The sequence below is a fragment of the Thermoactinomyces sp. CICC 10735 genome (assembly GCF_016055175.1).
Lineage (GTDB): Bacteria > Bacillota > Bacilli > Thermoactinomycetales > Thermoactinomycetaceae > Thermoactinomyces > Thermoactinomyces vulgaris.
Map to the genome: position 1 here is coordinate 1 of NZ_JAECVT010000001.1, position 57671 is coordinate 57671.

The 57671-nt window shown below is 49.2% G+C and carries 52 protein-coding genes, 3 pseudogenes and 1 other annotated feature (1 of these 56 running past the window's edge); of the genes and pseudogenes, 39 read left to right on the top strand and 16 right to left on the bottom strand.

All coding sequences use genetic code 11. From position 1 onward, the window contains the following. The 5 genes and pseudogenes from I8U23_RS13350 to I8U23_RS00025 all read left to right on the top strand — a co-directional run. A partial coding sequence (locus tag I8U23_RS13350; protein ID WP_232335406.1) for an SMI1/KNR4 family protein occupies positions 1–222 on the top strand: 222 nt, incomplete at its 5' end. Between the two features lie 419 nt (positions 223–641). Next, complete coding sequence (locus I8U23_RS00005; protein WP_198050577.1) at positions 642–1148, top strand: Imm6 family immunity protein; 507 nt, start codon at positions 642–644, stop codon at positions 1146–1148. 83 nt (positions 1149–1231) lie between these two features. Beyond that, positions 1232–1732, top strand: a pseudogene (locus I8U23_RS13355) (Imm6 family immunity protein). Positions 1733–1972: 240 nt separating this feature from the next. Beyond that, positions 1973–2620 carry a DUF4272 domain-containing protein gene (locus I8U23_RS00020; RefSeq protein WP_198050579.1) on the top strand — a complete coding sequence of 216 codons (648 nt, stop codon included), beginning with the start codon at positions 1973–1975 and terminating at the stop codon, positions 2618–2620. 93 nt (positions 2621–2713) lie between these two features. After that, the gene (locus I8U23_RS00025; RefSeq protein WP_198050580.1) at positions 2714–2914 is read left to right on the top strand and encodes a glycine zipper domain-containing protein; all 201 of its coding nucleotides are present in this window, start codon (positions 2714–2716) and stop codon (positions 2912–2914) included. A 64-nt stretch (positions 2915–2978) separates the two neighbouring features. Here the strand turns inward: I8U23_RS00025 and I8U23_RS00030 are convergent, their stop codons facing one another. Further along, a complete protein-coding gene (locus I8U23_RS00030) occupies positions 2979–3647 on the bottom strand; it encodes an SOS response-associated peptidase (protein ID WP_198050581.1) in 669 nt (222 codons plus the stop codon). A 195-nt stretch (positions 3648–3842) separates the two neighbouring features. On the opposite strand from I8U23_RS00030, the gene I8U23_RS00035 reads away from it, so the two are divergent. Beyond that, positions 3843–4523: a class I SAM-dependent methyltransferase gene (locus tag I8U23_RS00035; protein WP_198050582.1), complete on the top strand. Its 681-nt coding sequence runs from the start codon at positions 3843–3845 to the stop codon at positions 4521–4523. Positions 4524–4703: 180 nt separating this feature from the next. Here the strand turns inward: I8U23_RS00035 and I8U23_RS00040 are convergent, their stop codons facing one another. Beyond that, the gene (locus I8U23_RS00040) at positions 4704–5273 is read right to left on the bottom strand and encodes a dihydrofolate reductase family protein (RefSeq protein WP_198050583.1); all 570 of its coding nucleotides are present in this window, start codon (positions 5271–5273) and stop codon (positions 4704–4706) included. Positions 5274–5571: 298 nt separating this feature from the next. Between I8U23_RS00040 and I8U23_RS00045 the strand changes: the two genes are divergently transcribed. Beyond that, a complete protein-coding gene (locus tag I8U23_RS00045; RefSeq protein ID WP_037993592.1) occupies positions 5572–6072 on the top strand; it encodes a snapalysin family zinc-dependent metalloprotease in 501 nt (166 codons plus the stop codon). Position 6073: 1 nt separating this feature from the next. Continuing rightward, on the top strand, positions 6074–6646 hold the full coding sequence (locus I8U23_RS00050; RefSeq protein ID WP_037993590.1) for a hypothetical protein: 573 nt from the start codon (positions 6074–6076) through the stop codon (positions 6644–6646). Between the two features lie 72 nt (positions 6647–6718). Here I8U23_RS00050 and I8U23_RS00055 read toward each other — a convergent pair whose 3' ends face one another. Continuing rightward, a complete protein-coding gene (locus I8U23_RS00055) occupies positions 6719–6964 on the bottom strand; it encodes an SHOCT domain-containing protein (protein ID WP_037993588.1) in 246 nt (81 codons plus the stop codon). Positions 6965–7157: 193 nt separating this feature from the next. Between I8U23_RS00055 and I8U23_RS00060 the strand changes: the two genes are divergently transcribed. From I8U23_RS00060 to I8U23_RS00070, 3 genes and pseudogenes are all read left to right on the top strand, one after another. Beyond that, positions 7158–7844 carry a response regulator transcription factor gene (locus I8U23_RS00060; RefSeq protein WP_037993586.1) on the top strand — a complete coding sequence of 229 codons (687 nt, stop codon included), beginning with the start codon at positions 7158–7160 and terminating at the stop codon, positions 7842–7844. Positions 7845–7847: 3 nt separating this feature from the next. Continuing rightward, the gene (locus I8U23_RS00065) at positions 7848–9173 is read left to right on the top strand and encodes a sensor histidine kinase (protein ID WP_198050584.1); all 1326 of its coding nucleotides are present in this window, start codon (positions 7848–7850) and stop codon (positions 9171–9173) included. Positions 9174–9265: 92 nt separating this feature from the next. Continuing rightward, positions 9266–9467, top strand: a pseudogene (locus I8U23_RS00070) (hemerythrin domain-containing protein); the annotation flags it as partial. A gap of 50 nt (positions 9468–9517) precedes the next feature. On the opposite strand, the gene I8U23_RS00075 reads toward I8U23_RS00070, so the two are convergent. The 7 genes from I8U23_RS00075 to I8U23_RS00105 all read right to left on the bottom strand — a co-directional run bounded on the left by I8U23_RS00075 (position 9518) and on the right by I8U23_RS00105 (position 15590). Then, on the bottom strand, positions 9518–10951 hold the full coding sequence (locus tag I8U23_RS00075; protein ID WP_069201527.1) for an MATE family efflux transporter: 1434 nt from the start codon (positions 10949–10951) through the stop codon (positions 9518–9520). A 179-nt stretch (positions 10952–11130) separates the two neighbouring features. Beyond that, the gene (locus I8U23_RS00080) at positions 11131–11973 is read right to left on the bottom strand and encodes an ATP-binding cassette domain-containing protein (RefSeq protein WP_082240571.1); all 843 of its coding nucleotides are present in this window, start codon (positions 11971–11973) and stop codon (positions 11131–11133) included. Positions 11974–11977: 4 nt separating this feature from the next. After that, entirely contained in the window at positions 11978–12760 is a 783-nt protein-coding gene (locus I8U23_RS00085) for an ABC transporter permease subunit (RefSeq protein WP_049719881.1), read from the bottom strand. Then, entirely contained in the window at positions 12757–13902 is a 1146-nt protein-coding gene (gene ssuD / locus I8U23_RS00090; protein WP_198050585.1) for an FMNH2-dependent alkanesulfonate monooxygenase, read from the bottom strand. Before ssuD ends, I8U23_RS00085 begins: the two co-directional genes overlap by 4 nt. An 18-nt stretch (positions 13903–13920) precedes the next feature. After that, a complete protein-coding gene (locus I8U23_RS00095; protein WP_198050586.1) occupies positions 13921–14865 on the bottom strand; it encodes a sulfonate ABC transporter substrate-binding protein in 945 nt (314 codons plus the stop codon). 93 nt (positions 14866–14958) lie between these two features. Beyond that, the gene (locus tag I8U23_RS00100) at positions 14959–15156 is read right to left on the bottom strand and encodes a YezD family protein (RefSeq protein WP_198050587.1); all 198 of its coding nucleotides are present in this window, start codon (positions 15154–15156) and stop codon (positions 14959–14961) included. A gap of 8 nt (positions 15157–15164) precedes the next feature. Next, positions 15165–15590 (bottom strand): RrF2 family transcriptional regulator, encoded by a 426-nt coding sequence (locus tag I8U23_RS00105; protein ID WP_049719884.1) that lies wholly within the window; start codon positions 15588–15590, stop codon positions 15165–15167. Positions 15591–15922: 332 nt separating this feature from the next. Between I8U23_RS00105 and I8U23_RS00110 the strand changes: the two genes are divergently transcribed. The 4 genes and pseudogenes from I8U23_RS00110 to I8U23_RS00125 all read left to right on the top strand — a co-directional run bounded on the left by I8U23_RS00110 (position 15923) and on the right by I8U23_RS00125 (position 22212). Next, the gene (locus tag I8U23_RS00110) at positions 15923–17632 is read left to right on the top strand and encodes a sigma-54-dependent Fis family transcriptional regulator (protein ID WP_198050588.1); all 1710 of its coding nucleotides are present in this window, start codon (positions 15923–15925) and stop codon (positions 17630–17632) included. 201 nt (positions 17633–17833) lie between these two features. After that, positions 17834–19438, top strand: coding sequence for a long-chain fatty acid--CoA ligase (locus I8U23_RS00115; protein WP_232335407.1), 1605 nt, complete (start codon positions 17834–17836; stop codon positions 19436–19438). 31 nt (positions 19439–19469) lie between these two features. Beyond that, entirely contained in the window at positions 19470–21023 is a 1554-nt protein-coding gene (locus I8U23_RS00120) for a fatty acid--CoA ligase (RefSeq protein WP_049719888.1), read from the top strand. Positions 21024–21058: 35 nt separating this feature from the next. Further along, a pseudogene (locus I8U23_RS00125) lies at positions 21059–22212 on the top strand (thiolase family protein). Positions 22213–22263: 51 nt separating this feature from the next. On the opposite strand, the gene I8U23_RS00130 reads toward I8U23_RS00125, so the two are convergent. Next, positions 22264–23736, bottom strand: coding sequence for a LuxR C-terminal-related transcriptional regulator (locus tag I8U23_RS00130; protein WP_049719890.1), 1473 nt, complete (start codon positions 23734–23736; stop codon positions 22264–22266). A gap of 185 nt (positions 23737–23921) precedes the next feature. Here I8U23_RS00130 and I8U23_RS00135 point away from each other — a divergent pair, with 185 nt between their 5' ends. The 12 genes from I8U23_RS00135 (at position 23922) to I8U23_RS00190 (ending at position 38883) form a co-directional block, all read left to right on the top strand. Then, positions 23922–24818 carry a R2-like ligand-binding oxidase gene (locus I8U23_RS00135; RefSeq protein ID WP_037993567.1) on the top strand — a complete coding sequence of 299 codons (897 nt, stop codon included), beginning with the start codon at positions 23922–23924 and terminating at the stop codon, positions 24816–24818. A gap of 57 nt (positions 24819–24875) precedes the next feature. Beyond that, positions 24876–26612 carry an ABC1 kinase family protein gene (locus I8U23_RS00140; protein ID WP_049719891.1) on the top strand — a complete coding sequence of 579 codons (1737 nt, stop codon included), beginning with the start codon at positions 24876–24878 and terminating at the stop codon, positions 26610–26612. Between the two features lie 25 nt (positions 26613–26637). Then, positions 26638–26976, top strand: coding sequence for a hypothetical protein (locus I8U23_RS00145; protein ID WP_232335408.1), 339 nt, complete (start codon positions 26638–26640; stop codon positions 26974–26976). Positions 26977–27023: 47 nt separating this feature from the next. Continuing rightward, on the top strand, positions 27024–27956 hold the full coding sequence (locus I8U23_RS00150; protein WP_037993563.1) for an NAD(P)H-dependent flavin oxidoreductase: 933 nt from the start codon (positions 27024–27026) through the stop codon (positions 27954–27956). A gap of 420 nt (positions 27957–28376) precedes the next feature. Further along, positions 28377–29675: a trigger factor gene (tig, locus tag I8U23_RS00155; RefSeq protein WP_037993561.1), complete on the top strand. Its 1299-nt coding sequence runs from the start codon at positions 28377–28379 to the stop codon at positions 29673–29675. A gap of 79 nt (positions 29676–29754) precedes the next feature. Further along, positions 29755–30339 carry an ATP-dependent Clp endopeptidase proteolytic subunit ClpP gene (gene clpP, locus I8U23_RS00160; protein ID WP_037993559.1) on the top strand — a complete coding sequence of 195 codons (585 nt, stop codon included), beginning with the start codon at positions 29755–29757 and terminating at the stop codon, positions 30337–30339. Positions 30340–30356: 17 nt separating this feature from the next. Then, positions 30357–31622: an ATP-dependent protease ATP-binding subunit ClpX gene (gene clpX, locus I8U23_RS00165; RefSeq protein ID WP_037993558.1), complete on the top strand. Its 1266-nt coding sequence runs from the start codon at positions 30357–30359 to the stop codon at positions 31620–31622. Positions 31623–31794: 172 nt separating this feature from the next. Continuing rightward, the gene (locus I8U23_RS00170; protein ID WP_231564566.1) at positions 31795–32913 is read left to right on the top strand and encodes a lipid II:glycine glycyltransferase FemX; all 1119 of its coding nucleotides are present in this window, start codon (positions 31795–31797) and stop codon (positions 32911–32913) included. A 122-nt stretch (positions 32914–33035) separates the two neighbouring features. Continuing rightward, entirely contained in the window at positions 33036–34697 is a 1662-nt protein-coding gene (lonB, locus tag I8U23_RS00175) for an ATP-dependent protease LonB (protein WP_037993553.1), read from the top strand. A gap of 142 nt (positions 34698–34839) precedes the next feature. Further along, positions 34840–37188 carry an endopeptidase La gene (gene lon / locus I8U23_RS00180; protein ID WP_037993552.1) on the top strand — a complete coding sequence of 783 codons (2349 nt, stop codon included), beginning with the start codon at positions 34840–34842 and terminating at the stop codon, positions 37186–37188. Beyond that, a complete protein-coding gene (yihA, locus tag I8U23_RS00185) occupies positions 37169–37765 on the top strand; it encodes a ribosome biogenesis GTP-binding protein YihA/YsxC (protein ID WP_037993550.1) in 597 nt (198 codons plus the stop codon). Before lon ends, yihA begins: the two co-directional genes overlap by 20 nt. A gap of 20 nt (positions 37766–37785) precedes the next feature. Continuing rightward, the gene (locus I8U23_RS00190) at positions 37786–38883 is read left to right on the top strand and encodes a D-alanine--D-alanine ligase (protein WP_037993549.1); all 1098 of its coding nucleotides are present in this window, start codon (positions 37786–37788) and stop codon (positions 38881–38883) included. A gap of 44 nt (positions 38884–38927) precedes the next feature. On the opposite strand, the gene map is transcribed toward I8U23_RS00190, so the two are convergent. From map to I8U23_RS00215, 5 genes are all read right to left on the bottom strand, one after another. After that, on the bottom strand, positions 38928–39695 hold the full coding sequence (map, locus tag I8U23_RS00195; protein WP_037993546.1) for a type I methionyl aminopeptidase: 768 nt from the start codon (positions 39693–39695) through the stop codon (positions 38928–38930). A 304-nt stretch (positions 39696–39999) separates the two neighbouring features. Next, positions 40000–40470, bottom strand: coding sequence for a hypothetical protein (locus tag I8U23_RS00200; RefSeq protein ID WP_037993544.1), 471 nt, complete (start codon positions 40468–40470; stop codon positions 40000–40002). A 273-nt stretch (positions 40471–40743) separates the two neighbouring features. Further along, positions 40744–41496, bottom strand: coding sequence for an ABC transporter permease (locus I8U23_RS00205; RefSeq protein WP_370526861.1), 753 nt, complete (start codon positions 41494–41496; stop codon positions 40744–40746). Then, a complete protein-coding gene (locus tag I8U23_RS00210; RefSeq protein WP_037993542.1) occupies positions 41493–42266 on the bottom strand; it encodes an ABC transporter ATP-binding protein in 774 nt (257 codons plus the stop codon). The genes I8U23_RS00205 and I8U23_RS00210 overlap by 4 nt, the downstream gene beginning before the upstream one ends. Continuing rightward, entirely contained in the window at positions 42263–43312 is a 1050-nt protein-coding gene (locus tag I8U23_RS00215; protein WP_198050590.1) for an ABC transporter substrate-binding protein, read from the bottom strand. The genes I8U23_RS00210 and I8U23_RS00215 overlap by 4 nt, the downstream gene beginning before the upstream one ends. A gap of 171 nt (positions 43313–43483) precedes the next feature. Between I8U23_RS00215 and hemA the strand changes: the two genes are divergently transcribed. The 12 genes from hemA to I8U23_RS00275 all read left to right on the top strand — a co-directional run. Continuing rightward, on the top strand, positions 43484–44830 hold the full coding sequence (hemA, locus tag I8U23_RS00220) for a glutamyl-tRNA reductase (protein WP_037993539.1): 1347 nt from the start codon (positions 43484–43486) through the stop codon (positions 44828–44830). A 14-nt stretch (positions 44831–44844) separates the two neighbouring features. After that, positions 44845–45666, top strand: a complete 822-nt coding sequence (locus I8U23_RS00225) for a cytochrome C assembly family protein (protein WP_121874001.1) — start codon at positions 44845–44847, stop codon at positions 45664–45666. A gap of 22 nt (positions 45667–45688) precedes the next feature. Then, positions 45689–46420, top strand: coding sequence for a precorrin-2 dehydrogenase/sirohydrochlorin ferrochelatase family protein (locus tag I8U23_RS00230; protein WP_198050591.1), 732 nt, complete (start codon positions 45689–45691; stop codon positions 46418–46420). Then, a complete protein-coding gene (gene hemC / locus I8U23_RS00235) occupies positions 46357–47283 on the top strand; it encodes a hydroxymethylbilane synthase (RefSeq protein WP_037993535.1) in 927 nt (308 codons plus the stop codon). Before I8U23_RS00230 ends, hemC begins: the two co-directional genes overlap by 64 nt. Continuing rightward, complete coding sequence (gene cobA, locus I8U23_RS00240) at positions 47280–48797, top strand: uroporphyrinogen-III C-methyltransferase (protein WP_198050592.1); 1518 nt, start codon at positions 47280–47282, stop codon at positions 48795–48797. The genes hemC and cobA overlap by 4 nt, the downstream gene beginning before the upstream one ends. Positions 48798–48822: 25 nt before the next feature. Continuing rightward, complete coding sequence (gene hemB / locus I8U23_RS00245; RefSeq protein WP_255359655.1) at positions 48823–49794, top strand: porphobilinogen synthase; 972 nt, start codon at positions 48823–48825, stop codon at positions 49792–49794. Positions 49795–49923: 129 nt separating this feature from the next. Next, entirely contained in the window at positions 49924–51216 is a 1293-nt protein-coding gene (hemL, locus tag I8U23_RS00250; protein WP_037993531.1) for a glutamate-1-semialdehyde 2,1-aminomutase, read from the top strand. 235 nt (positions 51217–51451) lie between these two features. Continuing rightward, entirely contained in the window at positions 51452–52663 is a 1212-nt protein-coding gene (locus tag I8U23_RS00255; protein ID WP_037993528.1) for a LysM peptidoglycan-binding domain-containing protein, read from the top strand. A 115-nt stretch (positions 52664–52778) separates the two neighbouring features. After that, complete coding sequence (locus I8U23_RS00260) at positions 52779–53798, top strand: phosphotransferase (RefSeq protein WP_170151217.1); 1020 nt, start codon at positions 52779–52781, stop codon at positions 53796–53798. A 236-nt stretch (positions 53799–54034) separates the two neighbouring features. Further along, complete coding sequence (locus I8U23_RS00265) at positions 54035–54196, top strand: hypothetical protein (RefSeq protein WP_156097702.1); 162 nt, start codon at positions 54035–54037, stop codon at positions 54194–54196. Positions 54197–54316: 120 nt separating this feature from the next. Continuing rightward, positions 54317–54548: a binding site (T-box leader), on the top strand. 52 nt (positions 54549–54600) lie between these two features. Next, complete coding sequence (locus I8U23_RS00270) at positions 54601–57240, top strand: valine--tRNA ligase (protein WP_049719900.1); 2640 nt, start codon at positions 54601–54603, stop codon at positions 57238–57240. Between the two features lie 159 nt (positions 57241–57399). Beyond that, positions 57400–57671, top strand: partial view of a bifunctional folylpolyglutamate synthase/dihydrofolate synthase gene (locus I8U23_RS00275; RefSeq protein ID WP_165489752.1) — the start only. 1033 nt of this gene lie beyond the right edge of the window; 272 of the gene's 1305 nt are visible here — the first part of the coding sequence; the start codon lies at positions 57400–57402; its stop codon lies beyond the right edge, outside the window.

Here is a 57671-nt window from a genome sequence, read left to right on the forward strand (position 1 = left end):
AAATATGTCCTTCCATCCGAAAAGGTTCAAGCACCACCAGAGTATAAACATAAATTTTATCCTCTTGATAGAAGTGAAGTTGAAGAAGCAGAAAAAAAACTGAATCGAACATTTCCAAAAGAGTTACGGAAATTTTACTCGCAGATTGGATATGGCTTTATGTGCTTTCATCAGAAGACTTTTGATAACCTGATTATGGGTCCCCATTCATCGCAGATTTGATCTTGGGTGAAGATATTTGGGAAGATTACTTTTTGGTTGAGGAAATTGCAGAGGATCCACATTTGTTCCCGTTTTTTTCTTGGGTAATGATGACTTGATTTTTTTTTTGATTTGAGTCAAGAGACTAGAGAAGGAATCCATCCGATTGACTGTGCAGGGGTGATCATTGCGGAATCCCTTGAAGACTTTTTACGAAAGCTGGATGCCAAAGAAAATTATTATATCAATGTTGTTAAAGATGAATGCGGCTTTTAAAAGATTTTTCCCCACTATAAATAATATGGCGAGGTCTTTATTGAAGGGGAAACTTGACGATACATTGAGATGGGAAGGGAACGGAAGAATATGAAATACTCAGGATTCGGAAAAAATTTACATAAAGAAAATGGGAAATGGTTCAGATGAAGGAGCAACCCGGTATGTTCACCAAAGTAACTCAATTGCGTTCTGATGCTCAAGTCGCTTATTTACTGACCTTATCAGAAACAATTATCCAAAAGCTGTCTGGTTCTGACGGGTATGAAAAAGCTTCGGAAGCTTTAAAAGCATGTTGGGATTGGGTGGAGACCAAAAGGGTTTCAGGAGATTGTCTCTATGAATTTTTGGATAACATTGATGAAACCGGGCTTTTTATCTTGATGCAGTTAGAAAAAGATGCTGTAAAGCAGAGGGTTTGGATTTGTGTGGTCAGTGCGATTTCATATACGACTTGGAAAGTTTATCAGGAGCGCGGTGAAAAATATCTTCCGGCACCTATAGAAGAAGTTGACGAAGATTTCATTTTGTATTTTATTGAGCAATTTCATTCCATCGGAGCCCGGTATAAAGAGATCTCAGAGAAACTCCTTCAGTTTTTAATGGTGAATCACAAGGTGGTTCATCGAGAAAGCATGATATCTGTCATAAAAAACAAAAAGCTCAATTGACCGCAGAAAAGTTGATGGCAAATCCGGTTTGCTGATCTGCATTTGAGGAGGCAACAGGGATGAAGTGGTATAAGAAAGTAAAAATGGATGCGAAAGCGGCTTATTATTTAGCACTGTCAGAAAAAATATTGAATAACTTAACTCCTTATAATGATTGGTATCAGATTGTGAAAGAGACGATGGATCTGTGTTGGATGTGGGTCGAGGAAAAAAAGGTGAGTGGATGTGATCTTTATATGGAAGTGGATGATGAAGATGAAGGGTTATTTGTTATCGGGATAATATAAACAGATCCATTTCAGGGAGATTTACAGGCAGAGTCAGCTTTTTGGTGTGTTTTTGATGCAGTATGTTACACGATATGGTCAGGGTTTAAATTTGATAAGATGGAAAATGAACTTCCTCAACCGATTGAAAGTATAAATGATGAGATGATTGATCACCGGTTTATGGAAGAAATAAGAAAAGTAAACGGCTACCAAGAAGAATGGGCTGAGCGATTAAAAAAATACCTGCTTAAAAATTATCCGCCAGGCAGTGACAAGAAGATCCAAAGAGAAGAATTATTGAATTTGATTGCGTAAAAAGGATTCAATGAGATATTTGCTGTATTATTTTTTGTCTTGTTTAAAGAAACCCGCTTTGGTTGACAGGAGCGGGCTGTTTTCTTGGGTTTCTATCGATTGATGTATTTCCGCCATGGTGAGGATGATGTATTAATTGATATGTCTTTGTTATTCAAGGATAATGAAATCAATAGAAAATAAAATGTTTTTGGTTAAAATGGCACAGGTGAATTTTTAGAACATAAGAGGTGTTGGCCGATGGCGGAGATGCAGAAACAAGTCGTGATGGATCCCGGCGGGGAGCGTGTGGTGATGATCTTCGGTTTTCCGGTTGAGCCGAAGAGAAGGGAAGTGAGCGTGCGTCCGGCGGAGGATGTGGCCTGGCGGGCTTTGGCGCTCCATTTGTTGCAGGGGGTGATTTTTCATCCTGCGCCGGAAGAGGTGGTGAAATGGGCACACGAAGAGGGGTTGTGGGAACATTTGAGCCAGCAGGAGAAAGAGATTTTCCGGATTCCGGTTTCAGGTCTCTCCCCGGAAGAAATCCGGTGGAAGCAACAAGCCCTGCAATCGCATCTTTTGACGTGGCGTATCGAAGGTTTGCTTGCGATGTTATGGAGCCTCGATTTGGTTGAATCCCTGGAACCGCCGGTCGACCGGTGTGACGGCACCGTGATGCAGGATGTGTTGCCGATGCCGGGAGATTCCCTGGAAGCCTTTATCAGGAAAGCCCGTTTGCGCCCGGTGGAAGAGATTGTACAAATGCTGGAGCGGCATTTGCAAATTTACCACCAACAGGCCGAAGCTTATGAAAAAGGAGAAACGCTTCCATTTGACCTGTTGGTCGCTTATGAACGCATCCATGCGTGGAATTGGGTTTGCGGATGGGTGGATGAATGGGATGATTAAGGGTATGGATGCTTATATGGTTCAAGTTCTTATTTTTCGGGTATATACATAGCGGTATGATGGTTTGGTATATTTTCCATTGGAGGTAACAACATGACCAAAGATCAAAAGGACCAAGAGAACAAAATGGGAAAGTCAATGGGTTTCGGCATGGCGATTGGCGTTGCCATCGGCGTCGGCATTGGGTTGGCCATGGATAACCTGGGGCTTTGGATGGCGATCGGGGTTGCCATTGGCGCCGGCTTGGGCGGAGCCGGTTATGCATTCAGCAACGACAAAGAAGAGAAAGAATAATGTTTGCTTGCAAAGCGAACGAAAACCAGGGAAACCATCCCTGGTTTTTTATGTTTGCTGGGGCTTATCCCTGAACAGCCGGTTCGATGAGGGACGGATCATCGTTTTTGGGGGAGTTGACCCGTTGTGACACGGGATAGGATTCCATTTGTTCTTCCGGATAAGGTTCAAGCAGTGACTGCAAAACAACGGGGTTGTTCATTTCCGGATCCAGCCAGGTTTCGTAGTCGTCTTCCCTCAGGATGACTGGCATCCGGTTGTGCACCTCTTTGACGAGGGCATTGGGCCGGGTGGTGATAATGGTGCAGGTATACAAAAAGTCTGTTCCTTGTTTCCATTGGTCCCACAGCCCGGCAAAAGCAAACGGTTCCCCGCCCTTGATTTGAAACCGGTAAGGCTGTTTGGTTTTTCCGCTTCTTTTCCATTCATAAAAGCCGTCCGCCGGGATCAAGCAGCGTTGTTTGCGGAAAGGATGCTTGTAAGCAGGCCTTTCGTCCAAGGTTTCCGCGCGGGAATTGATCATTTTGTAGCCGATTTTGGGATCCTTGGCCCAAAAGGGAACCAGCCCCCATCGCATGGGTTGTCCGACACGGCGGTTTCCCTGTCGGGTCACTGTGAGGACGGGTTGGCTGGGAGCAATGTTGTATCGCGGGTTCCACTCATCGGGAAACGTGAACCCGAATTTTTCTTGTAAAAGGTTGAAATCCATGGCCAGCGAAAAGCGTCCGCACATAAGATCACACCATCCCAAGCGGGAGTTTTTCTTTTTCCCCATCATAGAGAAAGCGGGTCTTCGGGTCAACCCGGACGGAGGAATCCCGGGAAGACAAGTGTGATGGATTTAACGGAAGGGCACAATCCATTTAATTAAGATAAAGGCAAAGGACACCTCCTGATCAAGGTTCAGGAAATAAAACGAGGTGAAAAAATGCCGGCACCAACAGCAAAATTGCCCGGGCATCTGTTTCTGGCAAGTCTGGGGAAAACGGTTCTCCGGCCCGGGGGAAGAAAAGGAACGCAGAAAATCATTGATCATCTGCAACCGGATGAACATTCCTGTCTTTTGGAAGTCGCGGGAAACATGGGGACCACGGCGGTGCATCTGGCCAAAACATACGGTTGCCGCATTGTGTGCGTGGACCTGCATCAAGACAGTTTGAAAAAGGCGGAAAAGAATATCAAACAGGCGGGGGTGGAGCATTTAATCACCCTGCAAAGGGCCGATGCCAGAGATTTGCCGTTTGCGGATGAAACGTTTGATGGTGTGATCAATGAGGCCATGCTGACAATGCTGCCTGATCAGGATAAAATCAAAGCTTTGAATGAGTATTACCGGGTTTTGAAAAAAGGCGGCAAACTGGGAACCCACGATTTGTTGATCAAACGGCAGCCGACCGAAGAAATGTTGAAAATGGTGAAACATATCATGGATGTTCCCTTGCCGGACAACCCGGTTGTGGTCAAGCTGTTGCATCATGCATTGAATTTGATCGTCAGACCATTGGACCGGAAAAAATGGGAGGGCATCTATGCCCAAACCCCCTTTTCCAAGGTGGAATTCAAAGAAGGGGAGATGACCCTGTTAACCCTGGATGGTCTCCCTGTATGACGAGGGGTGGGACCGAACCATTGAGATTTTGCAAAATGCGGCGAAGTCCGGGGAGGCCAAAGAAAGGCTCTCTTTTATGATTAAATTGTTTAACCAAACCGAAACGTTCGGGCATATCACCATTCACGCGGAAAAATGACAAAACCCAATCCAAACCATACGCTTTTAAGCGTATGGTTTTTATTTGTCTTTTGGATGATAGATCAGTTGCACCACACCGGAAGAAAACGTCCGGGTTTGCATCAGTTTTAAATTCAGCCGCTTTTTCAAATCGGTAAATAACGGTTTTCCTTCTCCCAAAACAACAGGGTGAACGGACAACCGGAATTCATCCACCAGCCCCAAATCGATGAACGAGGCGATGAGATCGGCGCCGCCATACAGCCAAATGTCTTTGCCGGGCTGGTTTTTGATTTTCATGACTTCTTTATAAAGAGGGCCATGGATGAACGTTGCTTGCGGGCCGGTTTTCGTCCGTGTCCGGGAGAAGACAACTTTCTTTTTGCGTTGAATCTGTTGCCAAATTTCTTTTTCCATCTCCGGTGCTTCGGCGTGCGGGCGGTATTGTTCCCATATTTCATAACTTTTTCTGCCAAACAGAATCGTGTCGATTTGATTCAGGAAGGAAATGAAGTCCATATCCGGTTCCATGATGCACCAATCAATTTCTCCATTTTTCCCTTCAATAAAACCATCCAACGTCACGGCCAAATCCAAAAGGATTCTTCTAGGGTTGGTGTGATCGGACATCCTTGTTCTCCCTTTCTGCCAAGATTTGATTGGAATACATGTATGATACATGAAGAGCCGTCGGAGTCAAGACGATGTTTATTGGTGGACGGACTGTTTAAAGGAAAATGGGGAGCGTTTGCGGAAGATCATGAAATGGAGCTATAGGAAGAAAAATGAACCATGAGCCGGAAACAGCCGGATTTTGAACAGGAAAAGGAACACATCATTGAAGGTGGATATATTTTTATTTATATTTAGAATATTTTTATGATAAAATCACATTAGATCATCGATGGACAAGCAGGAGGTTCATGGATTGAAAAAAATCACCTTTCTTTTGCTTCTGGCTTTGACGGTGTTTTTCGGCTTGTTTCCGAGCGGATATGCAGCTCATTACATTGACTCGGATTCGGTGAAAAATGGAGCGATTCGATATAAAAATTCTTCCCGGTATCTGAAGGCGGTCGACCATGCGGATTATGCCTGGAACCAGCTGACGACGATATCCATTTATCCGGCAAGCTCACCGGATTTGATCTTTTATGATGCCAATTACTCCACGGCAAGCTGGGACGGGCTGTACACGCCGAAATCCGGAGCGGATACCATTCATTTGAATATCTATTACATGGACAAGTATACGACACCCGTTCAAGCCCGCGTGGCCGCCCATGAAATGGGGCATGCTCTGGGTTTGGGGGATCATGAAGAATACAGCTACCGGAAAATCTTAATGTATAAATGTTCCACCTGTAACCCCTATAACACACCGACTCACCATGACCGGCAAGATTATTATGCCAAATGGAGGGACTAAGATGAAAAAGCGCTATGTCTTCGTGGCGGCGTCACTGCTGTTTCTTTTTACCGGTGTGATCGTCGCGTATCAACATTTTTCCAAACAGGAGCCCGAAGTGATCAATGCGGCCGCTTCTTATGTGACGGATATCGATGACCCGCGAAAGCTTTCCGGGTTTACCAGCGATATTTTCATCGGCAAGGTGGTTGAAAAATCCGGGAGCAACCCAACGGGCGCCATTCCTGAAACCCGGTTTGACGTGCAAGTGATCGAAACCCTCAAAGGAAAAGCGGTGGGCCAAGTAACGGTGAACCAACAAGCCGGATATGATGAGAACGGGGATTTCTTTACTATTGACGGGGACCGGATGTTGATCCCCGGGAAAATCTACCTGTTTGCCACAGTTTACGATTCGGTTCACGATTGGTACACCCTTGTTCCCAATGCCGGGGATGTTCCCTTGACCGTCAAGGAAGAGGTTTCAGCCTCCGGTGACGGGGACATTGTCTTTGATGAATCATCACAAAAAGCCATTGAAGAGATGAAACGGGGCATTGAAAATGAAATTCCGTTTGAACCGGGGAACCGGTAGCATGGTTTCTCTGATGAGAAAAGGAGTCAGGGCAAGTTTCCTGACTCCTTTTTTGTTCTGCCGGCCGGTCGGTTATTTCCTCAGCAGTTCTTTCATTTTCAGGTATTCTTCTTCGCTGATTTCATGATTGATCAAGCGGAGTTTTAAAATTTCTTCGGCTTCCAGATGGATGCCGGTGGAATGAGAGCGGCAACCGGAACGGCGGTTCATGAACCGGAAGATCAAAATCGCCGCGATCAGCAGGCAGAAGAATGCAATGGGAAAAATGAAAAAAGGAAAAAAGGGAGCATGGGTTGCCGGGTGTACGGTTAAAAACATAAGATCACCTCTCTGATTGAAATGGTCAGATAAACTACCTTGCACGGGTATAAGATACATTTTTTTCATCACAAATAAATTTGTGAAAAAGTCACAGACCGGTCACGAATCCATCAGGAATTGCTTGTCTTTTCAAACGGGCAGAGTGGCTGTGTTAAGATGAAGTTGATTTTTGGATGCATGGAGGTTCGCCATGGACAGGAAAGAGACCATATTGGTAGTGGATGATGATAAAGAAATCGTGGAATTGATGCAGGATTTTCTGGAAGATGAGGGTTATCGGGTGGAAAAGGCTTTCGATGCGGGACAAGCGCTTAAACTGTTGAATCAGGTGCCGGTGGATTGCATCCTTTTGGATGTGATGATGCCCGGGCAGGACGGCTTTGAACTGTGCCGCGAAATCCGGAGAAACAATGATGTTCCCATTTTGTTTTTAAGCGCCCGCAACGGAGACATGGATAAAATCAGGGGGCTCGGAATTGGCGGGGACGATTACATTGTCAAGTCAGCCACGCCGGTGGAAGTGGTGGCCCGGGTCAAAGCGGTTCTTCGCCGTTACCGGAAACAAGCTTCCCCGCAAAAAGCGGTTCTCCGGTATGGCCCGCTCCGCTTGGATGTCTGGGCGCATGAGGTTTTCGTAAATGGCAAACCCGTTTCCCTGACGCCGAAAGAGTTTGACATTCTCCTCTTGTTTGCCGAACATCCCCGCCAAGTGTTCACCTACGATCAATTGCTTGAGAAATTTTGGGACGGGGTGGGGGACAAACATACGGTGGTTGTGCATATCAGCCGAATCCGTGAAAAAATCGAAGAAGATCCCAATCATCCCAAATGGATTGTCAATGTTTGGGGAGTCGGGTACCGTTTTGAAGGGGCATAAGCCATGAAAACATTGCGAATCCGCCAGTTTCTTTTTGCCGGTTTGTTGGCCATGGTGCTGTTGCCGAGATTGTTTTACATCCTCACGGACTATGTTCTTGAGCCGGTCGTGGCACATCAAACCGAGTCCAAAAGGGCTTTGGCTGACCAAATGATGCGGGACATCACGCAGCATGCGGATGAGTGGAAAGATACCGGGTGGCAACAAGCCTTCCAAAAACAGTATGCATCTTCCGGGATTCCCGTTTTCATCACCGATCCGTCCGGACAAAAAATCTTTCAAACGGGCCGTCCGCATCCCAACCCATGGAACAGCCGGCAAATGACCGTGATCGAAAACGGAGAAGTCCGGGGAGTGGTTCATCTGTATTTGAACAACCACCAGCAGGTATTTGCGGTTTTATCCGCTGTTTTTGGGGTCATTGCCACGATTTTTCTCATTGGATGGCTGATGGGGAAATATGTGCTGAAGCCCCTTTCGGGCATGAGTGCAGCTGCCAAACAAATTGCAAAAGGGAATTTGGATTTCCGGCTGCCTGCCTCCCGGTTGACGGAAGTGGCCGAGGTCCGGACGGCATTTGAGAAGATGGGGGACAGCCTCCGGGAGTCGCTGAACCGACAGGCAAAATTGGAAGAGGAACACCGCTTTTTTATCTCCTCCATCGCCCATGACCTGCGCACGCCGCTGTTTGTTTTGCGGGGCAGTTTATGGAGGATGGAGCAAGGGTTGGTCCGGTCCCCGGAGAAAATGGAAAGGTATATCCATGTGTGCAGGCAAAAAGCCGAACAGCTGGAGCGGTTGATATCCGATCTGTTTGCTTATGCAAAGACGGAATTTCAGGAACCGTCGTCCGCGGTTCGGGGCGAGACGTTTGATTTTGGAGATTGGATGGAAGAAATCGTGGATCAATTCCGGCTGGTCGCACAAACCAAAAACATTGAGATTTGCGTGCAGCGGCAAACGGAAAAATGTTTGGTGCGGGGGGACAAACACTTACTGGAACGGGCCGTGCTCAATCTGATGGACAATGCGTTTTATTACACGCCTTCCGGGGGCGAAATCTGCGTGCAATGGCGCAAGGAAGGAAATCAAGTCGTTTTTGCGGTTGCCGATACCGGACCGGGGATTCCGGAGCAGGATTTGCCCCATGTCTTTGAGCCCTTCTACCGGGCGGAAAAATCAAGAAATCCCAAAACCGGGGGAACCGGCTTGGGACTGACGATTGCAAAACGGATCCTTCATGCCCACCAAGGGGATCTGTTTGCCGGAAATCAGCCTGGAAAAGGGGCTGTCTTTACCGGGCGGCTTCCGCTTCACGGATGTTCTTGAAAACAGCTTATGGTTTATCCGATGGAAACCATTCTTTCAATGGCCCGTTTGGCCTTTTCGGAAATGTCCTTCGGCACGGTGATCACATGTTTGTTTTGGAATCGGAGCACAGTGAGGCCGGGGAGCTCCTCAAGAAAATGAGAGGTTACCAATGGGTACACACTGCCGGATGGGGCGTGCCGGACATATGCACTGACCTTTCACATGCTTGAGAGGTTGGAAGCGGATTTGTTCCAGCACATTCATTTGGAAAACAACATTTTGTTCCCGCGTTTTAAAAGCGAAATGAAATAAAAACAAAGAGCCCGTGAATCTTGAATTCACGGGCTCTTCTTTGGCAGAAGTCATCCGTTGGCCGGTTCCGGCTGTTCGAAGAATTGTTGATGTCTTTTCCCTTTCCAATACTTCCGGTAGTAGATGTATTGTCCGAGGAGTGTGGCGAAATAGGAAACGGGATAAGCCATCCAGACCCCGTATAAGCCAAACAGCCGGGAGAAGACAAACGCACATGGAATTTCCACCAAAATGATGGTTGCGATAATGATGGTGGTGGGCCAGAAAACGGTGCCGCTGGAGCGCATCAATCCGGATAAAATCACCGCATGGCCGAGCACGGTGAACGCCCACAAGGTGAAGAACAGAGATTTTTGCGTGATGTCAATGGTGGACGGGTCCGTCAAGAACATGGACAGGATCGGGCGGCTGAACACATAGATGAGAATGGTCAAAAAGCCGCCGACCACATAGTTCAACCATACGGTGGTTTTGATTAATTCCGTCAGTTTTTCTTGAAGATTGGCCCCGATGAGTTGGGCGCCGAAGATTCCCACGGCGATCGACAAGCTCATGGACGGAATGTGCACATAGTTGATGACTTGGTTAATGACTCCGTAGGCCGCCGTGGCTTTTGCCCCGAAATGGTTGACAAACGTGACAATGGCCAATTCCGAAACGGAGATGACAACCATTTGGATACTGGTCGGCAACCCGATTTTTACCATCAATCGCAAAATTTGCGGGTTCAATTTCAGCATTTTCAATGTATCTCTGTCCAAGGCAAGCGGGTGTCGCACTTTGAACAAATAAAGGATCAACAGGATAAACGTCACCAGGCTGGCGATGATTTGAGCCAGCGCCGCTCCTTCCAACCCCATCTGCGGAACGCCCCATCCGAACAAAAACAGGGGGGTGAGCAAAATGGTCAGGGATGTGCTGATGATCAAAAAATAAAAGGGCGTTTTCGAATCGCCGGTTCCCCGCAACAAGGTGGTGTAAATCACATAAGGAAACAAAAAGGGCAATCCGAGAAAAAGAACATGCATGAATTTGGAAGAATCGTTTTTAATCTCCTCCGAGATTCCCATGAGGGAGAGCAATTGGTCCGAAAATAACCAACCAATGATTAAAGATATGACTCCCAAAATAAAACTAAAAGTGAGTGAAGTGCCGACAGTTTCTTTCATTTTCTCCGTGTTCCCGCTTCCGAAAGCTTGCCCGATGAGCACGGAGCTGGCACTTCCCAGGCCAATCACAAAGGAGATCAAAAAGAAGGTCAGCGGAAATACCGTACTGGCGGCTGCCAGAGCATTTTCGCCCAACTGTTTTCCGATCAGAACGGAGCTGACCGTTCCGCCTAAAGATTGCAATGCATTGCTAAAAATTAACGGGATCAAAAACGGGATCATCGTCTTCCAAATCGGTAAAGAAAAATCTATGGAATGCTCTTTTTTGGTTTCAGGGATTTTCTTGGCGGATATGGCTTGTTCTTGTTGAGACATGTTGATCCTCCTTTCTTTCAGGTCATTTTATGAAGGGATTCTCAAAAAACCCTTTAGCATCATAACATATTGTTAAAAGAAAATCTTTATGAAAATGATAATCTAATTTTATTTTTATTGTTAATAAAAGTAAATGATTGGCAAATAAAAAATGCCAGACGCTGTGTCTGGCATATTTATTATAAGCGCGAAGGCTCGGGAAGCTTGTTTGCGGGATTCACAGGGGAGTGGGAAGATGCGGATGATTCGTTCCGGCAGGGTTGGGCAGTGTCCATGACTTCCTTCAGGATACGGCCCGTCAGGGAAGAGAAACGCGCATCGTCCCTTTGGCGGGGTCTGGGAAGAGTCACCGGAATGTCCGTTGCGACTTTGCCGTCTTTCAGCAAGATGACCCGGTCTGCCAGAGTCACCGCTTCTTCGACGTCGTGCGTCACCAACAGAGCAGTAAATTTTTGTTCTTGCCACAGTTCTTCAATCAATTTTTGCATTTCGATCCGGGTGAAAGCATCCAAAGCGCCCAAGGGTTCATCCAACAACAAAAGGCGGGGGCGGCTGACCAGGGCACGGGCCAGCGCCACCCGTTGCCGTTGTCCCCCGGAGAGAATACGGGGCCATTCATCTTTATACTGATCGAGTCCCACTTTTTCCAACATCAATTCGGTTTTTTCTTTTCGATGGCGCTTGTCCCGGATGCCGAGGGCAACATTTTGGAAAACTTTTTTCCAAGGCAACAGGCGGGATTCCTGAAACATCATGCGGGCCGCTGAATTGATTCCGGTCAGGAATTCTCCGTCTTGAATGATTTTTCCCCCGCTGGTTTTTTCGATTCCGGCAATCAATCGGAGCAATGTGCTTTTTCCGGTGCCGGAGCGGCCAACCACGGCGATGAATTCTCCCGGGGTGATTTGAAGGTTGATGTGATCCAGAATCAAACGGCCGTCGTATTGTTTTTGCAAGTCTTTCAAGTTGAGCCGGGTTCCGAAAGGTTGACGGTTCAGGTGAAACACCTCCTGCGATTGCATATGGTTATTGGGTTTCCCGCCACTTCAGGCAACGGTTCTCCAACATTTTCGCCAAAAGGTCTGCCGCTTTTCCGAGCAGAGCATAGAGCAGAATGCTTAACACCACGACATCCATTTGCATAAATTCCCGGGCATTCATGGCCATGTAGCCGATGCCGGAATCAAAGGAGATGGTTTCGGCCACGATCAGGGTCAGCCACATGATTCCCAGGGCATAGCGGAGCCCGATGAGGATGGAAGGCAACGCATTGGGCAAAAGAATGTGCCAGAAAAAATACCCGGGGGTGAGTTGATAGATTTTGCCCACTTCAATCAATCCGGGATCAATGTGGCGGATGCCGTGAAACGTGTTTAAATAGACGGGGAAGAAGACCCCGAGGGCAACCAGAAATAATTTGGATTCTTCCCCGATGCCAAACCACATGATGGCAAGCGGAATCAAAGCGAGATGAGGAATGTTGCGCAACATTTGCACCGTGGAATCCAGAAGCTTTTCAGCCACCCGGGAGATTCCGTTTAAAAATCCCAGCAGCAGCCCGATTCCGCCGCCGATACCCAATCCCAAAAGAGCGCGGACCGTGCTGTCGGCAATGTGCTGCAGCAATTCCCCGGACCGGGTTAAGCGGACAGCCGCTTCAATCACCGTGAGGGGTGCCGGCAAGGTCCGGTCGGAAATCCAGCCGATGCTGCTGAATAGTTGCCAGAGCACAATCAGCAGGGCCGGAACCAGCCAAGACAGGAGAAAGTGAAATTTGCGTGCATGAGGCCTGATGGTTTTGGTGTTCATTTCACCTCTCCTTTCTTTTGCGGAAGATGATGATTGGCCACAATTTCCCCGAACGGGCTCACGGCGTGCGGCCGGGAGTAAAGAGAACCGGTCGGAAGGGACAGTTCCGGGAACAGCCATTCCGCAACCCGGTAGGCCTCTTCCAGATGGGGGTAGCCGGACAAAATAAAGGTTTCGATTCCCAAATCGGCGTATTCCCGGATCCTCTTGGCAACCGTTTGCGGGTCCCCGACCAGCGCTGTGCCGGCGCCGCCCCGGACCAGTCCGATTCCGGCCCACAAATTGGGGCTGATTTCCAAATTGGATTTTTTGCCATGATGAAGCCGGGTCATGCGTTGTTGGCCGACGGAATCAAAGCGGGAAAAAATACGTTGGGCATTGCGGATGGTCTTTTCATCCAAATGGCGGATCATTTCTTCGGCCGCTTTCCACGCCTCTTTTTCGGTTTCGCGGATGATGACATGCAAGCGAATGCCAAACGTTACGGTTCTTCCTTGTTGAGCGGCAAGCTTGCGGACTTGCTCAATTTTGGAAGCAACTTGGGACGGGGGTTCTCCCCATGTGAGATAAACATCCGCGTGTTTTGCGGCCACTTGCATTCCCGCGGCAGAGGAGCCGCCGAAATACAAAGGCGGATGCGGATTTTGAACCGGGGGAAACAGCAGGCTTCCGCCTTTGATATGGAGATGGCGCCCGTGAAAATCCACTTTTTCCCCTTGCATGATCCGGCGAAAGACCGTTAAAAATTCGTCGGTCAATTCATAGCGGGTGTCATGGTCGAGATGAATGCCGTCCCCGGCCAGTTCCACCGGATCCCCCCCGGTGACGACATTTAAGAGCAACCGTCCGTTGGACAAACGGTCAAAAGTGGCGGCCATGCGCGCAGAAGCTGAAGGGGAAATGATGCCCGGACGAACCGCGACCAAAAATTTCATCCGTTTGGTGACCGAAAGCAAAGAGGACGCCACAATCCATGCATCCTCACAGGATCGTCCGGTGGGGATGAGCGCGCCGCTGAATCCGAGATGATCCACGGCTTGAGCCACTTGGAGCAAATAAGGATACTCGGTGGCGCGCCCTCCGATCGATGTTCCCAAATAACGTCCGTCTCCATGGGTCGGGAGAAACCAAAAAAGTTTCATCAATCTCATCCTTCCATTTTATTTAGGTGACCAAATCACATCGCGGACTTGGACGGATTGGGGGATCAGGCCGGTTTCATAGAAAGCCCGGGCAATTTGTTGCTGGTCCTGAACAATGTCCGGGCTGACGGGTTCAATCCCGTATTTCGCCCGCCGGATGGCGATATCGACCGGCTTGAAATCCATCCCGATTTGTTTGGCGAGCAATTTGGCGGTTTGATCGGGATTTTGGTTAAACCATTCGGCTGATTTTTGCAATTCATCCAAAAGGATTTGGATCTTGTCCGGATTCCCTTGTGCAAAGTCTTTGGACGAGAAATAGTAAGAACGGTTCGATGTGTATCCCTTTGCGTCCGTGAGGATCCGGACGTTCAAATCCGTCTGGGCATCGGCAAAATAAGGATCCCAAATGACCCATGCATCCACACTTTTTCTGATAAAAGCCGCTTTGGCATCCGCCGGCGGCAAATAAACCGGCCGGATATCCGAATACGAAAGCCCGGCTTTTTCCAATGCTTTAAGCAACAGATAATGAACATTGGAGCCCTTATTCAAAGCGACTTTCTTCCCTTTTAATTGCCGGATGTCATGAATGGGTGAGTCATCATGGACGACAATCGCTTCACCCTCGGGCCGTGGCTTGCCGGCTCCGATATACACCAGTGGGGTGCCCGCCGCTTGCGCAAAGATGGGAGGGGTGTTTCCCGTCTCCCCGATGTCAATGCTGCCGGCATGAAGGGCTTCCAGTAGTTGGGGACCGGCCGGAAATTGGATCCACTTTACCCGGATCCCCTGGGATTCGAAGCGTTTTTCCAAGGTTCCGCGGGCTTTTAAGATGCTTAGAACCCCGAATTTTTGGTAACCGATCCGGATTTCGTTTTTGTTGGCTTCACCGGACCGGCAACCAGCGGTCAGAGACAGTAATGCGATGAGAAGAACAACAGGAATCAATCGCAGGCGCATGTTATGTTTCACCTCTTGCTTTAAAAATGAAAAAAAGCCCCGACATCCCTGAATCCAAACAGGGTGTGGGGCCTCCAGTTTTCTGGTCGGCTGTTAAATGTTTTTTTGGTTGGGGTTTGCCCGGTCCGGAGAGGGACGGGATTTTTTCAAGGAGAAACGGTGTTTTTCCGTGCGGTCGATCTGCACAATGTTGGAATCATGGACCGTGATGACGACAGTCCCGTATTCGAGCCCTTCCAATGATTTTTGAATGCGCAGCATTTGTTCATCCGAAACAGCAGACGGTCTCATCTTGGTTTTCACGCCCCTTTGACATTCGGAATTTGACCTTCCAGCAAGTCTTTTAAAGTGGTCTGTTCCAAACACCGGGCAACGGTGTCCCGGATGAAGGCCCATAAAGGTTTCAACAAACAACCTTCCTCCAGTGGACAGGGATCATAAGCGGTCACGCTGACACATCCCATGGGGGCCAACGGCCCTTCCAGCTGCCGGATCACTTCTCCAATGATGATTTGCTCGGGCGGTTTATGCAAAAAATAACCGCCCCGGACTCCCCGCTTGCTCTGGACATAACCAAGGTTTTTCAGCTGAAGCAGGATCTGTTCCAGATAATTGAGAGGCACCCGGGTTTTTTCGGAAATTTCGGCACCGGGGATGACCGTGGAATGCTGTGCGAGAAGAATGAGGGTGCGCAAGGCGTATTCGCCACGGGTTGAAACTTTCATTGTTCAATCCCCTTTGCAGCTGAAAACAAGCCAAAGAATTCTTGACAATCTTGAGTGAATTTGTCGACTATTCGGCAAAGGCATGGAAATGGGTGAAACAATCCGTTTTTGAAAGAATTGTTCGTCTTATTATATTCTTTTGAAATTAATGTATTACAAATCTTGATCCGGGTCAATCGTTATTTTCATAATTTCTCATCGATTTACTATGATTTTATTTTCTGTGATCCGGACAAAATTCATTTTATGAAGCAGATCAGCCGATTTCACAGCCGGGAGCGGTTTTTTGTTAAAATGAAATTAGTATTTTCTGAATTTACCGGGAGGAGAGTATGATTCGACTGCAGGAAATCTTAAAGAAGGTGGATGTTTTTCTTTATCCGGAGGATAGCGTGCGGGATGCCGCCGCAAAATTGCTCCGTTCCCCGTCAGAGGCCATCCCCGTGGTGGATCCCCGCGGAACATTTCTGGGCGCCGTCACCCGGGACCATTTGCTGCAAATGGTTTTGCGAAAGCTGCCGCTTCATGCCCCGATCCAAGATCATTTTCCGCAGGATGACTCGTTTGCTGTTTCCAATCCCTCTTGGGAAGAAATCTTGGAAAAAATGGTTCACAGTCAGGTGGAAACCGTTTTTGTGTTGAACCGGGAAGGACAAGTCACCGGTTCGCTTTCCCGGTCGGACCTTCTCAGGAGGGCGTTTTCCTGGTGCCGGATGATGGAGAGGATCCTGGAACAAGGAAGTGACGGCTGGTTTTTGGTGAATGAAGAGGAGAAAATGGTTTTTGCCAACCAAAACCTGCTTGAACTCATGGCTTGTTCCGGGAAAGAATGGCTGGGAAAACCGATCGGCCAATTGCTTCCCGGACTGAAGCTGAAAGACATGATGAAAACGGGAAAGGCAGAAGTGTCCGGGTGGTTGGAAGCCAACGGCATCCGGTATCTGGTTCACGGTTGCCCGGTTTTTGAAAACGGGAAGGTGGCGGGGGTGGCCGGAAAAGTGATCTACCGGCATTGGGATCAAATCAAGAAGCGGTTGGAACAGCTGGACGAAGGGTTAAACGCGGAAACCGGCGGAAAGAGGCAGACCAAGCCGTCCCTTTTTACTTGGAAACAGGTAATCAGCCGTGATCCGGAAGTGGAGCGGTTAAAGTGGTGTGCCCGAAAAGCGGCGGCCGGGGATTCAACCATCCTGATCCGCGGGGAAAGCGGAACCGGGAAAGAGCTGGTGGCCCATGCCATTCATGTTGACAGTCCGCGCAGAAACGGACCGTTTGTCACCGTCAATTGTGCGGCTGTTCCCGAACATTTAATGGAAGCGGAATTTTTCGGATACGATGAGGGGGCATTTACCGGAGCCGGAAAGAAAGGAAAGCCCGGCAAATTGGAATTGGCGGATGGCGGAACGTTGTTTTTGGATGAAATTGGAGACATGTCTTTGAAACTGCAAGCCAAACTGCTCCGGGTGCTGGAGGAAAAATCATTTTACCGGGTCGGCGGCACCAGACGGATTGAAACCGATGTCCGGATCATCGCCGCGACCAATCAATGCCTGGAAGAGATGATCCGAAAGGGAACGTTCCGGGAGGATCTTTTTTACCGGTTGAACGTCATTGCGCTAAACATCCCGCCGCTGAGAAAACGGAAGCAGGATATTTTGCCGTTGTGCCGCCACTTTGTCAAAGAACTGAATCAAAAGCTGAGGACCGCCATCACCGGAATCGATCCGGAAGCAGAACAAATTTTGTTGAATTATCATTGGCCCGGCAATGTCCGTGAATTAAAAAACACTTTGGAACGGGCGATGATTTTTGCCGGGCACGGTTGCATCCGGTGGCAGGATCTCCCCTCTCCCCTGCGGGACCTGAAAAAAACCGCATGCCAAAAGGAGGATGGTTTGCTGAAACAAGCAGAAAAAAATGCAATTTGCCAGGCGCTTTTGGAGACGGGAGGCAATAAAGTGAAAGCGGCCCGTTTGTTGGGAATCAGCCGCTCCGTCTTATACGAAAAATTAAAAAAATACCAACTGCCGAATGCGTTTTGAACGAACGGTCCCGGGGGAACCATCCTGCTGTCCGGAAACCGGACACCGACCTTTGACAAGTGTCCGGTTTTTCGGAATCATCCCGTTTCGGGAGAAAGGGAGTAAAGGATTTTCCGGCCCTTTTTTCCGCACACCGTTGGCATTGGATTTGCTTATTGTTTGGATGATGGATTACAAGGAATCTGGGGGGGATTTTAAGGAATGCGTGCCACCATGATGAATTTTCCGCTGACGCTTTCGCATTTATTGGAAAGGGCCAACGATTTGTATGGTTCTGTTGAAATCGTCTCCCGAATGCCGGACCGATCATTGCATCGATATACTTACGCGGATTTTTACCGGCGTGCCCGGATGTTGGCCGGGGCATTGGAAAAAGCCGGCTTGAAAAAAGGGGATCGTGTGGCCACTTTGATGTGGAATCATTATGTTCATTTGGAAGCGTACCTTGGCGTTCCGGTTGCCGGCGGGGTTTTGCACACGCTGAATTTGCGCCTTCATCCCACGGAAGTTGCTTATATCATCCGGCATGCGAGGGACCGGTTTCTGATCGTCGATGATATCCTCTTGCCCCTTCTGGAAAAATTTCGGGATCAAATTGACGTGGAAAAAATCATTGTTGTCCCGCTCACCGGCCAACCGGTTCCTTCTTTCGGTGAAGATTACGAACAGTTCCTCGGGAGCGCCGGCGACACCTTTTCTTATGCCGGGCTGGACGAAAATGACGCCGCGGTGATGTGCTATACTTCCGGAACGACCGGAAAGCCGAAAGGCGTGGTTTATTCCCACCGGGCTTTGGTGCTGCATTCCTTTATGTTGGGGCTCAAAGACGGGTTGGGGATTTCAAGTGAGGATGCCGGGATGCCCATTGTTCCCATGTTTCATGTCAATGCCTGGGGGCTTCCTTTTGTTTCGGTGATGTTGGGCGCCAAGCAAGTTTTTCCCGGTCCGTTCCTGGATGCCGAAAACCTTCTGGACTTGATGGAAAAAGAAAGAGTGACTTTTGCGGCCGGGGTTCCCACCATTTGGTTTGATGTGTTGAACAAGCTGGACGAAAAGCCGGACCGGTGGGATCTGGATCCGGATCTCAAGCTTTTGATCGGAGGGGCTGCCCCGCCTGAATCGTTGATCCGGGGATTGGAACGGCATCGCCTGCAGGCGGTGCACGGATGGGGAATGACCGAGACCACGCCGGTGGCAACTGTATCCCATTTGAAGCCCCATTTAAAAGAAAGGACTGCCGAGGAGCAATTGGCATACAAATTGAAACAGGGAACTCCTGTTCCGTTTGTCGAGATCCGGGTGATGGACGGGGACCGGGAAGTTCCTTGGGATGGGAAAACGATGGGAGAGCTCCAAATCCGGGGGCCTTGGGTGACGGCCGGTTATTATAACCGTCCGGATGCCAAAGAGGTGTTGACAGACGATGGCTGGTTTCAAACCGGGGATGTTGCAACGATTGATCCGGAAGGTTACATGAAGATTACCGACCGGACGAAAGATCTGATTAAATCCGGGGGAGAGTGGATCAGTTCGGTGGATTTGGAAAATGAACTGATGGCCCATCCTTCGGTCAAGGAAGCCGCGGTGATTGCCATGCCGCATCCCAAATGGCAGGAGCGCCCGCTGGCGGTCGTCGTGCTGAAAGAAGGAAAAAAAGCCGGCAAAGAGGAATTGCGTGCGTTTTTGGCTTCGAAGTTCAGCAAATGGTGGCTGCCGGATGAGTTTGTTTTCACGGACTCTATTCCGCGCACTTCGGCAGGGAAATTTTCCAAAATGGAATTGCGGAAGAAATATATCAAAGGTTGATTCACTTTTTTAAAGGGGGTCCGCTTCGTTCATGTACCCAACCATCGGGAAGATCCTGGAGCAAACGGTTCAAAAGTATCCGGAAAAGGAAGCGCTGTTTGATGTGGAGAAGAACCGGCGCTGGACTTACCGGATGTGGGACCGGGAAGTGAACCGGCTGGCCCGGGCTTTCTTGGCAGCCGGGGTGAAAAAGGGGGACCGGGTTTCCACATACCTATACAACTCCGTGGAGTTGGCCACTGCTTTTTTTGCCTGCGCCAAAATCGGCGCGGTCTTCAACCCGGTCAATTTCCGTTTGACGGCCGAAGAAGTGGCTTATATTTTGCATGATGCCGAACCCAAAATCGTTTTATTTGAAAAAGAGCTGGAAAGTCATATCGCAAAGATTCACGGGAGATTCCCCCGGATCTCGTTTTGGATGACGGACGGGGACCCTCCTTGTTATGCGGAAAGCTACCAAAAACGGATCCGGATGGCTCCGGATACCCGGCCGGAAGCGGAGGTGTCGGAAGAGGACCTTTGCGGCATCATGTACACCAGCGGGACCACCGGCCGGCCCAAAGGCGTGATGCACCGGCACCGCGACATGATTGAGCAAAGTCTGATCATTTTGGCGATGATGCGTTTGACCCCGAAAGACCGGGGGCTGGTGACCGCTCCCATGTTTCACTGTGCCGAACTGCATTGTGCGTTTTTGCCGAGAGTGCATATCGGAGCCGGCCAGGTGATCATGCGCCAATTTGATCCGAAACGGGTTTTAAAACTGGTGCAGGAGGAGAAGGTCACCGTTTTCTTTGCCGCTCCCACCATGTGGAACATGTTGTTGCAGGAAGATTTGTCCCGGTACCGTTTGTCGTCGTTGCGGCTGGGATTCTATGGCGGGGCTCCCATGGCTCCGGCATTGATTCTACGTTGCCGGGAGAAGCTCGGCATCGGTTTGGTTCAAGCCTACGGAATGACGGAAATGGGGCCGGCGGTCACCTTCTTGTTGGAAGTGGAACAGATCACCAAAGCCGGTTCCGCCGGAAAGCCTTGTTTAAACCATGAAGTCCGGGTGGTGCGTGTGAAGGAAGGAGTGCCGTCGGATCCGGAGGACGTGCTCAAACCCGGTGAGACCGGGGAGATTCTCGTCCGGGGATCTTGCATGATGAAAGGATATTACCGGAAAGAAGAGGAGACCGGCAAAGCGCTGCATCAAGGGTGGTATCATACAGGGGATCTGGGTTATCTGGACGAAGACGGATATTTGTGGGTGGCCGACCGTTTGGATGATATGATTATCAGTGGCGGGGAAAATATTTATCCGCGGGAAGTGGAGGACGTGCTGTATGAGCATCCCGGGGTGTTGGATGTGGCGGTGTTGGGGGAACCGGATGAAACTTGGGGGGAGCGGGTGGTGGCGTATGTCGTTAAAAAAGATCCGGGGGTGACGGCGGATGAACTGGAACGGTTTTGCCGGCAAAGCGAAAAACTGGCCCGTTACAAACGGCCGAGAGAATACCGGTTTGTCAAGCAGCTTCCCCGCAACGCCAGCGGGAAAATTCAGAAGTTTCTTTTGCGAAACCAACACAAAAACCAAGCCTGATGAAACGTGAAAAAAGAACAAAGGAGAGATAGTCCATGCGGGAGGCAGTTATCATCGAAGCAGTTCGTACGCCGATTGGGCGGCGGAACGGCACTTTAAGCGGAATCCGCCCGGACGATTTGGCGGCCATGGTGTTGAAAGAGGTGGTCCGGCGGGCCGGAATCCCTCCGGAACTGGTGGAAGATGTGTTGATGGGGTGTGTGACGCAAACCGGCGAACAAGCAAGAGATATCGGGAGATTGGCCACATTGATCGCCGGATTTCCGGTGGAAGTGCCCGGGGTCACCATCGACCGGCAATGCGGTTCCAGCCAGCAAGCCGTCCATTTTGCGGCCCAGGCGATTTTGAGCGGGGATATGGATGTGGTCGTGGCGGCTGGCGTGGAAAGCATGTCCCGCGTGCCGATGTCTTCCAATTTTCAAGGCGCCGTCTTCAGTGAAAAGCTTACTTCCCGGTATGAGATGATCCATCAGGGCATTTCGGCGGAGCGCATTGCCGACAAATGGGGGTTTTCGCGGGAGCAGCTGGACGAATTTTCCCTCCGCAGCCATGAAAAAGCGGTACAAGCACGCAAAGAAGGGCGTTTCAAGCAAGAGATCATGCCGGTTGCCGTCCGGTTGCCCGACGGAAGCGAACAGGTGATTGATCAGGACGAAGGGCCGCGGGAAGACACTCCATGGAAAAACTGGCCGCTTTGTCTCCTTCCTTTGTGGAGAACGGAAAAATTCATGCCGGCAACTCCAGCCAAATCAGTGACGGCGCGGCGGCTATTTTGTTGATGTCCCGCGAAAAAGCGGAACAGCTGGGGTTAAAGCCCCGCTTTCGCATCTTGTCCCGTGTGGTGACCGGGTCCGATCCGACCCTGATGCTGACCGGACCCATTCCTGCAACGGAAAAGGTGCTGAAAAAAGCGGGATTGCAATTGGAAGAGATCGATCTTTTTGAAGTGAATGAAGCCTTTGCGCCGGTGCCGCTTGCTTGGCTTTGTGAAACGGGCGCTGATCCGGAAAAGCTGAATCCCAACGGCGGGGCGATTGCACTTGGACATCCGCTTGGAGCTTCGGGAGCCCGGTTGATGACGACCCTGGTGCATGAATTGGAACGAAGCGGCGGCCGGTACGGACTGCAAACCATGTGCGAGGGATACGGCATGGCCAATGCAACCATTATTGAAAGGCTGGATGAATAAAAGGGCGAATATGAGAAAAGGACGGTTGAACCCGCAGCTCAACCGTCCTTTTTATTTGATCAACCGTTGGCGCAGGGCTTTGGCAACCGCTTCGGCCCGGTTTTTGGCGTGCAACTTTTTAAAGACCGACCGGATATATTCGTTTACGGTGTGTTCGCTGATTTTCAGTCTGGCGGCGATCTGTTTGGTGCTTAATCCGTTGGCGCTGAACCGGAGAATTTGTTTTTCCCGGTGGGTGAGCGGGGAGGAGAGTTGAAGGGGAGACGCGTTGGCATAAAGTTTGGTGCGTAAATTCCGGGACACGCGGGTCAACAGGGAGCGGATGATTTCGATGGTGGTTTGTGAAACGTCAAATGGTTGTCCGTTCTGGTCCAACAAAAGCACGCCGGTGACATGATGGTGTTCTTCATATAAAGGAGCGACCAAAAGGGAAGTCAAACGGAAATGCCGGATGTGATGTTTTGGCAGCAGATGGTGTACCTGCCGGAAATACACGGGGCGTTTGACATCGAACAATTTGGAAATCCCGGGCACATTTTGTTCGGACTCATGAATCCGTTGGATTTCTTCCAATGGCACATTATACGAGCAGATGCCTTCCACCTTTTTTAATAAGGGATAGTACCAAAAAAAGGCGCTGCGTTGAAAGCCGGTCAGGCGGCAGATTTGTTTCATGCTGGTGAGCAAGGTTTCCTTGACGCCGCTGGTGGAAAGCAACGTGTCATCAAATTCCAGAATCGCTTCATATTGCCGGAGGGTGTCATATAACGGGCCGCTGGTATATTGTCGGGAAAACCGCAGGGCGTGCCGGATCCAACCCGCAATTTCCCGGGCATAAGACCGGGACAAAGCATTTTTGCTGCCCGAAATGGCCAGTGAGAGATGTTGGTTGACGGGTTCGGTGAATCCCCGGGCTTTTCCTTGGAGGATGCGGCGGACAAATAAAGTTTGTCTGTCCGTGGGGTATGCCGCAACCCAACGGTTGTTCCGCGGGTGGTGAACGGCCAGGTCCAGGACTTTTCCTTCGGAAGTGAGCACCGCTATTTTGTTCCACCGGACATCCGGCCGGATTTTTAATCCTTGCAGCAGTTCAACCAATGGGGAATAAGACCGGATGCGGGGAGAATCGAAAGCGCGGAGTGTCAAAAACGGCCATTGCATCAGGGCTTGGTTGATGTTCATGCACAGTGTGTGGATCTTGTGAAAGGCCTGTTGGACAAACGAAGAATCTTGCGATTCCATGACGAATTCCATGAGGATTTGTTCCAGGGATCCGACGGCAAAAAACCAATGTTTCGGATCAGCGACCGGCGTTTCATCCATCATCCATTGTTGCAACCGGCTCATCAAAGCGCTTTCGTCGGAAAGTGCGAGATCCAGGTGATCAAGCAGGAAAGAGAAAAGACGGGACAGAGCGGCTTTTTCTTCATCCGGGGCATTCCACTTGGATAATTTCAAATGCCAACGTGCCAAACCTTCCGGATATCTGCCGGAGATCAGATCGAGCAGTTGCTCTTTTTTCATGGCCAACCCCCTAAAAACCTTGGTTTTAGGGGTATTATAACCCAGAATATCAGGGATTGTCTAAATATTTCAAATAAAATAACATTTAATTGAAATGGTTGGATGCGATAAGGAGGGGCGCGAAGGCGTTTTGCTGTTGTTGTAAGCGGTGACATCTTGTTTGACTCATTGAGGGGGGATCGATCATGCGGGAACTGAAAACAACCGGTGAAAAGGGATTGGATCATTCGCTTTTGCCCATGCGGTTATACCACAAAGCGAAGAAGCTGGGGGTGTGGGATCCGAAAGACATTGATTTTACCCAAGATAAGGAAACATGGCAAACTTTCACGGATGAAGAAAAAGAAGCGAGTCTGCGCTTGGGGGCGATGTTTCAGGCGGGGGAAGAAGCAGTAACCCGGGATTTGCTTCCGCTCATCCGGGTGATTTCCATGGAAGGACGTTTGGAAGAGGAATTGTATTTGACGACATTTCTGTTTGAAGAAGCGAAGCATACCGAGGTATTCCGGAGGTTTTTGGATGAAGTGGTCGGCGGGGCCGGGGATTTGACGATTTATCATCAGAGCCACTTTAAGAAAATTTTTTACGAGTACCTGCCGCAGGCGATGGAACGTTTGATTGATGATCCGTCACCGGAAGCGCAGGCGGAAGCTTCGGTTACTTATAACATGGTGGTGGAAGGAATCCTGGCCGAATCCGGTTATCATGCATTTTATACCGCTCTCCAGGGACAACTGGCCATGCCCGGGATGTTTGAAGCCGTTACGAATTTGAAACGAGACGAAGCCCGGCATATCAGTTACGGGAGCTATCTTTTGCAGCGGCTCATTTCAGAGCATGATCACATATGGGATGTGGTTGTCAAACGGATGGAGTTGCTGCTTCCGCATGCAATTGGTGTGGTGGATGAAATCTTCGGCACGATGGATCCGTTTCCGTTTGATCTCAAAAAAGATGACATTGTTGCTTTTGCAATGAAACAGTTTCAAACACGCATGGAAGTGCTCCGGCGGGCGCGCGGAAAAACGCCGGATGAAATTTATTCCATCAGCGAAAAAGATGTCGGCTTGACGGATGAATAATTTTGCATTGGATCAGGCGGACCCGGTGTCCGCCTGTCTTAATCTTTGGAAGGGGGGATGGGTGTGTCCGTCGTGTCGGCGAAAGAGGTTTCGGATTTGGAGTTGGATCAGGCGAGGCGGGAAATTCTTGAAATGCGTTTGAAAATCACGAGAAGTCAACGGTATCGCACCATTGCCGGAATCTTTGCCAAGCACGGGTTGCTTCACTTGTTGGAAGACCGCGGGTTGTTCCGGCTGTTTTTTAAAAAGCGGACCCGGGAAGAAGAAGAAAAACTGCGCCGGTTCGGACGCCGGCTGCGGATGGTTTTTGAGGAACTGGGTCCCACTTTTATCAAACTGGGACAAGTTCTTGTTTCCCGGCAGGAAATCATTCCCGAGCCGGTGACGACGGAACTTTCGGAGTTGTTAAACGAAGTTCCTCCCATGCCTTTCCGCTATATGGCCGCGGTGATGGAAGACGGGCTTCCGGAAGGATTAAAGGAGTTTGAGTGGATTGACCCGGAACCGGTCGGATCCGCTTCATTGGCCCAAGTGTACCGTGCACAATTAAAGGATGGACGGGTTTGTGCCGTCAAAGTGGTCCGCCCCATCGTGGACAAACTGTTTGAAATCGATATTTCCATCATCCAAAAATTTGCCGGCCGGTTGCAAAAAAGGCTCCCTCCCCCATACGCAGCTTCAGTGGATTTAAACGGGTTGGTCCGTGATTATTACAGCAGTTCGACCAACGAACTGGACATGCTGGCCGAAGCCCGGACCATGAAAGAGCACCGGGAGATGATGAAGGATTTTGAGACCATTTCCGTCCCCGAAGTGTACAAGGTTTCAAAAAATGTCCTGGTGATGGAGTATGTGGACGGTTGGAATCTCAAAGAATTTCCGGTGGATTTTCTCACGTTTGAAGAACGGTTTATGCGGATGGTCGATTTGGCCCATTATTATGTCAAAACGTTTTCCGAAGGATATTATCATGGTGATCCGCACGGTTCCAACATCATGATCGATAAGCACACGAAAAAGGCGTATGTGATTGACTGGGGAATGGTTGGGCGGGTGGATTCCCTCCATACCGAAGCCATTTTCCGCATGTTGCTTCACACCCGCTTGAATCAGGCGGAAGATGCGGCGGAAGCCGTTTTGGATATTATCCAACCGACGCCTTACACCGATCCGATCCGCTTAAAAGATCAGTTGCGTTCCCATTTTGTGCACTATGTGAACAGTGATCAGGCGGGCAAATACAATTGGGGGAATCTCTTGATCCAGGCGATTGTGATCGGGGTGAAAAACCATTGCCGCATTCCCAATGCCATGGCTTTGTGGGCAAAAGGATTCACGGCCGCAGAAGGGACGGCACGGTGGTTGTGCCCGGAAATCAGTTACCACACGGTTGTGGAATCGGCCGATGTGCAAATCTTGAAAAGCTGGTTGTCGCGGAGGTTTAACTACCGGGCCAATGCCAGTTGGATCAGTGAAGTGGCGAAGCTGACCGGCACTTTGCCGCGCAGGCTGAACAAAATCCTGGAGCGGCTTGCGTGGAATGACTGGAAAGTGGTGGTGGAAAACCGGACCGATGATCATTTGGTCCGGCAAATGAACAAGATGGTCAACCGGATGGCGTTGGCTTGGCTGGCAAGCGGCTTATTCGTGGGATCGGCAGTTTTTCTTGCTTTTGGAAATGAATGGATGCAGTCAGTCCAGTCGATCAAATGGTTGATGCAAGGAATGCTGTGGGGGGCATCGGCGCTGAGTGTTTACCTGTTATGGAGAGTGTTCCGTTCCAAAAGAGCTTGACGGGATGACGGGAAGGGGGATGGCGTTGAAAGAGCGCAAAATGACCATGGAAGAGCGAATCGAAGCTTTCTTCCGGCAATCCGGCGGCCCAAACAACAGCAAAATCGAAAAGCTCTTGGATGAACATTTGCGAAACGGAAAAGACCACGGAATGCCGGGAAGGAAAGAAACGTTTGAGGATGCGGTCATCTGGACGGTTATGCATGATCCCAGCCTGTTGCTCTTGTTTGAGCGGATTCAAAAGTGGAGGACGGGGCGTTCAGAAAAGCAACAACAGCTTTTACAGTTGGAAGAAAAGATCAAAAACTTGGAAACGGAAATTAAAAAATTAACAGAAAAAAATAAAACCTTAAGTTTAGGCTGAAAATATTTTCAGATTCGGGTAAGATGTAGAAGAGGAGGCGATGAAACATGCCAAACTTGGAACAATTAACTTTGCCTGTGGTTGCAGCGCCGATGTTTCTGGTATCCGGCCCGGAATTGGTGATCGAGTGTTGCAAAGCCGGAATCGTCGGTTCATTTCCTTTGTTAAATGCAAGGACGTCCGAAGATTTGGATGTTTGGATGAAAAAAATTACGGAATCCATCGAAGAATTGGAAAAAAACCAAACCGTGGCCCCTTGGGCGGTCAACCTGGTGGTGCACCGGACCAACCGGAGATATGAGGAAGATTTGAAAGCGATCCAAAAATACAAGCCGCCCATTGTGATCACGTCCCTCGGCAATCCGGCGCCCGTGGTGGATGTTGTGCACGAATACGGCGGATTGGTGTTTTCGGATGTGAGCACTTTGCCTCATGCCAAAAAAGCCGCGTCTGCCGGTGTTGACGGATTGATTCTGGTTTGTTCCGGCGCAGGGGGGCATGGCGGGACGATCAACCCGTTTGCGTTCATTGGTGAAGTGCGCAAATTTTGGAACGGAAAGACGATTCTGGCCGGAAGTATTTCCAACGGCCGCGATATCCTGGCAGCCAAAGTAATGGGAGCGGATCTCGCTTACATGGGGACGCGTTTCATTCCGACGGTTGAAAGTTTGGCCAGTGAAGATTACAAAAACATGCTGATTGAGTCAGACTTGGATGATATCATCTACACCGACGCATTCAGCGGTGTCAATGCCAACTATTTGAAACCGAGCATCGAAAGAGCCGGTTTGGATCCGGAGCACTTGGAGAAAAAGGGAACCGTCGATTTCTCCAAAATGAATGAAACCGGTCCCAAAGCATGGAAAGACATTTGGTCGGCCGGCCACGGAGTGGGTCAGATCCGGAAAGTCCAAACCGTTCAGGAAGTGGTGGCGGAGCTGAAGCGGGAATACGAGGAAGCGGTTGGAAAAATCTCTTAAAAAGAAAGGGAATGTGGCTCTTTTCACAAGAGCCACCTGATGTATTTTATGTCCGGGCCGACCCGGATAACCGCGGGGGTTGTCGTTCATTCGATGCCATCCGGGCTGTCCGGCATTTTTTGTCCCGGGATCACGGATAAAAAGAGGAAATGGAAAAGATGAAACGAATATTTATAGTTAATTGTTGATCTTCTTTACAAGATGAGATCACATGGTTTAACATAGTGGCTGTTGGTATGGGATACATAATGATGAATAGTAAGTTCCCCGGGTTCATAGGGGCTTTTTTCCTGTTCATGGATGTTTATTGAAAAGTTGCTTTACTGTGTTATAATGAAGTGGTTATTGCGGGGAGCGATACTAGTGAATCGGACTGATCATACCATATGATAGATTTGTGATGCAGGAGGTAACTGTGTAATGAAGGCAAGCTGGGAAAAAACAGAAAAAAACAAAGGTATCCTTACGGTCGAAACAGATGAGCAATCGGTTCAAGACGCACTGGATCAAGCGTTTAAAAAAGTGGTCAAACAAGTGAATGTCCCCGGATTCCGCAAAGGGAAAGTGCCGCGTGCCATTTTCGAAAAGCGGTTTGGTGTCGAAGTGTTGTATCAGGACGCCCTCGATATCCTGCTGCCCAAAGCTTATGAAGAAGCTGTGGAAGAAACGGGAATCGTGCCGGTGGACCGTCCGGAAATCGACATTGAGCAACTGGAAAAAGGCAAATCGTTGATCTTCAAGGCGACGGTGACCGTAAAGCCGGAAGTGGAACTCGGCGAGTATAAAGGTTTGGAAGTGGAAGTGGACGAAGAAAAATTCGCCGTGAAACCCGAAGATGTGGAAAAAGAACTCGAACGCATGCAAAAACAACAAGGTCAATTGGAACCGGTGGAAGAAGGAGCCGTGGAAAAAGGCGACCGTGTGATCATTGACTTTGAAGGATTTGTCGACGGAGAACCTTTTGAAGGCGGTAAAGCGGAACAATACACGCTGGAAGTCGGTTCCGGAACGTTTATCCCCGGTTTTGAAGACCAGCTGATCGGCATGAAAGCCGGAGAAGAAAAAGAAATTCAAGTCACCTTCCCGGAAGAATACCATGTTGAAGATTTGAAAGGAAAACCGGCTACATTCAAAGTGAAACTTCATGAAATTAAACGCATGAACCTGCCGGAGCTGGATGACGAATTTGCTCAAGATGTCAGCGAGTTTGACACGCTGGAAGAATTGAAAGCCGACATCGAGAAAAACATGAAAGAAAAAGCGGAAAAAGACAAAGAAAACTTCATCCGCAATGAGCTGGTGGAAAAAGCGGCGCAAAATGCAACGGTGGAAATTCCGGAAGTGATGATTGAAAACGAAACGGAAAACATGTTGCGCCAATTTGAACAACGCTTGATGTATCAAGGCTTGAACTTGGAAACCTATGCGCAATTCACCGGCCAGGATCAAGAAGCGTTAAAAGACCAGTTCAAAGAAGATGCGGAAAAACGCGTTCGCGCTGATCTCGTTTTGGAAGCCATTGCCAAAGAAGAGCAAATTGAAGTCAAAGATGAAGAAGTAGAAGAAGAAATCAAACAAATGGCTGAGGAAATGGGCCGCGAAGCGGATGAAGTTCGCCGCATTCTGGAAAATCAAGGTGCCCTTGATTCCGTGAAGGATCAACTTCGCATGAAGAAAACGATCGATCTACTTGTATCGAACAGTAAAAATAAGGCATAATGATGATAGGAGATGAAGTGAGGCACGTGAAAACGTGCCTTGTTTTTCAAATTTTTCACTCCGAAATGAGGTGTTTTTAATGCCTTTGGTGCCAATGGTGGTAGAACAGACCAATCGGGGAGAGCGCTCCTACGATATCTATTCCAGACTGTTGAAAGACCGCATTATCTTTTTGGGAGGCCCCATCGATGATAATGTGGCCAATTTGGTTGTTGCCCAATTGCTGTTTTTGAGTGCGGAAGACCCGGAAAAAGACATTTATTTGTACATAAATTCACCAGGTGGTTCCGTAACCGCCGGAATGGCGATTTACGACACCATGAATCATGTTCAGCCGCAAGTCTCCACCATTTGCGTCGGCCTTGCCGCCAGCATGGGAGCCTTTTTGCTGGCCGCCGGTGCGAAAGGGAAACGCTTGGCGCTGCCAAACAGCGAAGTGATGATTCACCAACCGTTGGGAGGCGCCCGGGGACAAGCGACAGACATAAAAATTCATGCAGACTGGATCCTGAAGACCAAAGAGAGAATCAACCGGATCTTGTCTGAAAGAACGGGGCAACCGATTGACAAGATCGCCCGGGACACGGACCGCGATTATTTCATGAGTGCCGAAGAGGCCAAGGAATACGGCATCGTGGATCAGGTGATGGCCACCAATCGTTGAAAGGGGTGAGAGAGAAGATGTTCAAGTTCAATGAAGAAAAAGGACAATTGAAATGTTCTTTCTGTGGAAAATCCCAGGATCAGGTGCGCAAGCTGGTTGCCGGACCTGGTGTATATATCTGTGACGAATGCATTGAATTGTGCAATGAAATCGTGGAAGAAGAATTGGGCAATGAAGAAGAAATTGATTTGCAAAACTTGCCCAAACCACAGGAGATCTGCTCCATTCTGGAGGAATACGTCATTGGTCAGGAAGAAGCGAAGAAAGCATTGTCCGTTGCGGTTTACAACCACTACAAACGGATCAATTCTTCGCAGAAATCCGATGATGTTGAACTGCAAAAAAGCAACATCATGATGGTGGGGCCGACGGGGAGCGGGAAAACCCTCCTTGCCCAAACATTGGCCCGCATCCTGAATGTCCCGTTTGCGATTGCGGACGCGACGTCGCTGACGGAAGCGGGTTATGTCGGGGAAGACGTGGAAAACATCCTGCTCAAATTGATCCAAGCGGCGGATTACGATATTGAAAAAGCGGAACGCGGAATCATCTACATTGATGAAATCGACAAAGTTGCCCGCAAATCTGAAAATCCGTCGATCACCCGTGACGTGTCCGGTGAGGGTGTCCAACAGGCGTTGCTGAAGATTTTGGAAGGAACCGTTGCCAGTGTGCCACCGCAAGGAGGGCGCAAACACCCGCATCAGGAGTTCATCCAAATTGACACCAGCAACATCTTGTTTATATGCGGGGGCGCTTTTGACGGATTGGAAACGATCATTAAACGGCGGATCGGCAAGAAAGTGATCGGTTTTGGAATGGATCAGCAAAACGTCAACATGAAACCGGGCGAATATCTGAAGCTGGTGTTGCCTGAAGACCTCTTGAAGTTTGGTCTCATTCCGGAATTTGTGGGAAGGCTTCCGGTCATTTCTACATTGGAACCGCTCGATGAGCAAGCGCTAGTGCGCATCTTGCTCGAGCCCAAAAATGCACTGGTGAAACAGTACAAAAAACTGTTGGAAATGGACAATGTCGAATTGTCCTTTGAACAAGACGCGCTGGAGGCCATTGCCAAAGAGGCCATCAAGCGCAAAACGGGTGCCCGGGGACTCAGGGCGATCATCGAGTCCATCATGTTGGATGTCATGTTTGAATTGCCTTCGCGCGATGATATCGTCAAATGTGTCATCACCAAGGACACGGTGGTGCAAGGAGGAAGCCCGAAACTCTATACCCGTGAAGGGCGCGTCATTACGACAAAAAAAGAAGAATCTGCTTGAGGAACAATGGGATTTGGGCATCTGCTGAAGAAATAGCAGATGCTTTTTTCTATGGTTCATGATATGTTAAAATGTAGTAGTTTCTGATCGAATTAGAAGCAGTTCTACGTTGCGGGTAGAGCTGCTTTTTCGATTAACAAAGGGGTGAGGAAATTTGTTACAAATCGTTTCAGTGGAGCGAGAAAAATTTCTGGATTTCGTTGAGACACAACCTTACAGAAATTTCTTACAGTACCCGTCTTGGGCGGACTTGAAATCCGAATGGAAATGGATACATGAATTTTTGGGATGGGTGACAAAAGACGGCAAATTGGTGGGCGGAGCTGTTGTATTATACAGGAAGGTACCCGGATTAAATAAATATTTGGCATACATACCCCGAGGACCGATGATCGATTGGTTTTCAAGTTATTCCCTGACCGACTGGTTCCATCCTTTGTTTCACCATTTGAAAAACCGTAATGTATTCTCCGTGAAAATGGATCCGCCGCTTGTCAGCAAAAAGTGGTCTGCGAACCGGATTTCCCAAGCTGTTCAGGAATTTAAATCCCATGGATTGAAAAATAAACGTTTGACCGACATTTTGCCGGATCAGGTCTTTAATGCGGTGGAGTATGTAAAACAGGAACTGGTGGAGATGGGATGGAGACAAAACGGCGGAGAAGACAGTTTCGACACCGTGCAACCACAGTTTGTCTTTCGCCTGAACATGAAAGGAAAATCGTTGGAACAGATTTTTTCGGGTTTCCATCCGGACTGGCAACAAAGGATCCGGGAAGCGGAAAACAGCGGAGTGCATGTCAACTTGGGAACTGAAAACGATTTGCCGGAGTTTCACAAGTTGCTCTCGTTGACGGCCAAAAGGGAACAATCCAATGTCCGCGATGTTTCTTATTTTGAAAAAATGTTTGAAACATTGATATTGGAAAATCCTTACCGGATCCGGCTTTATTTGGCACGAAAAGACAATCAGTTGTTAAGCGCCTCGCTGGCTGTGAGAGTGGACGGGCATACATGGGATTTGTACAATGCACGGCGCAGTGATTCGTACGAGGATCCGTCCGCGTACTTGTTGCGTTGGAAGATGATTCAGGATGCTTACCGGCATGGCGACACCATTTTTGATTTCCGGGGAATTTCCACGGTTTTGGATGAAAACAACCGGTTATTTGAGTTGCTGCAATTTAAAATGGGCTTTGGCGGAGAAGCCTGTCAATTTATGGGAGAGTGGGATTACCCGGTCATCCCGATGCTGCACTGGGCTTTTGACATGTACATGAAAAGTCGTTGATGCAAAGGTTTTGGTGCTTTTTGGCTATTGCAAAAGCATGAGTATCCCTTTCCTCCTGCGGTCATAATACAGAAAAAGCGGACGATGTCTGTCCAAATTGCAGGGAGGAAAGGAAGGGGCCTATGAGCTGGACTTCTTTACTTATGTTTTTACAAGTGTTTTTCTCCATCATTATCGGGATTTATTTCTGGAGTTTGTTAAAAAGCCAACAATCCAGCCGCAGTGCGGTGAATAAAGAATCACGCAAAGAATTGGAAAGGCTCCGGTCGATGCGCGAGGTCTCTTTGACCGAACCCCTGGCGGAAAAAACCAGGCCGGCCAAACTGGAGGACATTGTCGGACAAGAAGAGGGCATTCGTTCGTTAAAGGCGGCGTTGTGCGGGCCGAATCCACAGCATGTCCTGATTTACGGGCCGCCCGGAGTCGGGAAAACCGCGGCTGCGCGCTTGATTTTAGAGGAGGCGAAAAAGAACCGTTTCTCTCCCTTTAATGAAAAATCCAAGTTCATTGAAATCGATGCGACCACGGCCCGCTTTGATGAACGGGGCATTGCCGATCCTTTGATCGGCTCCGTGCATGATCCGATTTATCAGGGAGCCGGAGCCATGGGAGTCGCCGGGGTTCCCCAACCCAAACCGGGAGCGGTGACCAAGGCGCATGGCGGGGTGTTGTTTATTGATGAAATCGGGGAATTGCATCCCGTGCAAATGAACAAACTGTTAAAAGTGTTGGAAGACCGCAAGGTGTTTTTGGAAAGTGCCTACTACAATGAAGAAGACACCAATACCCCCCGGCATATTCATGACATTTTCCAAAACGGTTTGCCGGCTGATTTTCGCCTCATTGGTGCAACCACACGACCTCCTGAAGAAATTCCTCCGGCCATCCGGTCACGCTGCATGGAGATTTTTTTTCGACCGCTGTTGGCGCATGAAATCGAGAAAATTGCCACCGACGCCTTGAAGAGGATTCATTTTGATTACAGCCCGGAAGCCGTTCAGGTGATCATGCGTTATGCGATGAACGGGCGCGATGCGGTGAATATTGTCCAAACCGCAGTGGGCGTGGCATTGAGTGAACAGCGCAACCGGGTGGAAGCCCGTGACGTGGAATGGGTTGTAAACAGCAGCCAGTTAAATCCGCGGCCGGAATTGAAAATGCCGGAAAAAGCACAAGTGGGGCTCGTCACCGGATTGGCCGTTCTCGGACCGCACATGGGGGCGACTTTGGAAATTGAAGTGTCGGCAACCCGCGCAGCAAAAGATCAAGGAACCGTCCGGATTACAGGAGTGGTTGAAGAAGAGGAAATGGCCAACCGGCAGCGGACACTGCGGCGGAAAAGCATGGCCCGGGGTTCGGTGGAAAATGTGATGACGGTTCTGCGAAAAATGAGGTTGCAACCGGATGATTACCATTTGCACATCAATTTTCCCGGTGGTGTGCCGGTGGATGGCCCTTCAGCGGGAATCGCCATGGCAACGGCAATTTATTCCGCCATTCAAGGCATTCCGATGGACCCCAAAATGGCCATGACCGGAGAATTAAGCATTCACGGATATGTGAAGCCCGTGGGAGGCATCATTGCCAAAGTGGAAGCCGCCAAGCAGGCAGGAGCCGAGAGAGTGTTGATTCCCAAAGAAAACATGCAGTCGATTTTTATGCAGTTGGAAGGGATTGAAGTCATTCCTGTTGAACGCATTGAGACGGTTTTTGAACTTGCTTTTGGCCGGGAAAAATCCGTGGAGATGCCGGTTCTCTTTTCACCCACTTCTGCTCCGGTATAATAAGGAATGCAGAATGTTTTTGTCCGGCTGCGGGCGGCTTCCGGCGGTTGCCCTCGTGTCGTAGACAAAAGAGAATGAATAAGATAAAATCGTACAAAGCTGGCATCCTGTTCCTTGTGTTGACAGCAACGGAGGTGCATGTATGGCTGTAAAAGAAGGGGAACAACATGTATTGCCTCTTTTGCCATTGAGAGGTTTGGTTGTATTTCCCACCATGGTTTTACATTTGGATGTAGGAAGAGAAAAGTCGGTTCAAGCATTGGAAAAGGCAATGGTGGACGACCAAAATTTGATTTTGCTTGCAACGCAAAAGGAGCTTCAAATAGAGGAACCCACCGAAGACGATATCTACCGGACCGGTACGATTGCAAAGGTTCGTCAAATGTTGAAGCTGCCAAACGGCACCATCCGGGTGCTTGTGGAAGGTTTGAAAAGGGCAAGCATCATTGAATACATGGATGATGAAGATTGTTACATCGTCCGGTATGAAGAATTGGCAGAAGAAGAAGAAGACGGCCTGGATACGGAGGCTCTGATGCGCGCTGTGTTGGAGCATTTTGAACAATACCTGCGCTTGTCCAAAAAGCTTTCGCCGGAAACGTATTCGGTCGTGGCGGATATTGATGAACCGGGACGGCTGGCGGATATCATCGCATCGCATCTTCCGCTGAAGATTGCAGATAAGCAAACGATTGTGGAAACGTTGAACGTTCAAGCACGTCTCGAGAAATTGTTGTCACTCATCCATAATGAAAAAGAAGTTCTGGAGTTGGAGAAAAAGATCAACTCCCGGGTCAAAAAACAGATGGAAAAAACGCAGAAAGAATATTATCTGCGTGAGCAAATGAAAGCCATTCAAAAGGAACTGGGAGAAAAAGAAGGGCGCATGGGCGAAGTGGAAGAATTGAGGCAAAAACTGTCCGAGCTAAAAGCGCCTGAAGAGATCAAAGAAAAGATTGACAAGGAAATTGACCGTTTGGAAAAAATCCCGACCAGTTCCGCTGAAGGCGGTGTGGTTCGCAATTATATTGATTGGTTATTGGATTTGCCGTGGCTTCATGAAACCGAAGACGATCTCAGCCTGGAGAAAGCAGAAAAAGTGCTGGACGAGGACCATTACGGATTGGAAAAAGTAAAGGAACGGGTGCTTGAGTACCTGGCTGTGCAGCAAATTGTCAAGAAAATGAAAGGCCCCATTCTTTGTCTGGCCGGCCCGCCGGGAGTCGGAAAAACTTCCTTGGCACGTTCCATTGCCCGTGCGCTGGGACGGAATTTTGTCCGTGTCTCATTGGGAGGCGTGCGGGATGAGGCGGAGATTCGCGGACATCGCCGCACTTATGTCGGTGCCATGCCGGGCAGGATCATTCAGGGAATGAAACAAGCACAAAGCACCAATCCGGTCTTTTTGCTGGATGAGATTGACAAGATGTCCATGGATTTCAGAGGTGATCCGGCTTCCGCGCTCTTGGAAGTCTTGGATCCGAACCAAAACCAGGCATTCAGCGATCACTACATCGAGATTCCGTATGATTTGTCCAAAGTGATGTTTATCACCACGGCCAATGTGATCCACAATATTCCCCGTCCGTTGCTTGACCGGATGGAGGTCTTATACATTTCGGGCTATACAGAAATTGAAAAAGAGCATATCGCCAAAGACCATCTGTTCCCCAAACAGTTAAAAGAACACGGATTGACCAAAGAAAACATGCAAATCCAGTCGGGGGCATTGTTGAAATTGATCCGCAACTACACGCGGGAAGCCGGCGTCCGGAATCTGGAAAGAACGATCGGAACCTTGTGTCGGAAAGCGGCCAAACAAATTGTCTCCGGCAAGAAAAAGAAAGTGGTCATTACATCCAATAATTTGGAAAAATATTTGGGACCGGAGCGTTTCCGTTACGGACGGGCGGAAGAAAAGGATCAGGTCGGGATTGCGACCGGCCTGGCTTGGACGGAAGCGGGCGGGGACACGTTGTCCGTGGAAGTCTCCTTGTTGCCCGGAAACGGAAAGCTCACATTGACGGGGAAATTGGGAGACGTGATGAAAGAATCGGCCCAAGCCGCATTCAGTTACATCCGTTCCCGCGCCAAGGAATTGAACATTGATCCGTCTTTCCATGAGAAACATGACATTCATATCCACGTTCCGGAAGGAGCCATTCCCAAAGACGGCCCTTCAGCCGGAATTACCATGGCCACCGCTTTGGTTTCCGCATTGACCGGAATTCCGGTTTCCCGTTTTGTGGCGATGACCGGGGAAATCACCTTGCGCGGACGGGTGCTGCCCATTGGCGGATTGAAGGAAAAATCGTTAAGTGCCCACCGGGCGGGCATCAAACATGTGTTGATCCCCAAGGACAATGAAAAAGATCTCCAAGACATTCCCAAAAGCGTGCGGAAAGAATTGGAGTTTACCGCGGTGGAGCACATGGATGAAGTGTTGCGGTTGGCGTTAGTGAGGGATCCTTATGCTGGTGAAGAAAGCTGAGTTTGTGATCAGTGCGGTGAAACCGGATCAATACCCCGATGACGCCCTGCCGGAGATTGCTCTGGCCGGGCGTTCCAATGTGGGTAAATCATCGCTCATCAATTGTCTGATCAGAAGAAAAAATCTGGCGCGTACCAGTTCGAAACCTGGGAAAACCCAAACCATCAATTTTTACCGGATCAATGACCTTTTTTATTTTGCGGATGTTCCCGGATACGGATTTGCGCGCGTTCCGAAAGCGATGAAAAAACAGTGGGGAAAAATGATGGAAACTTATTTGCTGAAACGGGAACCGCTCAAGGCGGTGATCCAAGTGGTTGATTTGCGACACCCACCCTCGAAAGATGATCAGAATATGTACGAGTTTTTAACGTATTATTCCATCCCGACATGGGTCGTGGCCACCAAGGCAGATAAAGTTCCGAAGGGAAAATGGCAAAAGCATGCCAAGATCATCAGGGAAACTTTGAATATGGAAAAAGAAGATCCGTTCCTTCTCTTTTCCGCGCAAACTGCATATGGTAAAGAGCGGTTGTGGAACTTGATTGAGGAACAAGTGAACGCAAATCAGGATTAGACGGAAGAAAGGGTGGGAGAATGGAGAAAAAAGTTCGTGTTGCGGTTTTGTTCGGAGGAAGATCCGGGGAGCATGAAGTCTCTTTAAATTCGGCCGCATCCGTGATCCAGGCGATTGACCGGGACAAATACGAAGTGATTCCCGTTTGGATTTCGCATGAAGGACAATGGCATTTCGGGGAAAAAGCGATTCCCGCCATTGCCGGCACGCTTGAAAAAGAAGTTTGCGAGCAATTGCAAAACCATCTGCCGGCGCTTGTGTCCAAAGGAAGCGGAACCTTGCCTGCGTTTGCCCCGCATGAAGTGGATGTGGTGTTTCCTGTTTTGCACGGCACATACGGTGAAGACGGGACCATTCAGGGCATGTTGGAAGTGGCACAGATTCCTTATGTCGGAGCTGGGGTGTTGGCATCGGCTGTCGGCATGGATAAAGTGTTGGCGAAGAAAGTGTTTGAACAAGAGGGTCTTCCGCAAGGCAAATATGTTTATTTCTTGAAGTCAGAGCTTGAGAAAGACATCGAGAGCGTGATCGAAAAAGTGGAACAAGCGCTTGGCTATCCCTGCTTTGTCAAACCGGCCAATCTGGGTTCCAGTGTGGGGATTTCCAAGGCAAAAGACCGTGAAGCATTGACGGAGGCTTTGCAGTTGGCTGCCCAATATGACCGGAAGGTGATTGTGGAAGAGTTTATTCCCGCGCATGAGGTGGAAGTGGCCGTGTTGGGAAATGATGAACCGCAAGCTTCCATGCCGGGGGAAATCGTATCTTCCAATGAATTTTATGATTATAAAGCCAAGTATATTGACGGGAAATCCGTGATGCGGATTCCGGCCGAACTTCCGGAAGAGACAACCGGCAAGGTCCGGCAACTGGCGATTCAGGCATACAAAGCCATTGATTGCAGCGGCCTGGCGCGGGTGGACTTTTTCATCCGCAAAGACAACGGCCGAGTGTTGATCAATGAGATTAACACCATGCCGGGCTTTACGCCTTACAGCATGTATCCGAAATTGTGGGAGCATTCGGGGGTTTCTTATCCGGAATTAATTTCCAAACTGATTGAGTTGGCACTTCAGCGTTATGAGGAAAAATCCAATTTGAAAACTGTTTTTGACCTTTAAGCAAAAAAGGGCTGTCGCGATCCGCACAGCCCTTTTTCTTTCGCTTAAAAATCAAAGGTTTCATCCGGTTGCCGGGTCAGGATGAGCGGCCCGTCTTTGGTGATTGCCACGGTGTGTTCGTATTGCGCCGACAAACTTCCGTCCACTGTTTTGGCCGTCCATCCGTCCTCCATGATTTTGACCAAATGGTTACCCAAGTTCAGCATGGGTTCAATCGTGATCACCATTCCTTCTTTTAATTCGGCCCCCTGGCCGGGCGGGCCGAAATGGGGAACTTCGGGGAGTTCATGAATGCGCCGGCCGATCCCGTGTCCGATAAACGAACGGACCACCGACATTCCGTTTTCCTCGGCATAAGACTGGATGGCATGGGAAATGTCCCCGATCCGGTTGCCGGGTTTGGCTTGTTCAATGCCTTTATATAATGCGGCTTTGGTGACGGTTAATAAGTTTCGGGCCGCTTCGGAAATCTCCCCCACTGCATAAGACCAAGCCGAGTCGGCCAACCAGCCGTCCAGGTTGACGACCATATCAATGCAAACAATGTCTCCTTCTTTCAGCGGTGTTTTCCGGGGAAAACCGTGGCACACCTCATCGTTGACCGAAGCACAGGTGGCATAAGGATAGCCCATGTATCCTTTTTGTTCCGGGGTGGCCCCGTGTTGCTTCAAAAACTGTTCCACCCATTCGTCAATCTCAAGTGTTGTCACTCCCGGCTGAATCCGTTTCTTCAAGTGCTGATGACATTGGGCAAGAAGTTTTCCCGCTTCATGCATTTTACGGATTTCCCGGGGGCTTTTTAATGAAATCATCCCGCGATCTCTCCCTTGTTTTCTTCATCGGAATGTGTACCGTTTTTCACCATTAAGTTATTCACAAACCATTGAGGGATTGCAATTCCCATAAGAAAGGGGCGGTTTCACAGACCGGTTTCAGCAAGAAAACCACCGGCATCCCCGGTTGTCCCATCCTCATGCACCGGGGCCGGTGGATTTGGCCGGCGATGATTCATCATGCCCTTCCCATTTCCGGTAAACGGTCCGCCGGGAATCTCCGGTTGACCTGATGAAGACCGGGTTTCCGGAACGTTTGTCCAACGTCGCTTGCATGACCGGATTATTTTTTGGAGATAAAAACCAGTCCCAAGATCACGATCAAGACGGGCCAATAAGCATGAAAGACCGAAGTGATCGGGGAAACCAAAGGAAGTTCGGTGATGCCCGGGTATGCAAAAATTCCCGTCAATATCAAAATCACCCCGACCAAAGCCGTGATTTTGCTTTTATTAATGGTAAATTGCAACAAAACGACCAATCCGAAAAGAGCAACCAATATGCTCCAATGTTTGGGCCAGCCGTTGACGTATTTCAATCCCCAGGCCGTGACACTGATGGTGGCGGCGAAACCGGCCCATAAGGTCAACGTGCTGATTTTCTTCAAGATTCCGACATAAAGCAAAAGGACACTGAACAAGAATATGAGAAACGGCCAAGTGATCAAGGAAGCAAGAGAAGTGAGATCGGTTTGGACAAGCAGAAGGATGATTCCGACCAGTGTGATGATAAAACCGATAATCTTTGTTTGCATAACCCCTTCTCCCTTTGTCAATAAGTAGAATTTTCCTTTTACATCTTATCACAATTTCAGCAGGAGCAAGGTACAGATTTATCGATCCGGCCGGTTTTATCCTGCCGGCCGTGAAGAAAAAATGAAGAAAGGGTTGGGAAGCAGAAAACGGCTGAATAAAAGCGGGACAAAACATACGCTTTGGTTAGCCGTTTTGCTGCTGTCCTTTAGAAACGAGCCGTTTTTCAATGATCGCGATCAACTGATACATGATGGTGGCGATGACCGCCACGATCATCTTAACATCACAAGATGCAGATTAAACACTTGGAAACCGTAAATCATCAAGTAACCGAGTCCCTGTTTGGAGACCAAAAACTCGCCGACGATGACCCCCACCCATGACAACCCGACATTGACCTTCAAGGCGGCAATCATATCGGGAATGGCGGCGGGAAAGATGATCTTCCAAAAGATTTGGCTGCGGCTGGCCCCAAACGAACGGGCCAAAATGAGATAACTGGAATCCACACTTTGAAAACTGGTGTAAATGACGATGGTCGTAATGATCACGGTGATGGCGATTCCCATGGCCAGAATGGAGATGAAGCCGGAACCAAACGAAACAATGAACAGGGGGCCGAGCGACACTTTCGGCATGCTGTTTAAAACGACCAGATAGGGGTCCAGAACACGGGATAAAAACGGCGAAGCCCATATAATGGTGGCCAGGATGACCCCGGATAGGGTGCCGATCAAAAAGCCGGCGATGGTTTCCATCGATGTGATTGCGATATGGGCATATAATTCCCCGGAACGGGCCAATTCGGCCGCTTGCTTCATCATGAGCGAAGGACTGCTGAATAAAAAGGAGTCAATCCAACCGGCCCGGGCCCCCCATTCCCATGCAAAGACAAAACCGACTAGGATCAGGAAGCGCAAGAACCAAACCCCGATTTGCCGGAGCCGCAACCGGCGCAGGAAATCGGCATGTGAGGGGCTCTTGGCCCCCTTGGTCAACCACTTTTTCCATGAAAAGAAGCTCATGGTTGTTCCACCTCCTGCCACAACTGTTCAAACAGCCGGCGAAAAACAGGATGGCTGCGGGATTTGAGCGCAGATAAAGCGCGGATTTCTTCCGGAACGACCATCGTTTTTTGAATGGTTCCGGGACGTCCGCCCATCACCAATATCCGGTCGCCCACCGCCAGGGCTTCTTCCAGGTCATGGGTCACAAGGACAGCAGTTTTCTTGTGTCGTTTCATGACATCCATCAACAAGTCTTCCAAAGCGATTTTGTTTTGAATATCCAGAGCCGAAAAGGGTTCATCCAACAGCAGGATTTCCGGATTGACGGCTAATGTGCGGACCAGCGCCACCCGTTGCCGCATGCCGCCGGACAATTGGGACGGATATTGATGGGATGTATGTTCCAGACCCATTTGTTTGAGCAGATGAAGGGCGTACTCAATGCGCTCGGGCGTGTTTTGTTTCCGGAATTCCAAGCCCAAAATCATGTTTTTGAGGACGGTGCGCCATTCCAGCAATCCGTCCTTTTGCAGCATGTAACCGGTGTATTTGGCTGCATGGGTTTTCCCTTCTTTGCCGAACAACCGAATTTGCCCCGACGTCTGTTTGTAAATGCCGGCCAGAAGCGAGAGGATAGTGCTTTTTCCGCACCCGCTGGGACCGACTAAAACCAGGGTTTCTCCTTGTTCGACGGTGAAATTGATGTCCCGGATGGCGGTGACTTCTTCTTCTTTGCTGAAGAAGGTATGCGTCACGTTCTGAAACTGGATGGCCGGTGTGGGTTTCATGGTGTCCCCCCTTTGAGTTCATCCACAATTTTTTGGCTGATGTGAGGATCGATCAGTTGTTCATAAGGGACGTTTTTGGGCAATTCGCCGGCTTGGGACATAATCCGGAGGAAATGCCCGTATTCATCCGGATCGATGACGGGATTGTCTGCATAAGAATCCTGATCTTTATAGCGTTTGATTACACGAATCAAGATGGAGCGGTCGGTATCGGGAAAATAACTTTGGATGGCGGAGGCAATTTCTTCGGGGGAGTGGTTCTTCACCCAGATTTGTCCTTTGTACACGGCCCGGACAAATTTTTGGGCAATATCCGGATTTTCGCGGAGCCACTTCTCTTTCGCCAAGTAACAGGTGTAGGGGAGACGGCCGCTTTCTTTTCCAAACGATGCGACGATGTATCCTTTGCCTTCGGCTTCGATTTTGGAAGCAACGGGTTCAAACAGTTGGGCAAAATCGCCGGTTCCGGCCAAAAACGCATTTCCCAAATTTTGATAATCGACATTTTGGATGATTCGCACATCTTGATGGGGGATCAATTGATTTTTCCGTTGTACATATTCACTGACCATTTCCGGCATGCCGCCCCGCCGTTGCCCCAACAACGATTGGCCTTTTAACATTTGCCAATCAAATTGCGGGACGGGTTTGCGGGATACCAAAAACGATCCGTCGGTTTGGGTGAGTTGTGCAAAGGCTTTGACCGTATCGGAACGGGAACGGGCGGTGACATAGATGCCGGCTTCCACGCCGACCAGAACGATATCGGATTCCCCGGCCAGGAGGGTGGTCATGGTTTTGTCCCCGCCGTTTCCGTTGACCAGTTCAACCGACAATCCTTCTTGTTCGAAAAAGCCTTGGCTTAAGGCCACATACTGCGGTGCGTAAAAGATGGAATGAGTCACCTCGACCAGCCGGATGTTGGATTTATCGTCAGAGGAAGATGTGCATGCCGTTGACAAAAAGACCAGAGAAAGAACGAGCAGGATACTAGGAAGCCGCTTGACAGACCTTTTCAAGTCGATCACCTCATTTAAATTAGGCATGGATCTATATTTCCATTATATAATAAGATTGCCAATATTTGTTCAATGGGATTCCGGTGGCTTCAAAATGTGTTCACACCCGTTTTTCCGGGGATTACAACAGTATGTTATAATGAAGTTTGATTCATCGCAGATTTGTGCCCAGTGTTGGGATTCGAGGTGAAGAGCAACATGCATATACTGACCATTGGACTGAATCACGAGACCGCTCCGGTTGAATTGAGGGAAAGGCTTGCCTTTTCGGAAGACCGCTTGGATTATGCTTTAAGAACGTTGCGGGATATGAAAAGCATTATGGAATGCGTGATCTTGAGCACTTGTAACCGTATGGAGCTTTATGTGGTTTGTGACCAGCTCCACACCGGTGAATATTACGCCAAAACTTTTATTGAGAACTGGTTTCGTATCCCCAAAGAAGAGTTTTGCGATTACCTTTATGTGAAAAAGAACGAAGATGCCGTCCGGCATTTGTTTCATGTCGTTTGCGGCATGAATTCCTTGGTGCTGGGCGAAACCCAAATCCTGGGACAGGTGAAACAAGCCTTTTTCACAGCGATGGAAAGCAAAACAACCGGAACGTTATTCAATACATTGTTTAAACAGGCCGTCACGTTTGGAAAACGCGTTCATTCAGAAACCGAGATCGGACAAAATGCCGTATCCGTCAGTTATGTTGCTGTGGAATTGGGCAAGAAAATGTTTGACTCCTTTGAGGATAAAACGATTCTTTTGGTCGGTGCGGGGGAAATGAGCGAATTGACGGCGAAACATTTTTATTCCAACGGGGCAAAGCGTGTACAAGTTGTCAACCGGACCTTTTCGAAAGCGGAGGAGCTGGCCGGAAAGTTTCACGGGGAAGCAAGGCCATGGGAAGATTTGATTGCTTGCCTGAAAGAAGCGGATATCGTGGTCAGTTCCACCGGAGCCAAGGAGCCGGTCTTGACCCGTTCCATGGTGGAACCGGTTTTAAAAAGCCGCCGGTCCCCGCTTTTCTTGATCGATATCGCCGTGCCCCGGGACATCGAACCGTCCATTGCCGGGCTGGAGTCCGTGTTTTTATATGACATTGATGATTTACGTGAAATTGCTGAATCCAACATGTCCCTCAGGCAGAAAGAAGCCGAAAAAATCAAGGGCTGGATTGAGGAAGAGGTTCGGGAATTTAACACATGGCTGGACACTTTGGGTGTGGTTCCCCTGATCTCGGCGCTCAGGGAAAAAGCGCTGTCCATTCAGGAAGATGCCGTGAACAAAATCGAACGGAAGTTGCCGGAGATGACCGAGCGGGAAAAACGGGTCATTCGCAAACATACCAAGAGCATTGTGAACCAAATGATGCGTGATCCGATTGTCCGCCTGAAGGAACTGGCCACCACGCCACAAAAAGAAGCAGCACAGGAAATGTTTGTTTATTTGTTTGCTTTGGAAGAGCTTTTAAAACAGGAAGATGAGGAAGAACCGGCCAAAGTGGAAGTGAAAAATCCAGCGCTTGGTCAAGAGGCTTGGGCCCGCATTTAAAGGAGGAAACCTTGATGTTTGCGGAGCGTTGGATTTATGACTTCATCATTTATTTATATGCGTTCAGCATCTTGTTTTCTTTTGCTGATCTGTTGCACCGAAACAGGCGCTCCGAGAAGATATCGTATTTGTTCTTGGGGATTGTATGGTTGATCCAAACGGCAGTTTTCATCCTGGTGGTTCTTAACTGGTGGCCCAAACAACTGCCGTTTTGGATTGATGCTTTTTTTATTTACTCATGGATTTTGGTCAGTTTTACACTGGTCATGCATCTGGTCTATCGCATGCCGGTTTATTATTTCCTGGCCAATCTGATGGGGTTTGTCGTTTTGGTGTTGAATCTGTTTTTTGTTCGTCATCAATCCGCAGCTTTTGAATATTTGTTGTTGACGGAGCTGGTTTTCATTCATGTGACCATCGCAATGATGTCCTATGCCGCATTTTCGCTGGCCTGTATCAGCGGAGGGCTTTATCTGGTCAGCAATCATTTGCTGAAAGAGAAAAAGTGGAATCGTTTGTTGCGCATCTTGCCCAGCTTGGACCGGTTGGAGTCATTTTCCGTTTGGTCGGTTGTCGCCGGTGCCGTTTTCTTGCTAATTTCCGTGTTATTAGGTATCATTTATGGTTACCAAACGGTTGGCAACCGGCTTTGGTTGGATCCGAAATTATGGGGAACGTTTTGGGTAATGATTTTGTACGGCTGGATCATCTGGCAATGGACGCGCACCCGGTTGACCGGCCGGCGCCTGGCTTGGTGGAGTTCGCTTTCTTTTTTATCCATCTTGCTGAATTATTTCATTACCCGGACAGGTGTTTCCTTTCATCAATGGTTCTGAGAGCGGAAGGAGCACGACAAAGATGAGACAACCCTATGCCATGATGATTGATCTGAGAGGAAAGCCCTGTTTGGTGGTGGGAGGAGGAAAAGTGGCCGGGCGCAAAGTGAAGACGTTGATCGATGCCGGGGCTCATGTCAAAGTGGTGAGTCCGGCAATCACGCCCATGATCAAATATTGGGCGCTTTCCAGAAAAGTGGAATGGTTCGCCCGGCCTTACCAACAAGAGGATGGTGCAGGCCAATTTTTGGTGGTTGCCGCCACCGATGATCCGGGTGTCAACCGGACTGTTTATTGTCATGCAAAGATGCGCGATCAATGGATTAACGTCGTTGATCAGCCCGGGCTTTGCAATTTTACGATCCCTGCGGTATTGACACGGGGGAAACTGCAAATCGCCATTTCCACGCAAGGGGCAAGCCCGTCCGTGGCCAAGAAAATCCGCCGCGAACTGGAAGATGCCTATGGCGAGGAATATGAGCTTTATTTGGACCTGGTGCAAGAGATGCGGCAGAAAATTCAAGCCCAAGTCACGGAGAAACGGATCCGGTACCAGCTGTACAAAGAATTGGCATCGGACCGGTGGATTGAAGCTTGCCGCCGAAATCCGGACGGGGTTCACCGTGAAATGGCGGAATGGTTGGAAAACATGATTTTAAGCGGAGCGAAGGAGAAAGGAGGGTCTGTGGCATGCGGACGCTTGTGGCAGGAACAAGACGAAGTGAGTTGGCACTTACACAAACCCATTGGGTGATGGAACACTTGAAGGAATTGGAACCGGGATTGGATATCCGGGTGAAAAAAATTGTAACTAAAGGAGATCGCATTTTAAATGTCACCTTGTCCAAAGTGGGCGGCAAAGGATTGTTTGTAAAAGAAATTGAACAAGCTTTGTTGGATGGGAAAATTGATTTTGCCGTACACAGCATGAAAGACATGCCTTCTGAAATGCCTCCGGGATTGGTGATCGGGGCGGTTCCGGTAAGGGAAACACCGACAGATGCCCTGTTATCCATCGACGGAAGAACATTGGATGAACTCCCGTCCGGAGCGGTGGTGGGAACCAGCAGTTTGAGGCGCCAGGCGCAAATTCTGGCTTATCGTCCGGATTTGAAAGTGGAACCGGTGCGGGGCAATTTGCAAACGCGAATCCGCAAGATGCAAGAAGGCCAGTTTGATGCCATTATTTTGGCGACTTCCGGATTGAAAAGGATGGACTGGGAAAACAAAATTTGCCAGGAGTTAACCGCGGATGTCATGCTGCCGGCGGTCGGGCAAGGGGCTTTGGCTGTCCAGTGCCGTGCGGATGATGAAGAGCTTTTGTCTGTTTTACAGCGGTTGAATCATGAGGAAACGAACAAAGCCGTTTCTGCCGAACGGTCTTTTTTGCATGCTTTTCAAGGCGGATGCCATTTGCCGATTGCGGCTCATGCTGTATTGGATCAAGATGAAATTCATTTGACCGGTCTGGTTGCCGATCCCGGGGGACAAGACGTGATCAAAAAAAGCATCCGTGGGAAAGATCCCGAAAAGCTCGGAAAAGATTTGGCGGCATCTTTAAAAGAAGAAGGGGCCGGTCGTCTGTTGGAAACCGTGCGGGAGGGGCTTAAGATATGACCGGTATGGTTTATCTGGTTGGAGCGGGTCCCTGGGATCCGGGCCTGATCACCGTCAAGGGATTAAAGGCGCTGAAAAAAGCGGATGTGATCATTTATGACCGGTTGGCCAACCCCCAGCTTTTGAATCATGCAAAAGAGAATGTCGAACGGATTTATGTGGGAAAATCATCCGACCATCATACACACACCCAGGAAGAGATCAATGATCTGCTGGTTGAAAAGGCCAAACAAGGATTGACGGTGGTCCGGCTGAAAGGCGGGGATCCTTTTGTTTTCGGACGCGGCGGGGAAGAGGCCGAACGTTGCGTGGAAGAAGGCATTCCTTTTGAAGTGATCCCCGGCATCACCTCTGCCATTGCCGTTCCGGCTTATGCAGGGATTCCGGTCACCCATCGGGATATGAATGCATCGTTTTCGGTAGTCACCGGGTATGAACGGAAAGAAAAAAATGAACCCTCCGTTTCTTTTGCTTCCCTGGCCAAAGCAACCGAAACCCAGGTTTTTTTGATGGGGGTCAAAAATCTTCCCTATATCGTTGAACGGTTGAGAAAATACGGAAGATCCGGCGATACGCCGGTGGCTTTGATCCGTTGGGGAACCAAAATGGAACAGGAAACTTTGACCGGCACGCTGGAGGATATTGTTGAAAAGGCGGAAGAACGAAAATTCCGCCCGCCGGCGGTGATTGTGGTCGGGGAAGTGGTCCGCCTGCGTGAAAAGCTGGCATGGTTTGAACAAAAACCATTGTTTGGCAAACGGGTTTTAGTTACCCGGGCGCGTGAGCAAAGCCAAAGCTTGTCGGAGAAGATTCATGAATTGGGAGGAGAATCGCTGGAGTTTCCGGTGATCAAAATCACCCGCCCGAAACGCCAGGACTTTCTTGATCAATCCCTCCGCCGCCTTCATGAGTATGATTGGATTATCTTTACCAGTGTCAACGGGGTGAAATTTTTCTTTTCGCGACTGCGCGAGTTAAAGATCGATATCCGTCAAATGGGCAAAGCGAAGATCGCCGCCATCGGCCCGAAAACGGCAGAAGCCTTGTGGGAAAAAGGGTTGCTCGTTGACGTGATTCCCGAAGAATACCAGGCGGAAGGGTTGATTGAAAGTCTTCTCCACCAAGTCAAAGCGGGAGAAAAAATCTTATTGCCCCGTGCCAACATCGCCCGCAAAATTTTAGCGGTCAAGCTGGCTGAGATGGGTTGTGAAGTGACCGATGCCGATGCATATGACACGGAGACAGAAACTGGAAATGTGAGTGAAATCGTTGAGGGGTTACGGGAAGGAACGATTCATGTGATTACTTTCACAAGTCCTTCCACGGTCCGGAACTTTGTCCGGTCCCTGCAAACGGTGGAAAAAGATGTGCCTTCATTACTAAAAGGGGTGCACATTGTCTGCATCGGCCCGATTACGGCTCAAACGGCCGGGGAATTGGGATTGAAAGTGGACGGCATTGCCAAAGAGTACACCATTGAAGGATTGGTGGAAGTATTGAAGCAGTTGCCATAAGGTTGTTAGAAGGAGGATGAAATCAGTGGCTTCATTTATTCGTCATCGCCGTTTGCGCATGAATGAAAACATCCGGTCTCTGGTGAGAGAAACACATTTAAAAATCGATGATTTGATTTATCCGTTTTTTGTTATCGAAGGAACGGGGATCAAACAGGAAGTCCCCTCCATGCCGGGCGTTTATCAATATTCTTTGGACCGTCTTCACGAGGAAATGGATGAAGTGGTGAAACTTGGAATCCGTTCGGTTTTGGTTTTTGGCATTCCGGCACATAAGGATGAATGCGGATCTCAAGCTGATGATGAGCACGGGATTGTCCAGGAAGCGATCCGGTATCTGAAAAAAGAATACCCGTCCCTGTATGTGATTGCAGATACCTGCTTGTGTGAATATACTTCCCACGGCCATTGCGGAGTGGTGGAAAACGGGCAGGTGCTAAACGATCCGTCCCTGGAACGGTTGGTTTCCACGGCCGTTTCGCAAGCCGAGGCGGGAGCGGATATGATTGCTCCTTCCAATATGATGGACGGGTTTGTTTATGCCATTCGTGAAGGGCTGGACAAAGCCGGATTTGAAAACGTGCCAATCATGTCCTATGCCGTCAAGTATGCTTCCGGTTACTACGGACCGTTCCGTGATGCGGCACAATCGGCTCCGGGATTCGGGGACCGGCGTTCTTACCAGATGGATCCGGCCAATATTCGGGAAGCTATGCGTGAAGCCGCATCCGACGTGGCAGAAGGCGCCGATCTGCTCATTGTAAAACCGGGATTGGCTTATTTGGATGTGCTGCAACGGGTTCGTGAACGTTTTGATCTGCCGGTGGTGGCTTATAATGTAAGCGGGGAGTATTCCATGGTCAAAGCGGCGGCCATCAACGGTTGGATCAATGAAAAAGAAGTGGTGATGGAAAGCATGCTGGCATTTAAACGTGCCGGTGCGGATTTGATCATTACTTATCATGCCAAAGATTTGGCCCGTTGGCTGAAAGAATGATTTTTCGCATGCCGGGTTTCAACCAGCCGGTCCATCCGGCTGGTTGATTTGCCGGATGCGGGTTTTGCGTTACAATACAGACAGCGCGTTTACATATCGCTCAAGAACATGAAAAAAGGTGGGTCCGTTATGCGTCTTTCTTTTGAACGATCCGTTGCCGACTACCAGGAAGCGGTGAAAGTGATCCCAGGCGGTGTCAACAGCCCGGTTCGCGCTTTTAAATCGGTGGATATGAACCCGATTTTTATTGAACAAGGGCAAGGTTCCGTGGTGACGGATGTCGACGGGAACCGGTACATCGACTATATTTGTTCCTGGGGGCCGCTCATCTTGGGACATGCCCATCCCGATGTTGTCAGGAAAGTGAAAGAAACGGCAGAAAAAGGAACCAGTTTCGGGGCGCCGACGGAACTGGAAACGAAAATGGCCAAGATGGTTACCGAGCGGATGCCTTCCGTGGATATCGTGCGCATGGTCAATTCCGGAACCGAAGCCACGATGAGCGCCATCCGCTTGGCACGCGCTTATACCAAAAGGACGAAAATCTTGAAGTTTGAAGGAAGTTATCACGGGCACTCGGACAGTTTGTTGATTAAAGCAGGTTCCGGGGTGGCCACGCTCGGGCTTCCGGACAGCCCCGGTGTTCCGATGGATTTGGCCCAATCGACGTTAACCGTTCCGTATAATGATTTGGACAGTGTCCGGCTGGCTTTTGAAAAATTCGGCGAAGAGATTGCCGCGGTGATTGTCGAACCGGTTGCGGGCAATATGGGCGTGGTTCCGCCTCAGCCCGGCTTTTTGGAAGGAATCCGGGAAATCACCGAACAATATGGAACCGTCCTGATTTTTGACGAAGTGATGACCGGCTTCCGCGTGGATTATTACTCCGCCCAAGGACGTTACAACGTCATGCCCGATCTGACCACCATGGGGAAAGTGATCGGCGGCGGTTTGCCGGTGGGGGCTTTCGGCGGCAAACGCGAGATCATGGAGATGATTGCTCCGGTCGGCCCGGTTTACCAAGCCGGCACTTTGTCCGGAAACCCGTTGGCCATGGCAGCCGGTACGGCCACCTTGGAAGCCATGACCCCGCAAGCTTATGAGGAGCTGGAGAAGAAAGGGGCCATGTTGGAAGAAGGAATGAAACAAAATGCTGAAGAAGCCGGCGTGCCGCATCATATCAACCGGGTCGGTTCCATGGTTTGTCTCTTCTTTACCGATGAAAAAGTGACCAGCTATGAACAGGCCAAATCGTCCGATACCGGTTTGTTTGCTTCGTACTACAAAAACATGCTGGAAGAAGGGATTTTGTTGGCGCCTTCCCAATTCGAGGGCATGTTTGTCTCGATGGCCCACAGCGAATCGGACATTGAGCGCACCATCGAAGCAAACCGGCGTGCACTGAAAAAACTGTCCAAATGAATATGATCCCAAGGCTGCCGGCCTCATTCCGGCAGCCTTTGTTTTTGAAAAAACATTGAACCGTGAAGAGACGGCAGTTGCAGAAGAATTGACGTCTCTTTTTTTGTTTTTTCAACCTCCTGTCCAAAAGAACCGGTTATAACCGGAAAGGAATTGCATATAGTTTACTAATATCCCAAACGACGGGCACTGTGATGTCGTTTGGTGAAGAAAATCCTCAAAAGGAGGGAATCAAATGGAAGATCAATTCACTCAGCTTCGCTTCGACATTTCGGAGAAGGTGCGTTTACATCCGCAACAACCGGGAATCGATACCCTCCTGGAACTGGACTTATATCCGGACGTAGAGATAAAAGACGAGGGTCAACATTTAAAAATCCAAGGTTATTTGCGTTTAAACGGCGTTTATGTAGGGGAAGAACAAACCGCTGAAGAGGAAAGCGGGGCCTTACATAACAGGAGAGTGGAGGAAGAAACCAATGAACTGGCTTATGTGATTCCGGTGGAAATCACGCTTCCTGCCGACAGGGCAGAGCAGTCCCGGATTTCCGCGGAAGTGGAGACATTTGATTATGAAGTCCTGTCTCCATTTGAATTGAAGATTGAAGCGATTTTAATGATTGACGGTTTGCTTCCCGAAAGCAGCCATGAGGAAGAAGAGCAAAGCGGGGAAAATGTGCAAAAATATCCGGTTTTCTCCGGATCGACGGCTCAACCTTTAACCATTGCCGGGGAAGACGGGAACAAGGAGGCGGCAGAGAAAGAGGAGGATCCTTCGGAGGCTGTTGCACAGCGGCAAGCACAGGAAGAGGAACCGGCCCGTGAAACCGGCGAAAGAAAGGCTGAGGATGTAAGAGAAGAAAAAGCCAAGGAGGAAGTAAAGGAGACGAAAGAAGTTTCGGAACCGGCTTTGCACGAGCTGGCACAACCGGAAAAAGAACCGGAAGAGAAAGAAAGCAAAGAGGTTGTACAGGAAATTAAACTGTCACCCAAAGATTTCTGGTATGAAAGACAAAAATCCAAGCAAATGGAATTGAAACCGGAGGAAGATTTGATCCCCGCTGAAACAGCGGAAGAGGAACACCCTGTCCAAGAGAAGGTGGAGGTGCCGAAACAGGAAGATGACACACCGGAATCGGTTCTTGCCGAAGAGGAAGGCACTACGGAAGATTCTGCTGACGGGGAAGAAAGGGATGAATCTGGTGAAGCCCGGAGCAAGGCCGAGTGGATCCGCTGGTTGGTTCATGGAAAGGAAGAACATTTTGTTCCGATCAAAATGGTGATCGTGCAAGAAGATGAGACCATTGACCAGGTGGCTGGCAAGTACGAGGTGTCTGCCGACGAGATTGTGAATAAAAACCGGTTGACAACGGACCGGCTGGAGCCCGGGCAAATCTTGCAAGTCCCCGTAAAACCGACCGAATCGCACGAAAAAAGGGAAGCTTAGTGCCGGAAAAAACAAGAAAACCCGAAAAGCCCGGGAAATTCATTTTCTTGTGCCGATGAAGAATTTCCAAACCGGTTTTCGGTATTCGTTTGGAGTGGGGAGAGGAGGATGTGGATTGGATTTCACCCGTAATGATGAATGGAAAATGGCTTGTGACCAGTATGGTTGGCAACCGGTCCGGGTGGAAGGAGACGGGCGGGTCTTCAAAGTGACGTTGCCGGACCGGGAATTGGGGCTGAAAAGATCGGGGGCCTCATATGAAAAATTGATGCTGCTTCACCGGATTTTGGAAAAAATGAACCATCAGGGGTTTGTGCACACGTTGCCTTGGGAGTTGACCCCGGAAGGTGAGCCCGTCGTACGCACCCGTACAAGCTGTTGGTATGCGGTTCCGTGGAAAGAAAAAGGGGCGGACGAAGTATCCGCACAGGATGTGGTCATGGGATTGGCGCATTTGCATCGCTTTTCGGAGCCGGTCTTGAAAGATTATCCGGAATTGGCGGGAAAAACGGACGAACGGTTGATCGACGAGTGGGAGGAGAAACGGCGGGATTTGAAAAGTTACCAGGAACAAATCCGCGCAAGGGAATTTCCGTCCCCCTTTGATCAGTCGGCAGAGCAAATCTTCAAACAGCTGGACCAATCGCTCTCGTTTGCGATCCGGGGCATGAAGCGCTATCTGGAATCGGAAGATGGTGCTCCCCCGCGTTACGCCCTTTGCCACATCCGCATTCATCCAAGCAACATTGTCGCGGATCAAGAAAACTTTTATTTTATTGATTTTGACCATGCCGGGGTGGATTCGCCGGTGCGTGACCTGGCACTGGCGGTGGAACGCCTCAGTGATCCGTCCGATCCGAAAAATTCGCCTTCGGCACTGATTCAGGCCTATGAAGAGATTTGCCCCCTCCGGCCCAAGGAAAAAAAGCTGCTCGGATTATATTTGTCCTATCCGGAACGGCTTCTAAAGACTCTCCGGATTTATTATCATGATCCCAAGCTTTTAAATGATGAGCCCGAAGCAGTTTCACGCTTGGAAAAAGAGATGGCCCGGTATGAAAAAAACAAGGTTTTGGTTCGCCGGTTGTGGACGAACAGAAAAAAAGGAAAGGCAAATAAAGAAATACGCAGATAAACGAAGAATAAATCCGGGATCTCCCGGTTTTTTGTTTTTTGTCACTATTCAAGCGCTCTTTTGATGATAAACTTATTATCAGTCATTTGCATCTCATGGAAGACCGATTTAAGATACAATCGTTTAAAAGCGAAGGAATTTGTTTCGGATGCTGGACAGATACGTACAAAATGTGGAGAATAGGAATATGTTACAATGAAAAGACTTCGGATGCTGACAGGAAGGGGTTTATTCACTTGAGAGCAGTTAAAATGATCGTGAAAAAAACTTACAAAGGTGTGTTGTTCTTAACTTTTCTCAGTATCCTGTTGTTGTGCACAGTGTTGCTTTTGGCTTTTTTGGCTGATCCCCAGGCGATGTATGAATTTATTAAACAAACGTTTGGCGTCCGTTCATAAAAGGGAATCATGGATTTGTCTTTTTGAAACGGCGGTATCGCCGTTTTTTATTCAAATGGGGTATAGTTTGACGCAAAGTTGGAAAACGTGTAATATAATAGTCAATATCTGATGTGAATGGGAAATGCGAAGACGGAGAAGAGTAGACGGATTAAAGCAGTCAGAGAGAGAAACCCTTGGCTGAAAGGTTTCTTCTGCATTTAACCGTTGAACGTCGCTCTTGAGCAGGTTGTCTGAAAGGTTGACGAAACCGTGTAAGATAACCCGGTTCCAGCCGTTATCTGGTCAGAGTGCACTAATTTTTTAATTAGTGAATAAAGGTGGTACCGCGAAAAGACCTTTCGTCCTTTGTTGGCGAAGGTTTTTTTTATTTTCGGAAGAAAGGCGAGCAGGAGGTTGATAAAATGTCGACGATGCCAAAAACGTATGACCCGAAACAGGCAGAATCCAAATGGTATGATTATTGGATGAAAGGCGGGTATTTTCAAGCGGGAGAAGACCCGGATAAAGAACCGTTCACCATTGTGATTCCGCCGCCGAACGTAACGGGGAATTTGCACATCGGCCATGCCTTGAACAACACCTTACAAGATATTTTGATCCGTTTTAAACGGATGCAGGGATATGATGCATTGTGGTTGCCGGGGATGGATCACGCGGGAATTGCCACTCAATCCCGTGTGGAAGCGAAACTCCGGGAAGAAGGAGTCAGCCGCCATGAGCTGGGACGGGAAAAGTTTTTGGACGTTGTATGGCGGTGGAAGGATGAGTATTCCAAAAACATCGCCAATCAATGGCGGAAAATGGGGTTGTCGCTGGACTACAGCCGGGAGCGCTTTACGCTGGATGAAGGGCTTTCGGAAGCGGTCAAAGAAGTGTTTGTCAAGTTGTACGAAAAAGGCCTGATTTACCGCGGGGAATACATTATCAACTGGGATCCGGTTGCCAAGACGGCCCTGTCGGACATTGAAGTGATTCACAAAGAGGTGCAAGGCGCCTTGTATCACATCCGGTATCCGCTGGCAGACGGTTCCGGATCGGTGCAAGTGGCCACCACCCGGCCGGAAACGATGCTCGGGGACACGGCATTGGCGGTTCACCCGGATGACGAGCGCTACCAACATTTGATCGGCAAGGAAGTGGTTCTGCCGCTTACCGGACGCAAAATTCCGGTGATTGCCGATGAATATGTGGATCAGGAATTTGGGACCGGGGTTGTCAAAATCACGCCGGCCCATGACCCAAATGACTTTGAAGTGGGCAATCGCCACGAACTGCCACGGATTTTGGTGATGGATGAATCCGGGAAAATGAACGAAAATGCCGGCAAGTACCAAGGCATGGACCGGTTTGACTGCCGCAAACAAGTCGTCAAAGATCTGGAGAACGAAGGGTACCTGATCCGGGTGGAAGAACATGTGCATTCGGTCGGGCACAGCGAACGTTCGGGCGCGGTGGTGGAACCGTATCTTTCCACCCAATGGTTTGTGGCCATGAAGCCGCTCGCAGAGCGGGCGATTCAGGCCCAGAAAAAAGGAGAAGGCGTCCGTTTTGTTCCGGAACGTTTTGAAAAGATCTATTTCAACTGGATCGAAAATGTGCGGGATTGGTGCATTTCGCGGCAACTGTGGTGGGGACACCGGATTCCGGCATGGTACTGCGGCCAATGTGATGAGATGACGGTGGCCCGTGAGGAACCGAAGACTTGCCCGCATTGCGGAAGCGATCAGTTAAAGCAGGATGAAGACGTCCTGGATACTTGGTTCAGTTCCGGACTCTGGCCGTTTTCCACATTGGGGTGGCCGGAAGAAACCGCGGACTTAAAACGGTACTATCCGACGGATGTTTTATTGACGGGATATGATATCATTTACTTCTGGGTTGCCCGCATGATCTTTTTGGCACTGGAATTCACCGATGACATTCCGTTTAAAAATGTCCTGTTCACCGGCTTGGTCCGGGATGCGGAAGGCCGGAAAATGTCCAAGTCGCTCGGAAACGGGATCGATCCGATGGAAGTGATCGACCAATACGGTGCCGATGCCATGCGGTACATGTTGTCGACCGGTTGCACCCCGGGAAATGATCAGCGTTTCCGCTTTGAACGCGTGGAAGCGGCAAGAAACTTTGCGAACAAAATCTGGAATGCTTCCCGTTTCGCCCTGATGCACTTGGAGGGAGTCGAAAAAGAAGATCTTTCCTTGGCAGGACCCTTTTCAACGGCCGACCAGTGGATCCTGCATCGCCTGAACGAAACGGTCCGGGATGTGACCAGGCTCTTGAACCGCTTTGATTTCGGAGAAGCGGGACGGGTGCTGTACAACTTCATTTGGGATGAGTTTTGCGATTGGTATATCGAGTTTGCCAAACTTCCTCTTTACGGTGAAGATGAAGAAGCGAAAAAAGTCACCCGGTCCGTGTTGGTTCATGTCCTGGACCAATCCCTCAAATTGTTGCATCCCATGATGCCGTTCATCACGGAAGAAATTTGGCAGCATTTGCCGGTGAAAGGCGAAAGCATCATGATCGCCCCGTGGCCGGTGGAAGATGAACAGTTCGAATCCGCGCAAGCGGTTCGGCAGATGCGGGTGTTGATTGAAATCATCCGGTCGGTGCGCAATATCCGGGCGGAAATGGACGTTCCGGCCAAACGGCAAATCGAGCTTTTGATCCGTCCGGACGGTGACATGGAAGAAACCATCCGGAAGCACGAATCGGCGATTAAAAAATTGTGCGGTGTCGACCGGTTAACGATTGATTCCGGTCTCAAACGGCCGCAAAAATCCATGACGGATGTGGTGACCGGCGCCGAGATATTCTTGCCGCTTGCCGGAATGGTGGATGTGGAACAAACCATTGCCCGTCTGAAAGCCGAATTGAAAAAATTAAATGCCGAAGTGGAAAGAGTGGAGAAAAAACTGGCAAACCCCGGCTTTGTTTCCAAAGCACCCGCTGAAGTGGTCGGGAAAGAACGGAAAAAAGGTGAAGAGTATAAAGAAAAACGAGAGAAAGTGCTCGCCCGTTTGAAGGAAATGGAAGGATGACAAAGGGGAGGGTTCTCCCCTCCCCGTTTCATATTGACGGATGGCCGGATAACAGGCAAAATGGACAAAGTGAATGTATTCTTATTAATTAAAATAGTTTTGGAAAGAAGCTGAGGGAGAATGACTCAATTCGAAACAGCTCAAGAAGTATTTGCTTGGATGGAACAAACATGTGCCAAAACCATTCAACCGGGACTGGAACGCATGGAATGGATGCTGGAGCGGTTGGATCATCCTGAACGTAGGTTGAAATTTATTCATATTGCAGGTACCAACGGGAAAGGTTCAACTGCTGCCATGATTGCATCGGTACTAAAAGAAGCCGGTTTTTCGGTGGGGATGTATGTTTCTCCTTATGTCCTTTCTTGGCATGAACGAATTCAATTCGACGGACAACCGATGGATGAATCTTCTTTTGTTCGCTGGGTCAA

Excerpts from the sequence above, each read along its gene's own strand:
- I8U23_RS00005 (WP_198050577.1), top strand. The coding sequence starts at position 642 with ATGTTCACCAAAGTAACTCAATTGCGTTCTGATGCTCAAGTCGCTTAT.
- I8U23_RS00020 (WP_198050579.1), top strand. The coding sequence starts at position 1,973 with ATGGCGGAGATGCAGAAACAAGTCGTGATGGATCCCGGCGGGGAGCGT.
- I8U23_RS00025 (WP_198050580.1), top strand. The coding sequence starts at position 2,714 with ATGACCAAAGATCAAAAGGACCAAGAGAACAAAATGGGAAAGTCAATG.
- I8U23_RS00030 (WP_198050581.1), bottom strand. The coding sequence starts at position 3,647 with ATGTGCGGACGCTTTTCGCTGGCCATGGATTTCAACCTTTTACAAGAA.
- I8U23_RS00035 (WP_198050582.1), top strand. The coding sequence starts at position 3,843 with ATGCCGGCACCAACAGCAAAATTGCCCGGGCATCTGTTTCTGGCAAGT.
- I8U23_RS00040 (WP_198050583.1), bottom strand. The coding sequence starts at position 5,273 with ATGTCCGATCACACCAACCCTAGAAGAATCCTTTTGGATTTGGCCGTG.
- I8U23_RS00050 (WP_037993590.1), top strand. The coding sequence starts at position 6,074 with ATGAAAAAGCGCTATGTCTTCGTGGCGGCGTCACTGCTGTTTCTTTTT.
- I8U23_RS00055 (WP_037993588.1), bottom strand. The coding sequence starts at position 6,964 with ATGTTTTTAACCGTACACCCGGCAACCCATGCTCCCTTTTTTCCTTTT.
- I8U23_RS00060 (WP_037993586.1), top strand. The coding sequence starts at position 7,158 with ATGGACAGGAAAGAGACCATATTGGTAGTGGATGATGATAAAGAAATC.
- I8U23_RS00065 (WP_198050584.1), top strand. The coding sequence starts at position 7,848 with ATGAAAACATTGCGAATCCGCCAGTTTCTTTTTGCCGGTTTGTTGGCC.
- I8U23_RS00075 (WP_069201527.1), bottom strand. The coding sequence starts at position 10,951 with ATGTCTCAACAAGAACAAGCCATATCCGCCAAGAAAATCCCTGAAACC.
- I8U23_RS00080 (WP_082240571.1), bottom strand. The coding sequence starts at position 11,973 with ATGCAATCGCAGGAGGTGTTTCACCTGAACCGTCAACCTTTCGGAACC.
- I8U23_RS00085 (WP_049719881.1), bottom strand. The coding sequence starts at position 12,760 with ATGAACACCAAAACCATCAGGCCTCATGCACGCAAATTTCACTTTCTC.
- ssuD (WP_198050585.1), bottom strand. The coding sequence starts at position 13,902 with ATGAAACTTTTTTGGTTTCTCCCGACCCATGGAGACGGACGTTATTTG.
- I8U23_RS00095 (WP_198050586.1), bottom strand. The coding sequence starts at position 14,865 with ATGCGCCTGCGATTGATTCCTGTTGTTCTTCTCATCGCATTACTGTCT.
- I8U23_RS00100 (WP_198050587.1), bottom strand. The coding sequence starts at position 15,156 with ATGAGACCGTCTGCTGTTTCGGATGAACAAATGCTGCGCATTCAAAAA.
- I8U23_RS00105 (WP_049719884.1), bottom strand. The coding sequence starts at position 15,590 with ATGAAAGTTTCAACCCGTGGCGAATACGCCTTGCGCACCCTCATTCTT.
- I8U23_RS00110 (WP_198050588.1), top strand. The coding sequence starts at position 15,923 with ATGATTCGACTGCAGGAAATCTTAAAGAAGGTGGATGTTTTTCTTTAT.
- I8U23_RS00115 (WP_232335407.1), top strand. The coding sequence starts at position 17,834 with ATGCGTGCCACCATGATGAATTTTCCGCTGACGCTTTCGCATTTATTG.
- I8U23_RS00120 (WP_049719888.1), top strand. The coding sequence starts at position 19,470 with ATGTACCCAACCATCGGGAAGATCCTGGAGCAAACGGTTCAAAAGTAT.
- I8U23_RS00130 (WP_049719890.1), bottom strand. The coding sequence starts at position 23,736 with ATGAAAAAAGAGCAACTGCTCGATCTGATCTCCGGCAGATATCCGGAA.
- I8U23_RS00135 (WP_037993567.1), top strand. The coding sequence starts at position 23,922 with ATGCGGGAACTGAAAACAACCGGTGAAAAGGGATTGGATCATTCGCTT.
- I8U23_RS00140 (WP_049719891.1), top strand. The coding sequence starts at position 24,876 with ATGGGTGTGTCCGTCGTGTCGGCGAAAGAGGTTTCGGATTTGGAGTTG.
- I8U23_RS00150 (WP_037993563.1), top strand. The coding sequence starts at position 27,024 with ATGCCAAACTTGGAACAATTAACTTTGCCTGTGGTTGCAGCGCCGATG.
- tig (WP_037993561.1), top strand. The coding sequence starts at position 28,377 with ATGAAGGCAAGCTGGGAAAAAACAGAAAAAAACAAAGGTATCCTTACG.
- clpP (WP_037993559.1), top strand. The coding sequence starts at position 29,755 with ATGCCTTTGGTGCCAATGGTGGTAGAACAGACCAATCGGGGAGAGCGC.
- clpX (WP_037993558.1), top strand. The coding sequence starts at position 30,357 with ATGTTCAAGTTCAATGAAGAAAAAGGACAATTGAAATGTTCTTTCTGT.
- lonB (WP_037993553.1), top strand. The coding sequence starts at position 33,036 with ATGAGCTGGACTTCTTTACTTATGTTTTTACAAGTGTTTTTCTCCATC.
- lon (WP_037993552.1), top strand. The coding sequence starts at position 34,840 with ATGGCTGTAAAAGAAGGGGAACAACATGTATTGCCTCTTTTGCCATTG.
- yihA (WP_037993550.1), top strand. The coding sequence starts at position 37,169 with ATGCTGGTGAAGAAAGCTGAGTTTGTGATCAGTGCGGTGAAACCGGAT.
- I8U23_RS00190 (WP_037993549.1), top strand. The coding sequence starts at position 37,786 with ATGGAGAAAAAAGTTCGTGTTGCGGTTTTGTTCGGAGGAAGATCCGGG.
- map (WP_037993546.1), bottom strand. The coding sequence starts at position 39,695 with ATGATTTCATTAAAAAGCCCCCGGGAAATCCGTAAAATGCATGAAGCG.
- I8U23_RS00200 (WP_037993544.1), bottom strand. The coding sequence starts at position 40,470 with ATGCAAACAAAGATTATCGGTTTTATCATCACACTGGTCGGAATCATC.
- I8U23_RS00205 (WP_370526861.1), bottom strand. The coding sequence starts at position 41,496 with ATGAGCTTCTTTTCATGGAAAAAGTGGTTGACCAAGGGGGCCAAGAGC.
- I8U23_RS00210 (WP_037993542.1), bottom strand. The coding sequence starts at position 42,266 with ATGAAACCCACACCGGCCATCCAGTTTCAGAACGTGACGCATACCTTC.
- I8U23_RS00215 (WP_198050590.1), bottom strand. The coding sequence starts at position 43,312 with ATGCCTAATTTAAATGAGGTGATCGACTTGAAAAGGTCTGTCAAGCGG.
- hemA (WP_037993539.1), top strand. The coding sequence starts at position 43,484 with ATGCATATACTGACCATTGGACTGAATCACGAGACCGCTCCGGTTGAA.
- I8U23_RS00225 (WP_121874001.1), top strand. The coding sequence starts at position 44,845 with ATGTTTGCGGAGCGTTGGATTTATGACTTCATCATTTATTTATATGCG.
- I8U23_RS00230 (WP_198050591.1), top strand. The coding sequence starts at position 45,689 with ATGAGACAACCCTATGCCATGATGATTGATCTGAGAGGAAAGCCCTGT.
- hemC (WP_037993535.1), top strand. The coding sequence starts at position 46,357 with ATGCGGACGCTTGTGGCAGGAACAAGACGAAGTGAGTTGGCACTTACA.
- cobA (WP_198050592.1), top strand. The coding sequence starts at position 47,280 with ATGACCGGTATGGTTTATCTGGTTGGAGCGGGTCCCTGGGATCCGGGC.
- hemL (WP_037993531.1), top strand. The coding sequence starts at position 49,924 with ATGCGTCTTTCTTTTGAACGATCCGTTGCCGACTACCAGGAAGCGGTG.
- I8U23_RS00255 (WP_037993528.1), top strand. The coding sequence starts at position 51,452 with ATGGAAGATCAATTCACTCAGCTTCGCTTCGACATTTCGGAGAAGGTG.
- I8U23_RS00270 (WP_049719900.1), top strand. The coding sequence starts at position 54,601 with ATGTCGACGATGCCAAAAACGTATGACCCGAAACAGGCAGAATCCAAA.